The following is a 57,151-nucleotide window of genomic DNA, read 5'->3' as shown; positions in this document are numbered from 1 at the left end:
TCAGTTTGCCGACATTATTGAATTCATGGGGCCGAAGAACTTCCTGGGTCCTCAAGAATGGATAGAGAGGGCAATAAAAGATAGACTGGAGCCAAGCGATCGGTGCATCACGCTTGATGATGCTCTCCTTTGTCAATATGAAGTTGCGGCACCAGTTATGGAAAGCTATGGCCTGACTGCTTTTTGGTTTGTTTATTCATCCGTATTTCTTGGAAATATTGAGCCGCTGGAGATATACCGTTACTTCCGCAGTGTGAGATATCCGGATATCGATGATTTCTATACGGCATTCTTCGATCAGCTCGATGCTTCCGAATATCGTGCCGAGTTTCGAGCAAAGACGGAAGGCTTCAATCCGGCCACCTATCTGTCAGGTTTCTCATTCTATACCGACAATGATAGAAAGTTCCGCTATGTGCGTGACCATGTTCTTGGTCCCACCCGCTATTTCGAGATCATGGACCAAATGATCGCCAATGATGCAGGTTTCTCGGTTCAAGAAGCTGCTAAGTCGCTCTGGATGTCGGATGCGCACCTGATCGATCTCGATCGAAAAGGGCACGTGATCGGCTTGCATTCCTTCAGTCATCCGACAGCAATGGGGGCGCTCTCTCGCGAGAAGCAGCAGGAAGAATACACGCGAAACTATCATCATCTGTCGAATGTCATTGGCCGTCCTCCGATGACGATGAGTCATCCCTGCAACTCTTACAACAGCGACACGCTGGCCGTGCTTGACAACCTCGGGGTAGAGATCGGCTTCCGAGCTAATCTTGAACCCTCAAATGCGAGCCGTTATGAGTATCCGCGGGACGATCACGCTCATGTCATGCAGAAGATGGGCCTAAGATGAAAATTACAGTTTTTACTTCGAATAATCCTCGCCATTTACGTCTAGCCGAGCGTCTGGCTTCAATTGCCGACACCGTGTTTATGGTTCAAGAGTGCATGACCGTCTTTCCGGGGACGGTGGATGATTTCTATAAACGTTCAGAGGTGATGCAGGATTACTTCACCCGTGTCATAGCTGCGGAGAGGGAAGTCTTCGGCATTCCACGATTTCTTCCGCCGAATGTTCGCCAGCTTGCCCTGAGAACGGGAGACTTGTCCTTGGCGCCTCTCGAAATGCTGCGCCCGGCATTGGAATCGGACCTTTATGTTGTTCTTGGAGCCAGCTATATCCGTCCGCCCTTGGTTGATTTCTTGATTGAGAAGCGCACGATCAACATTCATATGGGGATTTCGCCCTATTACCGGGGAAGTTCCTGCAATTTCTGGGCGCTTTATGACGGCAATCCCGACATGGTTGGCGCTACGATCCACATGCTCTCCAAGGGGTTGGACAGCGGGCCTATGCTTTATCACGTTCGGCCACCGATCGAGCCGGTTGATCCCTTCGTTTTCGGCATGAAGGCCGTCGATGCGGCGCAGAAGAGCCTCGTTGCCCGAATTGCCTCGCGAGAAATTTTTGAGTTTCCTCCCGTGGTGCAGGATCGCTCTCAGGAAATTCGCTACACACGGAATAGAGATTTTACTGATGAAGTCGCGGCGGAGTATCTGCGTCGTGCACCCTCTGCGGATCAGCTCTTTGATGCGCTCAAGGCGCAGCCGGACCGTGATTTTCTGAGGCTCTATCAGCCTGAAAGCTAAGGTCGAGGCTCTGGGGCGATGAAGGCCGAAAATCGCCACGTGATATGGGATGGCTCTATCGGGCCGTGCCCCAAGGCCACGATATCGGGTGGATGCTCGCTGACCCGCTAGGAATTTTCGGCGACGTATCCGGTTCGCCTGAAAATGCGGCGAACCAAGCAGCGAGAAGATTCCACGTCGATGGAAACGGCTCCCGGGCTCAGAGAGGCTGATGCCGGTTTGATCCGAGGCCCGGAAAGCCGTGGTTCAACGATGGCCGGCCGCCGAGCCTTTCATGGCGGAACGGCCGATGGGGCTTGATGGCGCGAATGAGCCGGCGTTATCTCCCATCACCCGGATCAGCATGGCTGGTGCCGAGTTCTGTCTTCTTTTCCCTGCCGCTTCGCGCGCGAAACCTTCCCGCGCGTTCAGGTGATTGCCCCAGCGCGCAGCCAAGGTGATTTTGCTGAACTGGTGCAGATGATCGCGCACGACTATGCGTGACGCGCGGCAGTCCTCCGCTCTCTTGGAAAGCCGCACGGCTGCAGATTGCTCCGTTTCAGGCAAGAGTGGCGGACATGCGGAATGGACCGCGTTGCGGAACGTGAAGCCAACCTCCTCTCCGATCTCGGACAGGATGCCAACGTCATGGCCAACATGAGAGCCGCCCCATAGATACGTATCGGCCACTCTTCCCGGGGCCGAGCTGGCAGGATTCCTTGCTGAAGTCGGCTGATTGCAGCTTCGCCCGCTGGCAGATCTCGGGCATTCTCTATGCAGGGTGCGGTACGGAGATGCCTGCGAGCGCCTTCCGATAATCAGGGTCGAATGCATAGACGCCATACCCTGCGCTCTGCGAGATCAACGCGGCCAGAGCGAGGGCGACAGCGCTTGGGAGTGCCGACTGCCTGAACGCAATGATCCCGAATGGGCTGTTGTCCCACCGCCAGTCCCAGGGATGGAGTGAATACGAGACTTCCCGATGGCAACCGGCGGCACCGTTGCCAGGAAGCGTCCCGCCCGGGAGAATTGCGGTGAACCCGCGAACACAAGCAGCGAAGCGCCAATTGTGACCGGCACTGCGTTCAGCTCAGGAAACAGGGACTCGTGATCGAGCATCCGAAGGCTGCTCGCAATCAGCACCATTTCGGCGATGCAAAGAACCTTGGCTGTCCAACGGCTCGGGCTGCCCGCGGGGGGGGGCGTCCAAGAGCAAAGAACGCGAGGGCGCCTGGCAGGTGCTGCCAGGCGCGCGCGGGCAGCATGTAGTATGCCACCATCGGGTGGGGTGACGCCAGGACTTGGCCTGGGAGGAACGACAAAGCCGTCGCTGCAACAACCGCGGAAATCAGCCGGTGAAATTTGAGACGTCTGAGGCCAAGGCCCCAACAAGAGTCGCCTCTATGGCGGAATTCGTAAAGGCCGTGGCTACCCTCGCTCAGATGCACCGTAGGGAAGTCCGATCTTCTTCAGCATGTCTTTAAGGATCTCGGCCCAATCGACGTCCTTTGGGAGAGAGACTTTGGTTGAGCTTCTACGGAGAGCGATCGCTTCATCCAGGCATGTGAGAATATCCTCTTTCCGAGAATAGATGAACAGGCCTCGGCAGTCGAGATTCGGGGCGCGAACCGAGCTGACCACAGGAAGGCCAGCTGCAAGATATTCGTAGAGTTTCAGGGGATTGATGGCGCGAACCGCCTCATCGCGGTCGCTCAAGGCAAAGGGTATGATGCCGACGGTCGCGGCTTGCATGAAGGCTGGCATGTCCGCGTAGACGCGCTGCCCGACGATTTCTACATTCGGCGGTAGGGGGGCGGGCGGTGGCGCGTTGAGGCGGCCCACGATCACGAAACTGTAATTGGGGCGCGCCTCCGCCGCATGCAGAATAAAATTCCAGTCGAACCAGCTCTCAATCGCACCGGCATAGAGAATTCGAGGCTCCTGTAGGTGAGTCATAATGGCTGGCACAGGTGCAGGACGCTCGAAAAAGGCACGGTCCACACCGTTCGATACGAGCAGTACCTGCCGGGCCTTGAGCTTTCGGACGCGCTCCTCAAGGATACTTGACGTAACGATTATGCCGTCGAACCTCGAAATCGCTTCGGCTTCGGCCTGTCTTGCCGCTGGAGTGACGGCGTCGAACAAGCTGCTGTCGTCGGCAAGCCGATAGAGACTAAGTCGCCCATTCAGCGAAAGGGCCACCTCCGTCAGGGTTGGCGCCCCGCAAAGGACAAGATCCGGGTCAGAGAAAGGTGTGCCTGCGAGCGGCTTATTTCCGAAATACGGCCAGGACAGATGCCTCGCAAGGTGAAGCGTCGCCGATGAGCGCACAAGAGGCAGGTTGACGTGGGGAGCGAGGGTAAAGGGCGATAGGACAAATACGCCCGCCTCGTCTGTTGCCCGATGCCGCGCGCCGAACATGCGCCCACGCCGGCGCCCGCTGATCAGGTGCAAGGGCGAAAAGTAAGGTTCGATATAGAGTACCTGCCAGCCGAGCCGCGCCAGTCCCCGTGCCATATGATGCAGGCCATAGGGAATGCCGTCCCATGGATGCGCTGCAAGGACAACTGCCTTGGGAGTACTCATGGAAGCACTAGGCGCAAGGCCCGCTCCGTCGGTAGTGCCGTTGAGTAGCCATACACCCTAGACACTCTCCATCTTCCAACCAGGCAGCTTCTCGTAAACCTCGATGACCCGCTGCGCAAGAAACCGCCAATCTCGTTCTGCGGCCACAAAGAGGCGGGCCTCTTGGCCGACCTTCACGCGCAGATCCCGATCCGACGCCACTCGCAGGAGCGTCCGCGCCAGGTCGTCAACGCTGCCCTTCTGATAAACGAAGCCGATCGGTCTATCTCCAACGATCTCAGCAAGGGCCGCGACGCTTGAAACGACCACGCACTTTCCCATCGCCATCGCCTCGAAAGGCTTGAGCGGAGATACCATCTCACACACAGGAAGGGGCTTCCGAGGAAATGGCGTGATGTCGATCAAGGAGTAGTAGGCCTCCGCCTCGTGATGCGGAACCCGGCCTGTGAAGATGACATGCTCGCCGAGTTCGAGATCCTCCGCAAGAGCGACGCAGCTCTCATATGCGGCCCCATCTCCCACGATCAACAGACGAAGATTTGCCACTCCCTGGTCTATACAGATGCGCACTGCATGTAGGAGATCATCGAGGCCCTCATAGTCCAGAATTGAGCCGACATACCCGATGACGACATGTTCCGGGGTGAGGCCCAGTCGAAGCCCGAGCGCCACATCTCGAGAGCCCGGAGAGAAGCGGCCGGTATCGACACCATTCGGAACAACGTCGATCTTGCCGCTGGGAACACCGCGCCGGACGAGCTCGTCTTTGAGGGCTCCCGTGATGGCGATGACACGATCGGCGGCGAGGCAGGCTTCCGTCTCGAGGCGGACGGCATGAGCGTAGTGCAACGTATTGATGTAGGAAGGTTCGCGCGAGAGGGCGGTGATTTCCCACAGACCGCGTACCTCGTAAACACTTGGAATCCGCAAGGCGCGGGCCGCAGCCACTGCGGTCAGACCGGTGACGAAATTGGAAGCCGCATGTATGACAGAGGGGCGTATTCTGTCTGCGGCCTCGATGACAGCTTGGACGTTTAATTTAATGTATTCCCGGTTCGAGAGAGCTGTAAGCTGTGTCGCATCGGCATCGAGCCGATCGTAGGGCACCTCTTCTATTCGCTCGATTCCTCTCGGGCGGACATGCCGGAAATCTTCAATTATTTGCGGATAGCCAAGACGGGTGATGATCGTGGTATCGATTCCGCACATCCGCATGCCTGACACAAGACCATGTGAGCGCATGGCATATCCGGCAGAATGAAACGGTAGAGAATTGTCTGTGAGGTATATGCCGCGTCGAGGAACTTTCTCGATCGCACGTTGGATAGACGGCAGGTCTTGCAGAAAGCCATTACGAAGAAGGTGTACTTCGTCCCTTGCAATTCTGTAGATCTGTAGAATGCGGCGAAGCCGCGCCGACGTGAGGGAGCGGATTTCAGTGCCGGACAACGGCCTGTCCGGAGAGCGAGACAAGGCTTGTTTCGGAGGAATGGCTTCTGGCGGTGCAGTCTTCCCAGGGGGCGTATCTTGCCTGGGCGAAACGTTCGGCCAGCCCTGGAGGCGCCTGGTGACGGGCCGGGAGGTTAGGTTGCGGGAATTCAGGCGCAACCTAACGGACTCATAGATCCACCGCAGCTCACTCGGCAGAAGGCGCGCAGGCTTTCTGTGCTCCGGTCGCATCATGCGCGTATCCACAAGTGTGATCCTTCGGGCGCCTTCGCTTAACTGTATAACGGCATGCGAGATGTAAAATCCAGCGTCTTTTCCTTTGCTACCTCCTCTTACGCCAGCGGGTGCTGATGAAGACCGCACCTCCGGTCAGCATCCTGCGGGCGTAAGCCACGTCGATTTTGTAGCGATAGTTAGTGTTGCCACAGCCCGACTGTGTCGACCACGATACGGCTTAGCAGGAGATCGTGCGGAGCGTTCTTGAAGGCCGCATGTCCAACAAGGAGAACGACAATGTCGGCATTGCGAAGCGCTTCGTCGAAGTCTTTCTTCTCGACATTGGCGCGGTTCGCAAGGGAGTCCGGCAGATCCTGGATATGAGGCTCGACAACAATGAGATTGACATCTTCTTGAGCTAAAGCATTCGCAATGTGCAACGCTGGGCTTTCGCGAAGGTCGTCGATATCGGGCTTATAGCTCAAGCCGAGGCAGGCTACGACGGGACGCTTGAAGCGGTCCATTTGCTGACGGACCTGCTCAAGGACACGCTTAGGCTTGCCGTCATTCACTTCACGGGCAGCGGCCATCAGTGGAGTCTTGTCCCGTGCTGCCGAAATCAGGAACCAAGGGTCGACTGCGATGCAGTGGCCGCCAACGCCCGGACCGGGGTTGAGGATGTTGACGCGAGGATGCCGGTTCGCGAGCGAAATAGCCTCCCAGACATTCAGGCCCATCTGTTCGCAGACATTGGAAAGTTCATTGGCGAAGGCGATATTGACATCCCGATACGCGTTCTCGATGAGTTTCACGAGTTCTGCAACAGCTGCCTTCGTATGCAGCAGGGCGCCGCGCACGAAGAGCCGATAGAGACTCTCGGCGCGTTGTGCGCAGGCATTGCTCATGCCACCAATGATCCGGTCGTTCTCAACCAGTTCGAAGACCATGCGGCCTGGAAGAATGCGTTCCGGGCAGTACGCGATGTTGATATTGCCAGGACGTCCGTTGAGCGGCAACTCAAGCTCCGGGCGTTCTTCCGCAATCCATTCGCAGATCTTGCGTGTCGTTCCCACGGGACTCGTCGATTCCAGGATGACGAGGTCACCTTCCTTGAGAACCTTTGCGACCGCGCGTGTGGCGCTCTCGACATAGGAAAGGTCAGCGGACTTGTCCGGCAAGAACGGGGTGGGAACCGCGATAATGAAAGCATCTGCTGGCAATGGCTCAGTCACGGCCCTCAGCTTGCCGGTCGTAACCGCGGCCTCGAGCAGGATGTCCAGGTCGGGCTCCGAAAAGTGAGCCTTGCCCTCATTCAGGCGATTGACCACGCTTTCCTTAACGTCAACACCAATCACCTCAACGCCGCGAGTAGCGAGCGTGGCTGCTGTTGGGAGGCCGATATAGCCGAGCCCGACAACGGAGATCGTTTTGAAGGAATAATTGGAAGCGGTCATATTTTGAATCCGGTATGTGTCGGTGCGTGTGCTGTCGGGTTGTATGCGTCTAGCGTAAGAGGAACTCGTTGCAAATCGCGACGATACGGCGCGCCGCTGTCCCGTCGCCGTAGGGGGATCCTGCCCGCGCCATGGCACTGTATGCCGCCTCGTCGGTCAGCAGCCTTGCCGCTTCCGCCACAATCCGCTCGCGCCGTGCTCCTACGAGTTTCGCGACACCGGCCTCTACTGCCTCGGGCCGCTCGGTCTCGTCTCTGAGGACAAGAACGGGCTTGCCCAGGGCGGGGGCTTCTTCCTGGATGCCGCCGCTGTCGGTCAGGATCAGAGTCGAGCGTTTCATCAGCATGATGAGTGCTTCATAGTCCGCCGGTGCGATCAGGTGGACGCGCTCCAAGCCTTCGAGGGCTGCGTATACGGGCTCGCGAATGTTGGGATTGGGGTGAACGGGGTATACGAATTCAAGGTCCGGGAAGCGGTCGTGGATCTCACGGAGTGCGGCGCAGATCTCCAGGATCGGCTGACCGAAGTTCTCGCGGCGATGCGCCGTCATCAGGATGAGACGCCTGTCGGGACTCGTCGGGAAACCGCAGGGCAGATCCCGTCCCGCGACGTCCAGTAGAGCATCCACAACGGTATTGCCTGTAACGTGTACGGAGTGAGCGGGCTTGCCTTCCCTCAGGAGATTTTCCCGCGCACGAACAGTAGGGGCAAAGTGGAGTTGAGTGACGAGCCCTGTAACGACGCGATTCAGCTCTTCAGGAAATGGGCGCTCGATATCATGCGTGCGCAGTCCAGCTTCGACATGCCCTATGGGAATGCGATGATAGAATGCCGCGAGTGCGGCCACCATGACCGATGTCGTGTCGCCCTGGACGAGAACGAGATCGAAGTTCTCGGCCGTCAAAAGAGGATCGAGCTTGGCGAAGATCTTGCTGCTCAAGCCCGAGAGGGTTTGGTTGGGGACCATAACATCCAGGTCATGGTCGACCCGGATATTGAAGAGCGAGAGCACTTGCTGGACCATCTCGCGGTGCTGGCCGGTGCTCACGACCACTGGCTCAGCCCAGCTCTCCTGTTGGAGCGCTTTGATGACGGGAGCCATTTTGATGCACTCGGGCCTTGTGCCGACTAGACAAAGAACGCGCTTTGTATTTCGTTGTGTCATTTTGTTACTCTGGTCCCGGTTGTGCGCTAATGGTCTTTATCCTAAGGGCATGTCAACCCTCAATTTCGACGTCATCAGGTTCAGGCATCAAGAATTGGGCTTCTCCTGCCACCATTCCCGGAGGGGCAGGCGGAAGCGCGGATAGTTCAGAATTGAGCGAATGAGAAGAGCTGCCATGGCAGCATGGCGCCCGTCGTTGCGTGCTGCCGCAGCACGCTCCAGATCAAGGTAGGCAGCCAGACGTCGGCGCAGACCAGGTTCAAGCTCCTCGCCATAGCGGCGCATGATCTGTAGGCTCGCTTCCCTCACAGGAGAGCTTCGTCCGCGCCGTCCGATCGAGATCCGAGCGCCCGGGTATGGGGAGACTTCCAGCCGTCCGCCGCAGAGCGCAAATCGCAGAAACCAGTCCAGATCCTCGAGGCGCCTCAGGGTTGTGTCGAACGGCCCCACGATCCGGAAAGCCGCGCGCGGTATAACGATTGTAGAGCCAGGAGCGAACCAGCATCCGCTGGCAAAATCGGCAGGGTCCGCGCTCGCAATGGGGGTGCGCGTCCTCGAACGCTCACCTTCCTCGATCCACCCGCATGAGACTGCCACAAGATCGCTGTGGCCCTGGGAGAGGAAGGGGAGCTGGTGGGCCAGCTTTTCAGGCAGCCACTGGTCATCGGAGTCGAGAAAGGCGATCAAGTCGCCTGCCGCGGCATCCACGCCCGCCTGGCGAGCGGCTGCCGCTCCTTGGTTCGAGGGAAGGTTGATGACCCGTATGCAAGGGTCTTGCAATGAAGGGTGCGCTAAGGAGAACGGAGGAGCCGAGGCATCGTCTACGACGATGATTTCCTCCGGCTTGCGGAACTGGCGCAGCGCAGAATTGATCGCCCTTAGGGTCGCTTCCTGGCGGTTGAAGGTGGGTATTACCACGCTTATCGTTGGAGACATGGCCCGAACCAATCGTATTCTTGCTAATTTTTCGTAGAATATAAGGGCGCATGAACGACGAGAATGGACCGGCCAGTTAGCATGTGGTGCAAAGGGACGTCAAGGATCCGGCTTTTCCTGCGAGGGTAATGGTCCGAGAAGGAGCTTCTGGATTAACCGGCAGGCCCCGTGGGGCGTCTGTTGAGGTGCGGCTTATCTCGTTGCAGGCGATTTGATGTGGCGTTATTGGTCTTACGGCCCATGCGGGCCTGAGAAATGGGGCAGATTTCGAGCAGATGATATGAAAGTTTAGGTCTTAAAGGTTTAATTTCCTCAGTTGGTGGGCGTAAGCTCCATGGGAATTGGTCTTGAATTAATTAAATGCCATCGAGCGCCAACAAAACGGGATGGCATTCAGCACGGCCCTGATAAGAAGCCACGGATAACGTCCGGCTCTTTTCGTGGAGTCTACGGAAGCAATTGCACATGACGGATGATCTTGAGGCTGACGAACTGGAGGAGACGAAAGCGGGCGCGAAGTCTGGTCAGACATTCGCAAATTGGCGCCCTAAAATCGGCAAACGCCTGGTTGACCGGCTGAGACTTCTGGCAGCCTGGCTTCGCATTACCATTCTGCCGCAATTTGGTAGGCGTATCCTGTTCAGCATCATTCTCACCACAAGTGGTCGGCTAGCCGATGCCGCAAGTTTCGTTGTTGGCATTCACATACTAACTCACTCTCTCTCCGACAGTCAGCTGGACCCGACGGCCATTCAAGAGGGCTTGATCTGGGCCGCCATTGGGCTGGCCGGCGTCTTGGCGGTAGGAAGCGGCTTGGGATATCTCGGCAATAGATTGGCGGCAAAGGTCGTATTGGAGTACGAGATGACCTGCGTCGTCGATAGCCTGTCGATTGTCCGTCATTATCAAGACAACAACGCTGCGCTTCCCCAAGGGGAAATTGCAAACATCACAAAACAGGCGCCCCGCGTCATGTCTCGAAGCCTGTTGAATGTCATGAACGCCAGTACGGCATGTGTTCTGACCGTGGCAGGCTTGGCAACATGCGCAAAGCTGTTTCCAGCTTTGACGATCATTGTCTTGCTGAGTCTTGTTCTGCTGAGCCCGTTCTACATCTATGCTGCCGTCCACAGTACAAATATCGGCCATCGCATTCGTATTTACGCACCTGGATACGGAATTACGATGAAGCGCTTACAGTCGCGCTGGCTTTCAAAGAAGCAGTCGTTCGACGAAGGAAAAATTCTGCAAGAGGTTCGTGGCGACCCTGACTACAGACATTATTTTGAAGCCTACCGTGAGCGCATGACGCTGTCAGCCCGCAATCATTTCCTGAGCAGCATAACCCTTGCGTTCGTCATTGCTGTATCCTTCTTGTGGATCGCCAATGATGTTGAATTAAACCCAAAATCTATCGCCACTGTCGTGTCCTACTTAGTGGCTCTTCGTTTGTTTTCTCATGGTTTGGCGGGTATTTTTCACGGAATTCAGGGCGTCAATTCTACTTTGCCTCTTTACCTCACGTTTTTGCTGAGGGACCCGCGAATAAATAAGGTGGCCTGATCGATGATGCATAGCCATTGATCTTGCCATTACTGACGCATCCCCTCGCGCTTGCGAACTACGGTATAGGGTAGCGGCTATCCCGATGACGATACGGGCAAGCGGCGGGTTGCAGGCGTTGTATGATATATAATTATGTTGTATTCGAGCAGGCAATCCTGATCCTTGGGGAAGCTTCTCCGATGCTCCTTCGCCGAATCCCATACCCCGGGTGGGACGACCTCTATTGATGGCGGTCGGAACGCATGGGCAGGATCTGAAATGAGCGGGAGCCGCGACAGGATCCTGCCCGTTATCCTTTGCGGCGGCTCGGGAACGCGGCTCTGGCCCGCCTCTCGTGCCAGCATGCCCAAGCCGTTTGTCACGATGCTGGGAGAGCTCTCCACCTTCCAAATGGCCGCTCAGCGCGTTGCCGCCCCTGGTATTTTCCAGCGCCCCGTCGTGATTTCCGGCAAGGGGACCCGCTTCGTCGTCGCCGACCAACTCGCGCAGATCGGGGTGGGGGCCGATATCATTCTCGAGCCTGCCCAGAGGGACACCGCCGCCGCCATTGCCGTCGCGGCCTGCCATGCGGCCTGTCATGCTCCCGATACGGTCGTGCTCGTTGCCGCCGCCGACCACGTGATCGACGATCAGGCGGCTTTCGTTGCGTCATGTGAGGCTGCCCTCGAGGCCGCGCGCCGGGGATCCATCATGACCCTGGGCGTCCTGCCGCAATACCCTGCTACCGGCTTTGGCTACATCCGGCCCGGCAGGCCGATCGAAGGGACCGGTGCTTTCCGCGTCGAAGGTTTCGTCGAGAAGCCGGATCCGGCAGCGGCACAGAGCTATATCGACCAGGGTTGCCTCTGGAACAGCGGCAACTTCCTGTTCCGCGCCGACGTGATGATGGAGGAGCTGGAGCGCTTCCAGCCGGAGGTTCTATCTGCCGCAAAGGAGTCTCTCGAAGCCGCCACCGCCGACCCCGATTTCATCCGCCTCGGCGAGGGAGCGTTCGGGCAGGCCCCGAAAATATCCATCGATTACGCCGTCATGGAGCGAACGGAACGTGCCGGCGTCCTGCCCGTCTCTTTCTCCTGGACCGACATCGGCTCCTGGGGAGCTCTGTGGGATGCGTCGCCGCGCGACGCGGCGGGCAATGCGCTTCACGGCAACGTCGAGGTCTTCGAAACCCGCAACAGTCTCGTTCACGGCGAGGGTATTCTCACGGCGGTGGCCGGTCTCGAGGACGTCGTGGTCGTTGCCCGTTCCGACGCGGTGCTAGTGGCCTCGCGCTGTCGCTCCGATCTGGTGAGGGATCTCGTGGCGGCGATGTGCGCCAGGCAGCATCCAGAAGCGAGCGAGCACGTCCGCACGTGCCGGTCCTGGGGGTGGTGTCAGTATATCGGTCAGGGCTCCAGCTTCCGGGTGAAGCGCATCGTCGTGAAGCCGGGCAGGCGTCTCCCGCTCCAGAGGCAGCACCACTGTGGTGAACATTGGATCGTGGTGGCGGGCACCGCTCAGGTGACGGTGAACGGGAACGTAAGCCTCGTTCATGAGAACGAGGCCATCCATATCCCGGCCGGCTCCGTGCGCCGTCTGGTCAATCCGGGCCGGATCCCGCTTGAGGTGGTCGAGGTTGAGGTGGGCAGCTGCGCGGGCGAAGATGACGGTGCTCTATCCACGACATCGACGGCCGCTAGAGCATCGGGCGTGAAAGGTGGAATCCGCTTTTGGGAAAATCCGGAGCCCTCCTCATGGCAAGCGCACCGTTCGATGCGAAACCGGGTCCAATGTTTCGCACGATGCGCTAAGAGGTCGGGGTATCGATCTCAATGTCCATTGTGAAATCGCGGATTTCTCCTGGCGGGATCATCACGATTCCGGGCTTGTCCTTGAATGGACCTTCGAAGCCGACCGGATCCGCGTGGCCCTGCCACGGCTCGATGCAGAGATAGCCCGCACCGGGCTTCGTCCAGAGGCCGAGATGCGGCATGCCGGGGAAGGACAGCGTGAGCGACCGGCGGCCCGGAACGCCGTAGCGGACCCTGCGGCTCGCGAGCGTGCTCCAGACCAGCGCCCCGTCATCGAAAAGATCGTCGCGCAAGGGCAGGCGGTCGCCCTTCACAGGCGTCGGGCGAGAGGCAGGCCCGATCAATCCATCCGACAGCATGTGCAGGGACGCGGGTTCCGCCGTCTCGAAAAGGATCTCGTGCGCGTTCCGCTCGCCGCCATAGGGCAGGGGCCACCGCAGGGCGGGATGGAAGCCGAACGAGACAGGAATAGGGCGGCTCTCGGGATTCGTGACCGATGCCAGGAAGATCAGCCTTCCTCCCTCGAGCCGGTAGGTCATGTCCAGCCGGAAATCGAAAGGAAACTGTTCGCGTGTCTTATCGTCTGCCTTCAAGCGGAGCCGGCAGAATTCAAGCGACGCATCGACGATCTCGAAGGTCGAGAGGCGGGCGAAACCGTGCTGCTTCATGGGATAGACGCGCCCGTCGATGAGCGCTTGATCATCGCGCAGGCGGCCGACGATCGGGAAGAGGAGGGGGGAGCGCCCCGTCCAGAACGCCGGATCGCCGTCCCACAAGAGTTCCCGACCCTCCTCGTCGCACAGGCGGATCAGTTCCGCGCCCCGCGAGGAGATCTGGGCTTTGAGATGGGCGTTCGACAGCGTGACCGTCATGAGATGCTCCTGAAGTGCTGCGGCCTGGTGCCCTATCGTGTCCAATGGGCTCCGGACACTCAACTCCAATTCACCAGTCCGCACAGCCTCGGCGACGATCTTTTGCCCCTCTCGCGAGTTGTGCTTCCTCTGGGTTCAGCAGAAGGGGGCCACGGCCGGATGGGAGCGAACGGAGACATTCTCGATTGCCTGATCGTCGGCGGCGGGCCGGCGGGACTGACGACAGGGCTTTACCTTGCGCGGTTCAAGCGCCGCTTCCTGATCGTCGACAGCGGAACGCCCCGGGCGGCCTGGATCCCGACCAGCCACAACATCCCGATGTTCGCAGACGGCATTTCCGGCCCCGACCTTCTGGCGCGGGCGCGCGCCAATCTGGAGCAGTACGGCGAGTGCATCCGGAGCGGGCGGGTGACGGGACTTCGCAGGCAGCCGGACCGCTTCATCGCCCTCGTCGAGGACGACAGGGGCGGCACCAGTCAGATCTCCGCCAAACGCGTGGTCCTTGCCACGGGTGCGGTCGATATCGAGCCCGACCTGCCGGACGTGCCCAACGCCGTGCAGCGCGGCCTCGTGCGTTATTGCCCCATCTGCGACGGCTATGAATCCCGGGACCAGAAAATCGCCGTCATCGCCTATGGATCCCACGGCTTGGGGGAGGCGGTGTTCATCGCGCGGACCTATTCCCGCGACGTGACCCTGCTGACGCTCGGGCAGAGTCTCGAGTTGACGCCGGAGCAGAGAGGACGGCTCGACGAGCACGGCATCAAGATCGTCGAGGCTCCCGTGGAAACCCTCGACATGGAGAACGACCGCATTTCCGCGCTTCATGTGGGCGGCAAGGAGCACCGCTTCGACGTGCTCTATTCGGCCCTGGGCCTCAAATATCGCTCCGACCTCGCCCTGTCCCTGGGGGCCGAGCAGGATCGATCGGGAAGTCTGCTCGTCGACGAGCATTGCCAGACCACCGTAAAGGGGCTCTATGCGGCGGGCGATGTCGTGCGCGGCCTCGACCAGATCGTCGTCGGCATGGGCCATGCCGCCCATGCCGCCACGCATATTCACAATCATTGCGACCTGCCGACCGAGGATGAGCCGGGAGGCACGTGAGCCCGTCAGGCGAGGGCCCTCGCCAGAAGGGGCAGGCTCACATCCATGCGGTAATCCACGGACGAGTGGTTGTCCGGAAATTCCTCGTAAACATGGGCGATGCCCGCGGCCTCGAGCTTCCGGTGCAATTGGCGCGAGCCATAGACCATGTTGTACTGATCGACATCGCCGCAATCGATGTAGAAGGCCTTCAGCTTGCGGAGGTTTTCCCGGCAGGCTTCGTCATCGGCCATGCGCAGCGGATCCCAGCGCAGCCAGTTGGCCCAGCGCTCCTCGATCATTTCGCAGGTCTGGAGATCGACCGGCAGCCGGATGCCGCAGAACTGGCTCGGGTCGGGATCGAAGCTCGCTGCCTGGGCGAGCAGCATCAGCACGTGCCAGTCCTGGTCCTTGGCTTTGGGGCCCTGCTCGAACTTGCTGAGGAAGGCTTCGATGGACATGCCGTGACCGGCAAGGTGGCGCAGCGCGCCGGCGAATTCGCCGAGATGATAGAGATACTCGAACCCCACATCTCCGGAATGGGAGGCCGCCACCGACCAGACCGAGCCGCCGTGGCGCATCGCGTGGACGAGAGAGCCGTAGCCGCCAGAACTCTTGCCGAAAATCCCCCTGCGTCCCTCGCCGCCGCACCCGAAGCGCTCTTCGAGAAAGGGCACCATCTCGCGGATGAGGAAAGTCTCCCAGGCGCCCATTGCGGCGCTGTCGACATATTGATTGCCGCCGAGACGGGTGAAACAGTCGGGGAACGCCACGACCACCGGGGGCATCGCGTCCGTTCCGATCAGGCGGTCGAGCCGCTCCGGAAGGTTCTCTCCGTAGTTCTTCCAGTTCGTATGCGCGGGGCCGCCTGCCGTATAGCCGACGAGGTCCACGAGGAGAGGCAGTCCGCGGCCGTCGTGCCCGGCCGGCACGTAGACGTCGATCCGCCGCAGGGACGGGTCGCCCAGGAGGTTGCCTTTCAGGCACTGGCTGTCGATCCGGAGGTTGTGCACCATGCCTTCCGGTACGTTATGGTCCTTGCGCATTGCTGCTCCTCATGACTTGTGGGCGGAGATGATGTGTCCGCCGGGCAGGCAATTGTCCAGAAATGGAGCTCCGGCAGCGGTTAATAAGTCATTTCGGCCGCTAGCCATTCCGCCATCCCTGGCACTAGGGTGCCACCTCAAGCGGCGTTGTGTGGGGGAATAACATATGACCGACAGTTTCCTGCCTAAATGGGCCTTGAAGACCGAAGGCGTCATCATGCCGGACGAAAGGCTCCCGACGGGCCAGATGGTCGTCGTGGGCCTGCAGCATGTGGTGGCCATGTTCGGCGCCACGGTGCTGGCTCCGATCCTGATGGGCTTCGATCCGAACGTCTCCATCCTGTTTTCCGGCCTCGCCACGCTGATCTTCTTCTTCGTGGTCGGCGGCCGCGTGCCGAGCTATCTCGGATCGAGCTTCGCCTTCATCGGCCCGGTGCTCGTCGCCACCGGCGCCTCGGTCGGCAGCCCGAACCCGAGCATCCCTCTGGCCCTGGGCGGCATCATCGCCGCGGGTGCGCTCTATTTCGTCATCGGCCTTGTGGTTCAGATGGCGGGGCATCGCTGGATCGAGAGGCTCATGCCGCCGGTGGTCACCGGCGCCATCGTCGCCGCCATCGGCCTCGTGCTGGCGCCCATCGCCATCAACAGCGCGTCGGGCGTGACGCCCGACAATGCGAACGGCTCCGACTTCGCCCGTTGGATCGCACTCGCCACGGTGCTGTCGGTCGGCCTCGTCGCGGTTTATGCGCCGGGTATGTGGCGGCGTCTGCCGGTGCTCCTCGGCGGCGCATTCGGCTATCTGATCTACTTCATCTTCGCGAATCTCATGGGCTATGGAACGCCCATCGACTTCGCGAAAATCGGAGAAGCGGCCTGGTTCGGGCTTCCGACCTTCCAGAGCCCTGTCTTCGACATGAGAGCGGTGAGCCTGATCGCGCCTGTGGCCATCATCCTGGTCGCCGAGAACCTCGGGCACATCAAGGCCATCGGCGCAATGACCGGCCGCAATCTCGATCCGTATCTCGGGCGCGCCTTCATGGGCGACGGTCTGGCCACGATGCTGTCCGGCGCCGCCGGCGGCACGGGCATGACCACCTATGCCGAGAATATGGGCGTGATGGCGGTGACCCGCATCTATTCGACGCTGGTCTTCATCATCGCCGCGGGATTCGCGCTGCTGCTCGGCCTGTCGCCGAAATTTGGCGCCTTCATCGGCACCATTCCGGGTCCGGTGCTCGGCGGTCTGTCCATCGTGGTATTCGGCCTCATCGCCGCGACCGCGGGCCGGATCTGGGTGGAGAACCGGGTCGACTTCTCGAATCCGCGCAACCTCATCACCGTGGCGGTCGCTCTGATCCTGGGGGCGGGCAACTTCAAGCTGAACGTCGCGGGCTTCACGCTCGACGGCATCGGCACGGCGACATTCGGAGCGATCATTCTTTATCACATCCTGAACATGGCGCCGGCCCGCACCGCCGAGCCCCCGCACGTTTAAACGAGCGCACAGGAACACGCTTCAAGGAGCCCGCGTTGAGCCTCGACGCGGGCTCCTCCTTTTCCCGAGGACCGGACGAGAGCCCGCATCGTTCTCTCAGAAAAGGATGATGCCATGAGCTCCGGACAAGAGCAGACGCTTCCGCCGCAGGTGCAGGACCGGCAACCCGGTCATGAGACCGAGATGAACCCGAGGCCCGACTACGAGCCGCGTTATCCCGGGAGCAACCGGCTTCAGGGCAGGACGGCTCTCATCACCGGCGGCGACAGCGGCATCGGACGGGCGGTCGCCGTTCTCTTCGCGCGGGAGGGAGCCGACATCGCCATCGTCTACCTCAACGAGACGGAGGATGCGCAGGCCACGAAGCAGCTCGTGGAGAGGGAGGGGCGCGCATGCCTGACCATCGCCGGCGACGTGGGCGATCCCGGCTTTTGCCGGTCCGCCGTGGATCAGGCGATCCAGCGCTTCGGCAAGCTCGATGTGCTCGTGAACAACGCGGCCGAGCAGCACCCCAAGGGTGAAATTTCTGAGATCAGTCCCGAGCAGATCGACCGGACGTTCAGGACCAACATCTTCGGCTATTTCTATATGGTCCAGGCGGCGATGCCCCATCTGAAGCGAGGGGCGGCCATCATCAACACGACGTCTGTCACAGCCTATCGCGGCAGCTCGGAGCTTCTGGACTACAGCGCCACGAAAGGCGCCATCGTCGCCTTCACGCGCTCGCTGGCGCAAAAGCTCGCGGAACAGGGCATCCGCGTGAACGGCGTCGCGCCCGGACCGATCTGGACGCCGCTGATCCCTGCGACGTTTCCGGCCGAGAAGGTGAAGAGTTTCGGCGCGAACACGCCGCTCAAGCGCCCGGGCCAGCCCAATGAGGTCGCACCCTCCTATCTGTTCCTGGCCTGCGAGGACGCGTCCTACATCACGGGCTCGATCCTGCATCCGAACGGCGGCGATCCGACCGAATCCTGACAGCAGAAAGGCGGCTCCGAGAGCCGCCTTTCTTTCTTGACGATGGATGATGCGATCAGCGGCGACGCCGCACGCGCACCGGAATCGGAGCGGGGGCGGAGGCCTGCGCGGCCACTGCGATGAACAGGAGCAACGCAGACAAGGACGCTCCGATCAAGAAGACGATTTCCGCAATTTCGGTCTGTGACGCCAAGCCCGTGACGCCTGCGAGCAAAGTAAGAAGTATGAAAATGACAAATGTGCGAAGGGCAACTGAACGGGTCATCGACATCTCTCCCAGGTGTTCTGAAAAACGTACCTGAAAGAGCTGGGTTCCATGTTCAGAGAATCTCCAAAAAATACTTATGCCAAGGTTCTAAAAACTGAGTGTTCGTCTTTTGGTCGGAACCTCACTGTCGCGCTTGGCGTTGGTTGAAGGTCATCGGCTGAAAGCTGATCTTGAAACTAAGCGAGGTAACGCCATGCTCGGTTGGGCTGTCACTTTTCTCATCATCGCACTGATCGCGGCTCTGTTCGGTTTCGGCGGCATCGCCGGCACCGCTGTCGAGATCGCGAAGCTGATCTTCTTCGTTGCGATCGTGCTCTTCGCCATTTCGGCCGTGATCGGCCTTCTGCGCGGACGAAGCCCGATGTGAAGCCCCATGGAATGGGTGACTCACCTGTATCGATGAAGGCGCCGCCTCACGGGGCGGCGTTTTCATTGGACCGAAGCCGTTCTCCGATCAGCCCTGGAGAGCCGCGCGGGTCATGCCGTCGGGGCCCAGGTCATCCATGTCGTCCATGTTCAGGAGTGCGGCCAGACGCAGGCGTGCCCGGTTGACGCGGCTCTTGATGGTGCCGACGGCGCATCCGCAGATGCAGGCGGCCTCCTCATAGGAAAACCCCGAGGCTCCGACCAGCAGCAGGGCTTCCCGCTGGTCTGAGGGGAGGCGGGCGAGGGCGGTGCGGAAATCCTCGAAATCGAGGTGAGATCCCTGTTCCGGCTGGACCCTCAAATGACTGGCATAGGAGCCGTCCGGGTCTTCGACCTCCCGCCGGCGCTTGCGGTATTCGGAGTGAAAGAGGTTTCGCAGGATTGTGAAGAGCCAAGCATTAAGGTTGGTGCCCAGCTCAAAGCGGTGAAGATTGGCAAGGGCGCGGAGGAGGGTCTCCTGAACAAGGTCGTCTGCCTTGTCGACCTGACCTGAAAGGGAGATGGCAAAGGCGCGTAGGCTGGGTACCGCAGCAAGCAGAGCCTCCCTCAAGTCAGGCTCGGGGTTCATTGCGCCCCGTCCTTTTTCTTTTCCAGCTGGTCCAGCAACTCCCTGAAGCGCTCCGGGACGGGTTGCTGCATCAATTCGTCGTACATGGCGCGCAGCTGGTCGCCAATGCGCTTCTGGCTGCCGCTGTCGAGTCTTGCATCGGTTCCAAGCTTGTCATTCACAGATGTTCTCGGGAGTGCCCGAGCCAGCTTGTTCCCCTTATCGCTTGTCATCTGATTCCCCTTGACATCCCTTGACCCTATTAAGGGATGGCCAACCTTGGCAGTAGCTCTATACTGATTTTCGAGCAATAACGCTTGTTGCTGAATACAGTTCCAGGAATGGAACTTTTCCAGCTCTGCCACGTTGAAAGGACCATCGGTACAACGAGGCAAAAGCACTTAATAAGGGGAAGCGAATGTCGACAGCTCAGCTTGTCGTCCAGCATTTACCGTATCTTCGCCGTTATGCACGCGCTCTCACGGGCAGCCAGATGGCTGGTGATGCCTATGTGGCTGCGACCCTTGAAACGTTGGTGAGCGAGCCTGAGACCATCGGGCCCTCTGGTAACGTCAAGGTTGAGCTCTTCCAGGTCTTCACCCGCATCTGGAACTCGCTATCCGTCAACGGGCGCAGTGAGCAGATCCAGCGTGATCTTCCGGCGGAGGTTCGCCTCGGACAGATTACTCCGCTTCCGCGCCAGGCGTTCCTCCTGTCGTGCCTTGAGGGCTTCGGCGAAGAGGAGGTCGGCCAAATTCTCGATGTGGATACGAACACAGTGCGCGAGCTCGTCGACGAGGCCGGTCGTGAGTTGGCTGCGGACATGGCGACGGACATCCTCATCATCGAGGACGAGCCGTTGATCGCCATGGACCTCGAGGCTCTCGTGGAAGGGCTTGGCCACAACGTCACCGGGGTCGCCCGGACGCGCACCGAGGCCGTCAAGCTTGCTTCCACCAAGCAGCCCGGGCTGATCCTCGCGGATATCCAGCTCGCCGATGGCAGCTCGGGTCTCGACGCGGTCAATGATCTCCTGAAATCCTTCGAAGTGCCGGTGATCTTCATCACCGCCTATCCGGAGCGGTTCCTGACCGGTGAGCGGCCCGAGCCGGCCTTCCTCATCGCCAAGCCGTTCCAGCCTGCAAACGTGTCGGCCGTGATCAGCCAAGCGCTGTTCTTCCAGCAGAGCGCAAAACGCCGTGAGCCCCGCGCCGCGACCGCCTGAGGCGCCATCCCAGCCGCCCCATTATGGCTAAGTATTCGCCCGGCTTCCGAGCCGGGCTTTTCTTTTGTCACGTTGTAATCGGAACAAAAAAAGACGGGCATCGAAGCCCGTCTATAGGTGCCGGCCAATGCACAAGGGGAATGCGGGGAGGACCAGGAGGCCGGTGCTTAAAGAACGCTCCTCGCAAAATAAAGGTTCCAGCTTTTTTCTTTGATTTTCCTGTCGAAGATGCGCCGGAACATCAAAGATAAGGTCGCGTTGTTTTCTCGAATGGTTGAGCTAAGCAGCAGGGAGACGGGAATGCTCCTCACCTCCACGAGATTTGGCATCGTGACCGGAGCAGCCATGCTGGCCGCCGGCATCGCCTTTGCGGATTCAGGGATCTCCTCTCTCGGATCTTCCCTGCTGAGGGCGGCGCAGATCGAGGATCGGGCGGCGCCCAAAGGCGACCGGCTGATGATTGCCCGTGCGGCGGAGGACAGGATGAGCGTGTCCATCGTGGAGATCGTCGGGCTGACCCATGCGACCGTGATCCTGCGAGGCGATGACGGAGAGGTGCTCTACCGCTCCGATCCAAGGTCCGGCATGACGACGGTTTCGAAGAATACCGAGATTCCAGTCCTGGCAACGAACGAGGAGTTCCGCAATCCGGCCCGCCAGGACACGCCCGCGACCCGGGAAGGGCGAGACGGGCCCCGCAAGCCGAAACGCAAGCTCCCGGTCGGGTGCATGGGCGATGTGAGCCCTCTGGCGAGCGCCAGCGCGAACAGAATGCCGAGTCTCTGCCTCGCCCTGCTGGATCGGCCCTTATCCTGAACTCTCCGAGAGCGGGACGGATCATGGATGTTCCGCTCGCTTTAAATACAATACGGGCCGCCTGTCGAAAATGGTCTGATTGCCCTTTTGTTGTTAGATGAATAAGTATTCATCTTTGCGCACCTAAGTATATTCCAGAGCGTTATGGTAGGAATACATATGCGAATGGAACGTGTGCGTGGGATGGCGCGTTTTCCTCTCGCGCATTTTGGCGCATATCGCGATTCAATGAACATTCAGGAGAATATCACGATGCTGAAGAAGCATATGGCAGCTTGCCTCGTCGTGACGGCTTTCGCGGCTGCGCCCGCCTTCGCCCAGACCTCGCCCTCCGCGCCGACCGACCGCCCGACGGCTTCGGGATCCGGCTCGACGACCTCGGGATCACCCGCGATGCAGCCCGGCGCAGCCGGCTCCTCATCCACGACCTCTCCGTCCGCCGGCTCGTCCGCAATGAACCAGGGCGGCGGATCGCAGGGCCAGTTCATGACCCAGATGCAGGCGAGCCAGGTGATGGCGTCCGATCTGATCGGGACCCGCGTCGTTAGCGCCAACAACGAGTCGATCGGCGACATCAATGACGTGATCGTGGACCGCAACGGCCAGGTCATGGCCGTCGTGGTGGGCGTCGGCGGCTTCCTGGGAATTGGCGAAAAGGATGTGGCCGTTCCGTTCAAGTCCCTGGAATTCGCCAGCAGCCAGCAGGCGAACGCCATGGACAACAGCAGCGGGGGCGGCAATGTAGCGACCACCGGTTCGACGGCGACGGGCGGCACGCCGAACTCGAACATGGCCACCAACAACGCTTCGGCAGAGGGCGGCAATGCGGCCTCGTCCAATGAGCCGGAACGTGTGATCCTCCGGATGACCAAGGCCGAACTTCAGGCGGCTCCGGCCTTCAAGGCCGATGGCGAAGGCAATGGAGGCGGCTCGACCACAGGTACGACCGGTGCGGGCGGCGGCGCCAACCAGCAGTAATCTCCACCGCCGGCTCTGCCGATCCGCGGCGCCCTGATCCACCGGGGCGCCGTTTTCAGGACGGACGGGATCCAGAACAAAAAGGCGCAGTCACGAGGTGACTGCGCCTTTTAGGGTGCCAGTTCGAGGGGGCATTCGAACCGGTTGCTCATACAACGCCGAGGCTGGGCGGATGTTCCGAATTTCTTTGAGAGAGCGGATCGCTCTTCAAACTGAACTCGCCGCGTCGTGAGGAACCGGGTCCCTTCCGGGCACGTTCTCTCGCCGAGATAGATGCGGAGACGACGATGACGGCGACCAACGAGATGGATGCGGCCTTGTGCCAGGAGGAACTGCCCGACGAATTCTCCCGGCTCGCCTCGAGTTCCTCCCCCCGCGAGAAGCCGAACGTTGCCTGGATGTTGAGCGGGATCGTGCACGATCATCAACAGGACGAGGTGATATGCCCCCTCATGTTGCGGCGGCGCCTCGTCGTTCAGGCCTGGTCCCGTGGACTGGCTCCAGGCGTTCAGCGGCATCTTTAGAATTCACCAGCGTTTCAGGCTTGTTCGTTTGATGACCGAAGCATTCGTAAATCCCGTTGGGCACAATCCTATTGCCTTTCTCTTTCATCCCAGCGCCGTGCCTGTGATCGACGTCTTTCGATCCATCGGCAGCCTGGACGATCAGTATGATCTCGCCCTTCTCGATGGCCCCGAGCGGGGGTTGGCGACCTATGTGCAGCCCGGTGCTGCCAAGGGGATCGTGTCCGATGCCCTGCTGCTTGCCTTCGCCCTGACGCGCCAGCGGGGGACGGCCTTCGACCATCGCCCGGTCGGGTCTCGCTACGGCACGCGCGATGAGTATTGCCTCATGACCCTGATCGGGGCATCGCGACAGCCCGGTTCGGAGGTGGCCAGAGAGGCGGCCGCCCTCTTGGGACTCTCGCCGCTGGAACTCATGTCCGCGCTGGCCGGGGAGCTCGCACGACAAATCGACCTCGGGATCATCGTCTTTACGGTGCCGTCCTTGACTGAATTCAGGGCTGTGGCCGGGGTCGGGAACGGGCAACTGGAAGCTGTCGTCGAGGCCACGGGCAAGCCCGGGCGGCATTTCGGCCTCTGACCTCGGAAACCTCAGAAGATATTTTGCCAAGCGGCTCCGGCTTGCCGCCCAAGGACGGGGCGAGCCAGAGGAGAGGGTCGGCTCTGCGTCAACGGAAACGGCTCCGGCGCTTCCCGCGAGACAAAAATAAAGGGGCCGCTGGGCGGCCCCTTTTGGCATGGAATTTACTGTCGCTATTCCTGATTGCCGCGGGTATTGCCCGATGCCTGACCGCCTTTGCGGCCAGCCTCCGAGGCGAGCTCGCGATCCTGCGAGAAGGAGCGCTTCTCGGCGGGGACGCTTTTGCCGCCTTTACTTGCAATTTCACGTTGGCGGTCCGAATCCATGGATGCGAAACCGCGCTTCGAAGTCGAACCACTTGGCGCCATCTTAAGCCTCCTTGACCAATGATGTTCGTGGTTGAACAACCGTTCGCTAATTCGATGGTTCCGAGGAGGAAGGTGGAACCTTTGCAAAAAATTTTTATGAAAAAAAGCAGTTCGATCGAAGAAGGTTTTCCGTTTTGATTGCCACGCTTAAATAATGGAGGCGCTCTGTTGTTTGTACCCTTGCTGGTGTGGGGTGCGACAAGTGGGAAGGCTGGAGTGTCTTGGCAATTATATTTAAGAAGTTAATGCGAGTACCGTATAAATATTTTCCGTCCTTTGAGTCTAGAACACGGCTCTACAAGTTTCCGGATTGTCGAAGCGGCGTTAACATCAGGCGTGATGCACATCCAATATTCTACGGACGTTTCTACGCGACTATGGAGCCGTTCAGGTTTGACTCTGAGATTTCTCTCCCAAGCCCCGATTGACTCAAACCTGTGATTGCGCCTCCGAGGCTTTCTTCCGTGAAGTCCAGGGATCCGGCTGGTTTCAACATGTCCGATGGGAGTGATTGCACGATGGGCCCGGTTTATGAGACACACCGGCCGTGAACGATGGGAGGGCAGGATGACCTACGACGACGACAACGTGTTCGCGAAGATCCTGAGAGGCGAGTTGCCGTGCCACAAGGTCTACGAGACCGAGCGCGTGCTGGCCTTCATGGACATCATGCCTCGGGGCGAGGGGCATGTGCTCGTCATCCCCAAGGCGAAGGCCCGCAATATTCTCGACGCGGAGCCCGAAGATCTTGCGGAACTCGCGAAATCCGTCCAGGTCGTGGCCCGCGCGGCGAAGGAGGCCTTTGCCGCCGACGGGCTGACGATCCAGCAGTTCAACGAGAGCGCGGGCGGGCAGGTGGTGTTTCATCTCCATGTCCACGTCATCCCGCGTTTCGAGGGGGTTCCCTTGAAGCCGCATACGGGTCAGATGGAGGCCAACGACGTGCTGGCCGCGCACGCTGAAAGGATCCGCGCCGCTCTCAGCGCCTGACCTCATGGGGATGGAGGGGCGGCCCCAGGGGCCGCAGCCTTCCCGTGTTCAATCGGCCCAATTGAGGGAGCGTGCGACGGCCTTGTCCCATTCCGCGTTCAGGCGTCTGCGGCGGCCCGGCTCCATTGCAGGCGACCAGCGCTTGTCGATGGCCCAGTTGCGCACGAGGTCTTCCTTGCCGGCCCAGAAGCCGACGGCGAGCCCTGCCGCATAGGCGGCGCCCAGGGCCGTCGTTTCGATCACCTTCGGGCGGACGACGGGCACATCGAGAATGTCGGCCTGAAACTGCATGAGCAGCTCGTTCACCACCATGCCGCCGTCGGTGCGCAGCTCCTTCACAGCGATGCCGGTGTCCTTCGTCATCGCGTCCAGCACCTCGCGGGTCTGGAACGCGGTCGCCTCCAGGGCGGCGCGGGCGATATGGGCCTTGGTGGCATAGCGCGTCAGGCCGCCGAACAGCCCGCGGGCGTGGGAGTTCCAGTGGGGAGCATAGAGGCCCGAGAAAGCCGGCACGATGGTGACTCCGCCATTGTCCTCCACGCTGGCGGCCAGGGCCTCGATCTCGTGGCTGGCCTGGATCAGGCCCAGGTTGTCGCGCAGCCACTGCACCAGGGCGCCCGCGATCGCGATGGAGCCTTCGAGCACATAGACGGGCCTCTCGTCCCCGAACTTATAGCCCATCGTGGTCAGCAGGCCGCATTTCGACGGGTAGGGGGTCTCGCCGGTGTTCATGAGCATGAAGCAGCCGGTACCGTAAGTGTTCTTGGCATCGCCCGGCTGGAAGCAGGCCTGGCCGACGAGGGCCGCCTGCTGGTCTCCCAGGATGCCCGCGATGGGCACGCCGGCCAGATTGTCCCTGGCGATGCCGTAGACCTCGCTGGAGGACTTGATCGTCGGCAGGCAGGCTCGCGGAATGTCGAAAAGGGACAGGATGTCATCGTCCCATTCGAGAGCGCCCAGATTCATGAGCTGCGTGCGGCTGGCATTGGTCACATCGGTGATGTGGCAGCCCCCGTTCGTCCCCCCAGTCAGGTTCCAGACGAGCCAGGTGTCGATGTTCCCGAACAGCACGTCTCCGGTTTCGGCCTTCTCCCGCGCGCCGGGAACATTGTCGAGAAGCCACCGGAGTTTCAGCCCCGAGAAATAGCTCGCGAGGGGCAGCCCTGTCTTCGCCCGCAAGCGATCATGGCCGCCGTCCCTGGCGAATTCCTCGACGATGGGGTCCACTCGCGTGTCCTGCCAGACGAGGGCGTTGTGAAGGGGCTTGCCGGTACGCCTGTCCCAGATCAGCGTCGTCTCGCGCTGGTTGGTGATGCCGATGGCGGCGAGATCCCGGGGCTTCAGGCCTTTGCGTTCCAGCGCCTCCCGGATCACGCTTTCGGTGTTGCGCCAGATCTCGAGCGGATCGTGCTCCACATAGCCGGGCTTGGGATAGATCTGCTCGTGCTCCTTCTGGCCGATGGAGACGATGGTCCCCGCCTTGTCGAAGACGATGAATCGCGAGCTGGTCGTGCCCTGATCGATTGCGCCGATATACTGAGCCATGGGCATGCCTTCCGAGTGCTACTGGGCCGCGATGGACGCCGCATGCTGCTTGGCGATATAGGCGTCGATCTTGGCCGGAGCGCCAGCCGGCACGTGCAGGCCGAGCTTGGAGCGGCGCCACAGGATGTCCTCGGCGGTGCGCGCCCATTCGCGGCGCACGAGATAGTCGACCTCGGCCGCGGTCAGACCCGCGCCGAAATCCTCCCCGAGATCGGCCATGGACTTGGCCTCTCCCAGCAGCTCGGCAATGCGCGTGCCGTAGGCCCGGGCGAGGCGGTGCGCCACCTGCTCGGGCAGGAAAGGCCAGCGCCGGCGCACGTCCGCGAAGAACCTGTCGAAATCGGCGTCGGGGATGTCGCCGCCCGGCATCTTGGCATTCTCCGTCCAGGACGGCTTCATGCCCGGGAAGAAGATCTTGAGCTCATCGAGCGCATGCTCGGAGAGCTTGCGGAAGGTAGTGATCTTGCCGCCGAAGATCGACAGCACCGGCGCCTGACCCTGCGGCGCGTCCATGTCGAACACGTAGTCGCGGGTCACGGCGGAGGCGTTGGACGAGCCGTCGTCGAAGAGCGGCCGCACGCCCGAGTAGCTCCACACGACCTCGGCGGGAGTGACTTGGCTTTTGAAGAAGTGGTTCACCACGTTGCAGAGGTATTGCACCTCCTCCGGGCTGATCTCGATCTTCCTGTCCGGAACGGACTCGACCGGAATGTCGGTGGTGCCGATGAGGGTGAACTTCTCCTGATAAGGGATCGCGAACACGATGCGCTTGTCGGTGTTCTGCAGGATGAAGGCTTCCTTCGTGTCGAAGAGCTTGGGAACCACGATGTGGCTGCCCTTCACGAGGCGCACGTTCTTGGTGGTGTTGAGGCCGAGCTTGCTGTTGAGCACGTCGGCCACGAACGGCCCGCCCGCATTGACGATGACCTTGGTACGCAGGTCCTGAATCGCGCCGGTTTCCACGTCCTGAAGAGTCGCCACCCACAGATTGCCGTCGCGGCGGGCGGAGGTGAGCTTGGTGCGCACGCGGATGTCCGCGCCCTTTTCAAAGGCGTCGAGGGCGTTCAGCGCCACCATGCGGCTGTCCTCGACCCAGCAGTCGGAATAGACGAAGGCCGTATCGAAGCCGGGCTTCAGGCCCTGGCCGGCGGGATGCTTCGTCAGGTTGATGGTTTCCGTGCCCGGCAGCTTCTTGCGCGGGGCGAGATGGTCGTAGAGAAAGAGGCCCAGGCGCACGAACCAGGCCGGCCGGATGCCCTTCTCGTGCGGCAGGATGAAACGCAGGGGCCAGATGATGTGGGGGGCGGAGTTCAAGAGACGCTCGCGTTCGAACAGGGCCTCGCGGACCAGACGGAACTCGTAATATTCCAGATAGCGCAAGCCTCCGTGGATCAGCTTCGTCGAGGCGGACGAGGTGTAGCCTGCCAGGTCGCCTTGTTCGCAGAGCACTACGGAGAGACCCCGGCCCACCGCATCGCGGGCGATGCCCGCACCATTGATGCCGCCGCCGACGATGAGAAGATCAGTTACTGCCGTCACGGAACGCGTCTTCCTCTAAACCAAGCCACTTCAGTCAATAGGCACATGAGTTCTTTAGCCGTCTAACGCAAGCGAATTCTCAGGCTTTTCACGTCCCTTTAGCAACAGCAGGACGGCCAGGTAGAAGCCGAGCGAAGCCACCGAAAAGCTCAACCAGAGGATCATGACCCCCGTGTAGCTGCCCCACCAGGCCCACAGCGCCCCGAACAGGAAGGGGGCGCTGGCCGTGGTCAGGCGGACCGGCATGGCGATCATTCCCTGGATGACACCGTAGTTCTCTCGGCCGAACAGCTCGGGAGGCAGCAGGGCGCGGACGATGGTCATCATGCCGTTGGAGGCGCCGAAGAGCGCCGCGAAGGGAGCGACCAGCCAGGATTCTGGGGAAAGGAAGGGCAGGCACCCGAACGCGAGGACGCCCAGGCTCAAGGTCACGACGCCGATGCCCTTCATCCCGAAAGCGCGCTCTCCCATCGCCATGGCCATCCGCCCTGCTACCTGGGCGGGCCCGATGATGGAAAAGGCAACGACGGCCATCTCGAGGCTGTAGCCCTTCTCGGTGAGCAGCGGAATCAGGTGGATCGGCAGCCCCGCCGCGATGAGGCCCTGGAGAACCGAGGAGGCGATGAAGCACCAGAACGAGGCCCTGAGCAGTATGGAGCGGGCGCTGGACGAAAGCGCGAGCGGCTGCTCGCTCGCCGGGTGAGAAGCCTTTTTCAAGGCCGGAGGAATGGCGATGAAATGAATCGTCGCACAGATGATAAGATTGAGTCCGGCGAGGATTAGAAGGGTGTTGCGCCAGCCCAGGTGCTCGATGAGCAGGTGGGTGAGGGGGATGAAAACGGTGCTCGCGAAGCCGCCGACCAGGGTCATGAAGGTGATGCCCCGGCGGGCGAGAAAGCCGAGCCTGCGGGCCAGGACGGCAAAGCCCGGTTCATAGAACACGCTGCTCATGGAGAGCCCCATGGCCGCCCAGATGAGAACGAAGGCCGGATAGCTCTCGACCTGCGACCAGAGCGCCAGGAGCAGGGCCGCCAAGGCGGAGCCGCCGGTCATCACCGCACGGCCATAGCCCAGATCGATGAGCCGCCCGACCGGCACGGCGCAAAGGGCGGAGGTGCCGAGCGCCAGGGAATAGGCGGCTATCAGTTCGGACTTGCTCCAGCCGAGCTCCTGTCCCATGGGCTCGACGAAAAGCGCGAAGGCATAGAAGATCGTGCCGAAGGAGACGAGCTGCGTCAGAGACATGGCCGAGACGAAGCCCCAGGGCATGCGGGCGGAGGTGGACATGAATGCTTTCTTATGCTGCCGCGGCCTGTTATGTCAGGCTCAGAGGTTGACGGATAGGCCTTTAGCCCTCATATGAGCAACACGGCGTCAGCGCTCGACCACGAGCCGCTTGAGCGGGACTGCGTGACGGAAATTCGCCTGAACGGTGAAAACCCGGTCCCCTTCTTCAATCGCTTGACCCATACGATAGCTCCATCACGCGGGCTGTCGCCTTGAGAGCCCTGAAGCGCCTTTGCTGATCCAAGCCGAACCTGCTTTGCGGCTCACCGCATCCGTTCGAAAGACAATATCACCTTGACACTCTTCACAGATTTCGGATTGGCCCAGCCGATCCTGAAGGCCTTGATCGCCGAGGGTTACGAGAAGCCCACGCCCATCCAGGCCCAGACCATCCCCTATGCGATGGAAGGCCGCGACGTCTGCGGCATCGCCCAGACCGGCACCGGCAAGACGGCGGCTTTCGCGCTGCCGATCCTGCACCGCCTGTCGAACGATCCGAAGCCGCGCAAGCACAAGAGCGCCCGTGTGCTCGTGCTGAGCCCGACCCGCGAGCTTGCCGGCCAGATCGCCGACAGCTTCAAGGCCTATGGCCGCAACCTGCGTCTCGCCACAGAGGTGGTGTTCGGCGGCGTCACCATCTCCCGCCAGGAGAAGGCGCTCGCCCAGGGCGTCGACGTGCTCGTGGCCACTCCCGGCCGCCTCATCGACCTCGTGGACCGCAAGTCGTTGAGCCTCCGCGACATCGAGATTCTCGTCCTCGACGAGGCCGACCAGATGCTCGATCTCGGCTTCATCCATGCCCTGAAGCGCATCGTGACCCTGCTGCCGAAGAATCGTCAGAGCCTGTTCTTCTCGGCCACCATGCCGAAGACGATCTCGACTCTCGCCGATTCCTTCCTGCGCGATCCGGCCCATGTGGCGGTGACCCCCGTGGCCACCACTGCCGAGCGCGTGGACCAGAGCGTCATCTTCGTGCCGACGAACCGCAAGCAGGTCCTGCTCGAGACGCTCCTGCGCGATCCGGCCATCGACCGCGTGCTGGTCTTCACGCGTACCAAGCACGGCGCTGACAAGGTGGTGCGTGGCCTCGACAAGGCCGGCATCGTGGGCGCGGCCATTCACGGCAACAAGTCGCAGCCGCAGCGCGAGCGCGCCCTGGCGGCCTTCCGTGACGGATCGTGCCGGGTGCTGGTTGCGACCGACATCGCCGCGCGCGGCATCGATGTCGAGGGCGTGACGCACGTCATCAACTACGACCTCCCGAACGTGCCGGAATCGTACGTCCACCGCATCGGCCGCACCGCGCGTGCCGGGGCCTCGGGACTCGCGATCTCGTTCTGCAACGACGAGGAGAAGGCTTATCTCAAGGACATCGAGAAGCTGACGCGCCTGAAGGTGCCGGTCATGCCGCTGCCGGAAGGACTGCCCGCCGCTCCGGCTCCCGCGGAGAACGCCGAGCGTCGCAGCGAGCCGCAGCGCGGTCGTCCGGCTCCCCATGCCCGCGGGCATCAGGGCCATGGCCAGCCGCGCAATTCAGATCCGAATGCCGACAAGGGGCCCAAGCGTCGTCGCGGTCGCGGCGGAAAGCCCGCAGGCGGCCAGCCTCAGGGCGGTCATCCGGTCGCGGGCCAGCCGCGCCCCGCGCAGGGACAGAAGCCTGCCCAGGGGCAGCGTTCCCCGCAGCAGGCTCGCCCCGCCGCCCGTTCCACGGACGGACGGCGCGACGGAGCCCAGGTGGCATGGCTCGAAAAGAGCCCCCGCCGCCGGTAAGTGAAAAAGGCGCCTCGCGGCGCCTTTTTTGTTGCGGGCCGCTCCACGACATCTGCGTCCCGTCCATGTCATTCCCGGCCTTGTGCCGGTAATCCCGAAGGCGTGAAGCGCCGCGTCTTTCTTGATCGAGATGGCCGGGACGAACGTGGCCATCGCGAGGAGCAGCGCTAATGATACGGGTCGGCCGCGTCGCGCAGGCCGTCACCCATGAAGTTGAAGGCGAGTACCACCACGATCACCGGAACCATGGGAAAGAGCAGCCACGGATGGAGCTGCACGGCGGCGAGGTTCTGCGCCTCGTTGAGCAGCACGCCCCAACTGGTGACCGGCGGACGCAGGCCCAGCCCCAAGAAGGAGAGGGCGGTCTCGCCGAGGATCATGGACGGGATCGAGAGCGTCGCGGACGCGATCAGGTGGCTCATGAAGTTCGGAATGAGATGGCGCGCAATGATGCGCTTCTTCGAAGCGCCCATCAGTTCGGCGGCCTTCACGAAATCCTCTTCGCGCAGGGCGAGCAGCTTCGAGCGCACGGCCCGCGCCAAGCCCGGCCAGTCGAGGAGCCCCAGGATGATCGTGATGCCGAAGAAGACGAGGATCGGACTCCAGTTCGGCGGCAGCGCCGCCGAGAGCGCGAGCCACAGGGGGAGTTCGGGCAGGGAGCGCAGGATCTCGATCATGCGCTGGATCACGTGATCCACCCAGCCGCCCAGATAGCCTGCGAGCCCGCCGAAGAAGAGACCCAGGGTGAACGACACCGCGATGCCGATGAGGCCGATGGTGAGCGAGATGCGCGCACCGTAGATGATGCGCGAGAAGAGATCGCGCCCCAGCCTGTCGGTTCCGAGGATGAACATCGTGCCATTCTCGGGCGGGCAGACGAGATGCACGTTCGTGAGGAAAACGCCCCACAATTCGTAAGAATCGCCCCGGCAGAAGAACCGGAGCGGCTGCGGCCGGGAGGTGTCGACCGTGTAGACGCGCCGGAAGGTCTCAAGATCGAAGCTGTATTGGTAAGGATACACGAAGGGGCCGACGAAGCGTCCCTCGTGCATAAGGTGAATGCCCTGCGGCGGTGCGTAGAGGAAATCGCCGTGGCGCTTGGTCTGGTTGTAGGGCGCGATCACCTCGACGAAGGGCACCACGAGATAGAAGGCGAACAGCACGAAGGCGGCCGCCACGGCCACTTTGTGGCGGCGGAACTTCCACCACATGAGCTGCCAGGACGAGGCGCGATAAAACCTCTCGTTCTCGGTGCCGATGGGTTCCGTCGTGCCCGGGTCGAAGGGCGTCGGGTCGACGTAATGACGCGTACGGGTCGGCAGCGTATTCATCGCGCGCCTCCCATGCGGATGCGCGGATCGATCCAGGCCAGGAGAAGGTCCGAGATCAGCATGCCGACCACGGTGAGAACCGCCACGAACATCAGGATGAAGCCGGCCAGGAACTGATCCTGGTTCTTCAGCGCGCTCAACAGAATGGGACCCACTGTGGGAAGGCTGAGCACCAGCGATACCAGCACCGAGCCGGACACCAGATGCGGCAGCAGGTTGCCGATATCGGCGATGAAGGGGTTGAGGGACATGCGGAAGGGGTATTTCAGGAGAGCCTTCGTCGGCCCGAGTCCCTTGGCCTTCGCCGTCACGTAATATTGCTTGCCCAATTCGTCGAGCAGGTTCGCGCGCATGCGCCGGATCATCGATGCGGTGCCTGCGAGACCGATCACGATGGTGGGCACGATGAGATGGGTCAGGAGCGACCTGATCTTCTCCCAGGTCCAGGGTTCTCCCGCGAATTTCGCGTCATAGAGGCCACCGATGGAGAGGCCGAACCAGCGGTTCAGGTAGTAGAGCAGGATGAGGGCGAGCAGGAAGCTCGGGGTCGCGAGCCCGATATAGCCGATGAAGGTCGCCAGATAGTCGCCCAGGGAATATTGCCGCGTGGCGGAGTAGATGGCGATGGGAATCGAGACCAGGTGGATGAAGATCACCGCCGCGAGGTTCACGAGAAGCGTCAGCCACAGGGCATCGCCCACCACCTCCACGACGGGTTTGTCGTATTCGAAGGACCAACCCCAATCGCCCTGGAGAAGGCCCGAGAATCCATCGACACCCGGCATCGCGCCGATCCAGATCAGGTATTGCTGCCAGGCCGGGCGGTCGAGACCGTATTGCTTGATCAGGAACTCCGCCTTGGCGATGGCGGCGGTGTCGTTCTGGGCCCGCAATTCGTGGATCAGGTTGGTGAGGAAGTCTCCCGGCGGCAGCTTGATGATGAAGAACACGAGGGCCGAGATGATGATGAGCGTAACGGCCATGGTAGCGAGGCGACGCAACAGAAAGCGGATCATCGGCTGGCCTCTCTTCCGGCGGCCTTGCTCCAGTAGATCTCGTCGATCCGGTAGATGCCGAGCATGGCGGTAGGCTCCCAGGAGTAGAGTGCCTTGGCGGGCAGCCCCTGCAGACCGTTGCGGACCACGATGGGCTGCAGGGCGCCGGCCACCGTGCCGATCACCCATTGATTCTCCGCGTGATTGCGGAGCATCTCGCGCCAGACCTGGGCTTGCACGGCCTCGTCGCCCGTCGACATCCAGGTATCGTAGAGTTCGGACAACCGCTTGGCCTCCGGCAGATCGACGGCCTCTCCGTTCATACCTTTGGTCTCGACATACTGGCCCCATTTCGGCCAGGCGTAATTGTCCTGCCGCATGGGTGCGAATTCCGTCGGCGGCATGATGGCAGTGGGAACGGCGTTGTCGAAACCGGGCGCCGCGACCATCATTGTCAGGCCCGCGAAGGAGCGGTTGCGCAGGACCGTGCGATCCTGCGGCTTCACGAACAGCCGCACCCCGATCTCGCGCCAGAACTCGGAGATGAGGGTCAGCCCGTCCACCACGAGACTGCTCTCGCCGTCCGTCTCTACGATGATTTCCAGTTCGCGCCCGTCCGGCAGCAGACGGAAGCCCGCGCCGTTGCGTTTCGTCAGGCCGATCTCGTCGAGGAGCCGGGAGGCCCGGTCCGGGTCGTACTCTGCATTGAGCGTGCGCAGCTCCGGCGAGAAGAGAGGGCTCTCCGGCACCACCGTGTTGTTGCCTACCGTCCCGAGCCCGAAGAGCAGAGCATTGTTCAGGGTTTTGCGGTCGATGCCGAGAGACAGGGCGCGGCGGAAGCGCACGTCCCGGTTGAGCCGGCGCCAGACTGGATCCACGGTGTTGAGATTGGGATAGAGAGCCAGTTCCGTGCCGCGCGCATAGGGCCAGATCAGCGTCTTGTAGCCCTGCATCTTCTCGCCTTCCTTGAGCACGGGGATATCGCCCATGGAAAGGCCGCGGAACAGGAGATCCGTCTCGCCTGCATTGGCCTTGGCAGCGAAGAGCCCGCTGGCGGAGACGTCCATGACGATCCGGTCGAGATAGGGCAACTGATGACCCTGTTTGTCGATCCGGTGATAGAAGGGATTGCGCTCGAAGACGAAGCGGGTGGCAGGGGCCGAATTCGTGACGCGCCAAGGCATGAGGGTCGGCAGGTCCGGGTTCGTCTGCTCCTTCATGTCGTCCATGCGGTTGTGAAGTGCGGCCCAGGATTTCAGTTTCTGCTCGTTGGCTCGCTCTTCCAGTGAGGCTTTGTCGGCATACCTCGCATGGAACTGCTTGAGGTATTTCGAGGCCCGGTAGATCGCGGGATCGATGGGCCCCGCAAGTTGCGGCAGGAAGCGCGGGTTGGGCTTGTCCCAGCTGTAGCGGATCGTACGCTCGTCCAGCACCTCGAAGCGCGGAGGCCTTCCGTCAACCAGCATGAACTCGGGAGGTCCTGCCGGCGACAGCTCCTTGTTGAGCGCGATGTCCTCCCAATAGTAACGGAAATCCTCCGCCGTGAAGGGGGTCCCATCCGACCAGCGGTGGCCGGCGCGCAGGGTGAAGGTGAAGACCATATCCCCCTGGTTCTCGAATGTCTCGAGCAGGTCGGGCTGAAGCTGCAGGTGCCGGTCGTAGCCGACGAGACGGGTGTAGGAATAGGTCGAGATGTAGCGGATGTCGCGGGCGCGCGGCACGAGCGTCACGACTTCCCCGCCGGGCTGACCCGCGGCCTCGACCACGAGCGGCGCCGAAGGAACCCGCTCGGCGACCGGAGGCAGGTTCTTCTCGCCGTCCTTGAAAAATGGCGTTTCCTGCATCGGCTGCGCGAGGAGCGGCAGGGGAAGCAGGCTCGCAAGACATGCGGCGACAAGGAGTTTCAGTCCAAGGAGCCGGTTCATACGGCGCAGGAGACTTTTCTTCCCGTTGCTGGAAGGAGATGGAGGCGCGAGCGACGGCCTATGTCGGTGCGACGTCGGTACCCTTGCCCCGGCCCCGTCCATCCCGATCGGACGAGCGCGGCGTTTCACATGATCGGGGTTCACGGAACAAGCCCGGTGGGGAAGTGGGGTGAAACCAAGGTGCTCGTCCCTGTCCTCGATCGACTCGTCCCTCGGGAGGTTCGTCATCACGCAGCCTCCTGCGCCGCGGCGGGTCCGATGCGGATCTTGTGGCCCGGCTCGATCTCCTTCATCGTGCCGAATTCGCCGTCCGGAATGCGGAATGGCTCGGGCCACTCGGCGGGGTCGGAGAAACGGCCGGCGCGCAGTTTCGCGAAATCGAGGGGACGGTCGAGATCCGGATCCGGGACTGCCGCGAGAAGCGCCTGCGTGTAGGGATGAACCGGGTTTCGGAAGAGGGAGGATTTCGGTGCCTCCTCCACGATATAGCCTCGGCACATCACGGCGATGGTGTCGGCGATGTAATCCACCACCGCGAGATTATGGGACACGAAGATATAGGAAAGCCCAAGGGCTGATTGCAGATCCTTCAGCAGGTTCAACACCTGCGCCTGCACCGACACGTCGAGTGCGGAAACCGGCTCGTCGCATAACAGCACGCGCGGCTCGAGCGCCAAGGCTCTCGCGATGCCCAGGCGCTGACGCTGCCCGCCGGAGAAGGAGTGCGGATAACGGCGCAGGGAGCGCTGATCGAGGCCTACCATGTCGAGCAGCTGCTTCACGCGATGATAGCGCTCGTCGGGCGTGCCGATATCGTGGATGCGAAGCGGCTCGGTCAGGATCTCGTAGACGGTCATGCGGGGATTGAGCGACGAGAACGGGTCCTGGAAGATGAACTGCACGGAACGCCGATAGGCGGTCAGCTCCTTTCCTTCGATGCGGTGAACGTCCTTCGGGCCCGTGCCGTCGTCGAACAGGACGCGCCCGGCGTCGGGCTCGAGGGCACGCATGATCATCTTGGAAACGGTGGTCTTGCCGCAGCCCGACTCTCCGACGAGACCGAGCGTGCTGCCGAGTGGCAGCGAGAGGTCGACGCCGTTCACGGCCCGGACGATGCGCGGCTTGCCGAAGAAGCGGCCGGAGCGGAGCGTGAAGCATTTCGTCAGTCCTTCCGCTCTCAGGATCGGGCCCTGCGGCTGCGGCCTTTCGGGCGCATGGATGTGCGCGAGCGTCGCGCTCTTCACCTCGCGGATCGGGGTCAGGCGCTCGTCTTCGGCCATGGCAAAGCGCGGTACCGCGCGGATGAGCGCCTGGAGATAGGGGTGCTGGGCGTTGCGGAAGATCTCCTCGCGGGATCCCGCCTCCGTGATCCTGCCGCGATACATGACGACCACCTCGTCGGCGATGTTCGCGACGACGCCGAGATCATGCGTGATCAGCAGCACCGACATGCCCGTCTCGGCCTGAAGCTCCTTGATGAGGTCGAGGATCTGGGCCTGCGTGGTCACGTCGAGCGCCGTCGTCGGCTCGTCCGCGATCAGAAGAGCGGGCCGCGTGATCAGCGCCATGGCGATCATGGCGCGCTGGCGGAGGCCTCCGGATAATTCGAAGGGGTAATTGCGCAAGGCCCGCTTCGGATCGGGAAAGCCGACCCGGGCCAGCACCTCCGTGGTGCGCTGCAGGGCCTTCGCCTTGCTCACATCCGCATGGATCAGAAGCGCCTCGGAGATCTGATCGCCGATGGTGTGCAGCGGCGAGAGAGAGGTCATCGGCTCCTGGAAGATCATGGCGATGCGCCCGCCGCGCAGCTGGTGCATGGCCTCTCCCTCAGGCTTGAGGGACGCGATATCGACCGGGGCCTGGAGGTTGGGATCGTCGAAGAGGATCGAGCCGCCGGAGATCCGCGCTTTCCTGGGCAGGATCTGGAGAATGGATTGGGCCGTCACCGATTTGCCCGAGCCGGACTCGCCCACGAGCGCTACCGTCCTGCCCTTCGGAATGTCGAAGGTCAGACCGTCCACCGCCCGGAAATCACCGGCATCGGTATGGAAGTCGACCGTCAGCTGACGGATCGACAGGAGCGGCGCTTCCATGGGCTCCTCCAGCAGGCACTCATCATAACGCATCACGCCGAAGCTGTGATCCTGTTTCTCCTCGAAAACACATCATCCGGACGGAGGAAGGGGATCTCCCGGGCGGCAAGATGCATCATGAGTTTCTCGCAAAACGTCCAGATGACATCGTCGTGGATCAGATGATGGGTCAGGAGCCCGATGGGTTCCTCCCTGTCAGCCTCCCCGATGACCCTGCGGTCGATGGCGGCGGCGAGCCTTGCGACGATCCGTTTCGGATCGTCCAGACTTCGCGTGCCGTGCCAGTCGATCGGATCGATATGGGTATTGACCTGCAGCAGGCCTTCGGCGGACCTAGCCTCCTTCCGATCGTTGAAGGCGGAAAGGCCCGTGAAACCTGCCCGCGGCAGGTGCTGCGCCAGATCGGGCGAAATCCGGTTCCATGGCGGCACGAAGACCGGGAGGAGCTTATGGCCAAACTGGTCGCGTGCGACGTGAAGGGCCCGCTCCGCTTCGGCGGCCATGGCGTCGACGGAACGGTGAGGTCCGAATTCCGCCTTCTTCTCCCCGGCAGGAGCATGGTTCGCGTGCGACCAGCCATGGACCAGGGCGAAGGCCGCATCGTCCCTGCGCAGGCGTTCGCCGAGCGAGGGCTTGAGGCTCCTCGGGATCACGGCCAGGGCGACGCTGGCCCGGGCGCTGCGGCTCAGGGCCATGAGACGGTCGAGCTGGGGCGTGTCCGCAACCGCGTCGTCGTCTCGCCACCAGAACCGGACGGTGCCGCCGCGATCGCCGGCACGGTCGAGCGCCCGATCCAGGGGCGACCAGTCGACGGGGCGGTGGAGGGCAGGGTGGGCCGGCACCAGGCTCTCCGCGACGGCGACGCTTTCGCGCGCGCCGTCCAGATCGATGCTGGGGGGTAGCGATTGCTGGCGCGACAGGCCATGCCGAACGGCCTCGGCAAGGCGCTGGGGCGAGAGGTCCGCCTCCGGCACGATCTCGGCAAGGCCAAGCGCCTTGAGGCGTTCCGCGCGCAGGCGCTGCTCTGTTTCTTGTCCCGCTTCGAAGGGGACGAGCACTGCCTTGGCATGGCTGCGCAGAAGATCGACGACGGTGTTGTAGCCGGCCTGGCTGACGGACAATTCGGCGTGCGCTAGAAGGTTGCGGAAATCAGGCCTTGCGCGCTCGATCGTCACATGAGAGGGCGCGCCGTGGCGAAGTGCGGTGAAGTCGGCGTCCGTCACGCCGCGTCCGATCAGGATGCGCCACGGCCTGTCGGCGATCTCCTGCGCGGCCGCGATGGCGGCGCGGTAGAGTGGCAGACTTGCGGCGCTCGATCCGCCTGACACGAGGATGCCCTTGCGGTCTCCCTGTTCCAGGGGCTCCGGGTTTTCGTCCACATAGCCGGTATAGCGGATCAGCGGGCGGATGCGCTCGTCCACCGGCCATGTAGCCTCCAGGGGCACGATACGCGGATCGCCGTGAACGAGAACGGCCTCGTAATTCTCCAGGATTCGCGCATGGGTCTCCTCGATGCGCTCGGGCTTCGAGGGAGGGGCGAGAATATCGCGGATCGAACAGAGAATGCGGGGACCCGGGTCCAGGCTCCGCGCGTCCTTCAGAAAGGTCATGAACTCGCCCGCGAGAACGCGGCGCCCGAAGGGGAAGAGCTCGGTGATGACGATATCGGGCCTGAACGTCCTCAACGTGTCGAGAAGAAGAATGCGCCGTTCTGCCAGCCGGAAATTGTCGACGGGTGCGCCATCCTCATCGAGCAAGGTCGTGAAATCCGTGCCGAGGATACGCACGGGCGGCAGTTGCACGAAGGCGACGCCGTCGAGGCCCGCGGGTCGCGCAGGGCTTCCTCCTGAAACCAGTGTCGTCGCGTGACCCGCCTGCGAGAAGGCGCGCGCGAGGGCTGCTGCCCGCGTGAGGTGGCCCGCTCCCAAGAGATGCGTGACGACGATCAGAACACGCATGCCTGTGCTCCTCCCGGTAGCGCAAGCGAGCGCAGCACCTCGCGCACGCGCATGGCGGCCCGATCGAGGTTGCGCTCCTCGCTGACGAAGTGCTGGGCGCGGGTGCCGAGCGCCCGAAGCCGCGCAGGATGGTCAAGCAGATCTTTCACGGCATCGGAGAATGCCGCGCTATCCCCCGCCGGAGTCAACAATCCCGTCTCCCCGTCCTTCACCACGCTTGCGACGCCGCCGAAATCGCCTGCGACGACGGGGCAGCCGAAGAACTGCGCCTCGAGAAGCACCATCCCGTAGGCCTCGTTCACCGCAGGCCACACGAACAGGTCCGCCTGTCGGTAGAGAGCGGCGAGTCCGCTCGTGCTCTCGATCCGTCCATGAAAGCGCACGCGCCCCGCGAGTGGCTCGAAGAGCAGCTCGATGTCAGGACGTGCCTCGCCGTCTCCGACGATGTCGAGCGACCAGGGGCGACGTGCGATAGCCTTAAGGGCATCCGCTAGGATGCGGTAGGAGGCGAGCTTGTCGCCGTCGCGCATCATGGCGACCGTCAGGAGGCGAGGCTCGCCGGAAACCCGCGGGGATGCCGGCCCGGGCCATTCCTCGGCATCCATGAAGGGAGGCAGATCGATCAATGCCTGGTGCGGCGGACGCGAGCGCTCCAGCGCGATGCGGTCCTTGGCCGTCATCACGAAAACGGCGTCGGCCCGATCGAGCGCCGCCTCCGCACCTTCATGGCCCAGAGCCCACGGGCCCCCTGCGCGCTTGCCGGCCCGCGAGCCTTCGGCGATCACGTAGGGGATGCCCAGGGCTTTGCTGACGCGCGGCCCGATCCAGTCCGGCGCCTTGTAGTAGACGTGATAGGTGAACCACAGGCTTGGCCGGCATTCCTGCGGCAGGGCCCGGTAATGCGCAATCAGGCGGGCGGCTTCCGCCAGGGATCGCTCTTTCAGATCATCCTGCACGCGCCGGTCGCCAGCCTTGTCGAATGTGCGCAGCTCGCTCGCGAGATGAGGCGCGAAGCCCGCCCTGTCGAGCGTCTTGACCAGAAGACGCGCCATGGTGCGGTCGCCCGAGGGGAGGGGATGGTTCGGGCTCTTCAGCGGGGCATAGAACGCGGCAGACTTACGGGCGCTCACACGGACTCCGCTGTTTCAACGGGTTGTCGACGAGCGCGCGGAAACGGGATTCGAGAACGTCGATGCCGCCTTCCATCGAGAAGTCCTGACGAAGACGACGGTAGGCCGCCTCGCCGAGGATCTTGCGCCGCTCAGGCTCCCGGGCCAGAAGGTTGAGCGCGTTCGACAGCGCTTCCCAGTCGCCGGGGGGAACGAGCTCGCCCTCCACGCCGCTGCGGATGAATTCAGGAATCCCTGCGAAGTCCGTCGCCACGATGGCAAGCCTCTGGCTCGCCGCCTCCATGATCACGTTCGGCAATCCGTCGCGGTCGCCAGAGGCCGCCTTTCTGGAGGGCAGCACGAAAAGGTCCGCCTCGCGCAGCAGGGCGATGATGTCGGGCTGCGCCTTCGCGCCCAGGAAGGCCACCCTGTCGGCGATGCCGGCCTGCTGGGCCTGTTTCTTGAAGCCGGCCAGAAGCTCGCCGCCGCCCACATGCGCGAAGCGCCAGTGCAGATCGCCCGGCAGGGCGGCGAGCGCCTGGATGAGATCGCCATAGCCTTTCTTGGCCACTGCCCGGCCGATGGAGACGATCCTCACCGGGTCCATGGGATTGGAGCCGTCCCGCGCGGGACGGTTTTCCGGAGGCGCGGGGAAGCGCGAGAGATCGAGGCCGTGATAGACGAGCGAAACACGATCGGGGCCCGACAGCGCCTGCAGGGTCTGCACGCCCTGGGCGGTGCAGGTCACGCCCCACAGGGCCTCCTGCATCTTTTCGCGCTTCTCCCAGTCGGGCGTGGTCCAGATGTCCTTCGCATGGGCCGAAAAGGTCCAGGTGCGACCGGTGAGGAGAGCCGCATAGCGCACGACGGAGGCGGGGGTGTGAAGATAATGAACATGAAGGTGGCGCACGTCGGCGGGCAGTTCCCGCGCCATGACGAAGGCCTGCCCCAGACGCCGGACCCGGTTGGCCGTGAAGTCCCGTTTCAGATCACGCCAGAAGGCTTTCAACGCCGCGCCGAATCCCTTCTGCCGGAGGCTCCAGGCGGCGCTCTTGAGAACGCGCAGGGGCTCCTCGTAGAGATATTCCGGCAGATACGCCACCCGCGCCTTGATCTTCTTGTTCATGGGATGGACGGCCCGCTCTGTCGGATGACGGAGAGACCAGATTTCGAGATCGAGCCCGCGCTCTTCGAGAGCCAGGATCTCCTGGGCGATGAAGGTCTCGGACAGCCGCGGATAGCCTTTCACGGTAATGGCGATCCGCCGGGCTTCGGGTGAGGGAGGCATCGGAACGTTTTACTCGGCCGCCTGATGATAGGCGGGCTTGAACAGAGGGATCGGCTCGAGGAGAGCCTTAAGCCGCTCCTGCACCCGGTCAAGTCCGTCGAGGAGGTCCGGTATGGTGACCTCGGAGGGGCGCGGCTGGAACGAGAGATTGCGCAGGGCCTGTGCCATCCGCTCCGGCGTGCGCGGCTCCTTGTAATCGCTCAGCATGCGCACGAGGCCGAGTCGTTCGGTTTCGACCGCGCGAATGTATTGTTCGAGGCGCGGCCTCGTGCGCGGGACGATGAGCGTGCGTTTGTCGAAGGACAGCGCCTCGCAGAACGTGTTGTAGCCGCCCATGGCCACCATGGCGTCCGCCTTCTTCATGAGCCGTTCGATCTTGTTGTCGAAGGACACGAAGTCGAGCTTCGGCTGCTTGGCGATGCGCTCGACGAAGGCGCGGCGCTTGTCGCGGTCGATGAACGGGCCGAACAGAATGAGGGCGGGCTGCTCGAGATCGGGATCGGATTCGTAGGCCGAGATCACCCAGTCGATGAGATCGTCGCCGTCCCCACCGCCGCCGGTCGTCACGAGGATGAACGGCTGCTTGGTGATCTTCGGGTACTTTGTCAGCGACGGGGTGGGGGGCACCTCGCGGCGCAGATAGCCGGTGTAGGTGATGCGCCCGTTCACCTCTTCCGGGAGATCGAGGGCCATGAGCGGCTGATAGACGTCCTTCAGGCCGTAGACCCAGATCTCGTCGTAGTAGCGGACGAGCGCCTCTTTGGCCCCCTTCCGTTCCCATTCGGGAACGAGAAGCGTCGGCTCGTCCATCACGTCGCGAATGCCGAGCACGAGGCGGCAGCCGGCCGCCTGCAGATAATCGAGCGCGGGCACCACTTCGCCCCGGAAGCCCGTGGGCTCCTTGTCCACGATGAACACGTCCGGCTGGAAGGCTTTGGCGGTCTGGAGGATGAGCGCCTGCCGCAGACCCACGGCCTCGTCCAGGCTCACGTTGAGGTTGAGGCTGCGATAGTCGCCGTCCGGCAGTTTGGTGACGCCGGGAATGCGGATGTAGTCGACCCCGCTGCCGAATTCGAAATTCCCGATGACCGGCGAGCCTGAGATGATCACGACCGAGGCGCCGGGCCAGTCGCCGACGATGGCGTTGGCGATCGCCCGCGATCGCCGCAGATGGCCGAGACCGAAGGTATCGTGGCTGTAGATCAGAACCCGGACGCCTCTGGCCGGCTGGCTCCGGAGGAGGGGCGATTCGGGCTCCTTGCTCAAACTGGTCACCAAATCCGCCATCCGGACGCCCCTCGGTAGGAAGGCACGTCGGTTGACGACGCATCCTCCGTCTCTACCTCTTCTCAAGCCACCCCTGATCACCTATGGCATGGCCAAAGATCGGGAAGAGGTTCTCTTCAGCTTTGAAGGTTATAACTCTACGGCAATGGAAAAGAGCCTCTTTCGGTATATCTGGACTCACTCCAAACGCGACCAGCTATTCATATGCTTCGTCGTGCTTTTGTCTCAACCTTTTTATTTCATTTCCCTGGACCTGCCACGCCGGATCGTAAATGAGGCCATCCAGGGCGAGGCCTTCAGAGAAGGGAACGTTACGGCACCCTTCCTGCAGCTGCATTTCGACTGGCCGCAATGGCTCGGCGGCGGATCCATTCGGCTCTTCGACGGCTTCCAGGTGGGCCGCGTCGGCCTCCTGCTCGGGCTTTCGTGCCTGTTTCTGCTCTTCGTCGTCGTGAACAACGGCTTCAAATACTGGATCAACCTCGCCAAGGGTATCCTTGGGGAGCGGATGCTCCGGCGCATGCGGTTCGACCTCTTCGCAATGGTGCTGCGCTTCACGCCGGAAGCCCTGCGCACCGTCAAATCCTCCGAGACTGCTACGATCATCAAGGACGAGGTCGAGCCCATCGGCGGGTTCATCGGCGATGCCTTCATCACGCCGGTCCTGCTCGGCATGCAGGCTCTCACGGCACTGGTCTTCATCATGGTGCAGAACGTGTGGCTCGGCCTCATGGCTCTTGCGGTGATCGCGGTGCAGTTCACGGTCATTCCCCGTCTGCGGCGAGAGCTCCTGCGCCTTGGCAAGGAGCGCCAGCTGGCCTCGCGCGAACTCGCTGGGCGCATCGGCGAAGTGCTCGACGGCATCGAGGTCGTGCACGTTCACAATGCCTATGCCTGGGAGAGGGCGGAGATCGGCAACCGCCTCTTCGGCCTCTTCTCGATCCGCCTGAAGATCTACAACAGAAAATTCGCGGTCAAATTCCTCAACAATTTCCTGTCGCAGGTCACGCCGTTCCTGTTCTACGCCGTCGGCGGCTATTTCGCGCTTCGCGGCACGCTCGACATAGGCCAGCTCGTCGCCGTCATCGGCGCCTACCGGGAATTGCCTCCTCCTTTGAAGGAGCTGATCGATTGGGACCAGCAGCGCCTCGACGTGCAGGTGAAGTACGATCAGGTGACCCAGCATTTCGCGGAGGAGCGGCTGGGGCCGCTGATCGAATCCGAAGCGGAAGCCGAGGACGAGCCGCTCGTGGGAAGCCTCGTCGTGGAAGGGCTCGGCCTTCCCGGGCCTCACGGCGACATGGTCGTCGAGAATGCGTCCTTCTCGCTGGAGCTTCCGGCCAAGGTGGCGCTGTCATCCAACGGCAGTCCCGCGGCAAGCATGCTCGCACGCGTCCTCGCCCGGCGTATCACGGGATTTGCCGGACGCGTCTCCATCGGTGGCCGCGATCTGACGCAGCTCCCCGTATCCGTCGCGGGACGCAAGATCGCCTATGCGGGCGTCGATCCCATCATCTTTCCCGGCAGCATTCGCGACAATCTCGTCTATGGCCTGCGCTTCAAGCCCTTGGCCAGGGCCGAGGCAGACCGGCGCGAGGCGGCGCGGCGCATCGCGGAGGCCGCGAGAACCGGCAATCCCTTCGAGAGCATCGCCGATAGCTGGATCGACCTCGCACGGCTGGGCCTGGAGGGCGAGCAGGATCTCGATCGCGTGCTGGTCGGGCTGCTGGAGCAGATCGGGATGGGAGATTCCATCTATCTGTTCGGTCTCGCCGGGCGGATCGATCCGGAGCGGCATGCCGCCCTCGCGGAGCGTCTGGTCGAGGCCCGGAACCGACTGCGGGAAACCTTCCAGTCGAGCGGCATGGCGGATCTCGTCGAGCCCTTCGATATCGACCGCTACAACGACCAGGCCTCGATCGCCGAGAATCTTCTGTTCGGCGTTCCGATCTCCGATGAGTTCTCGGGGCGCAATCTGGCGGACAATCCGCTGTTCCGCAGCGCCATCGACAGGGCGGGGCTCACGGACCGGCTTGTCAGGATGGGCCTGCAGATCGCCGAGACCATGACCGAAATCTTCCAGGGTCTGCCACCCGGTCACTCGCTCTTTGCCCAGTTCTCCTTCATCGGCGCAGAGGAGCTGCCCGAGTTTCAGGCTATTCTGCGCCGCCGGGCGAGGGGTGGCCACGATCCCAAACGGGAGGAGCGGACCCGGCTTCTGGCCTTGCCGCTTGCTTATGTGGAGGCAAGGCATCGTCTCGGCCTGCTCGACGACAGCCTGAAGAAGCAGATCGTCGAGGCCCGCAGCTTCGTACGCGACACTCTCGAAAAGGCCGAGGCGACCGGAGTGGAATTCTACGATCCCGAGGGGATCTGCATGGCCGCACCCTTGCGGGACAATCTTTTGTTCGGCCGGGTCAACTATCAGGTGGCCGACGCCCGCCACCGGGTCGCCGAGGCCATCGCGGCGGTTGTTCGGGAACTCGATCTTCTGGAGGACGTCGAACGGATCGGTCTCGATCACGAGGTGGGCGCGGCGGGCCGGCTTCTGTCGCCGCAGGAGCGCGCAAGCATCAATCTGGTGCGCTGTCTGGTGAAGCGTCCCGACATCCTCATCGTCGATGGGGCCTTGGCTCCCTTCGATGAGGAGCGTGCCGGGAAAATTCTTCGGGCGCTTGTCGAGCATCTCAAGCAACAAAGCCTGTTCATGGTGCTGTCGAATGATCGACAGATCACGGCTTTCGATGTTCTGATACGCTTCAGAGACGGACGTATCGTCACAGAAAAAATGGCGGATCCGCAGCGGCAGGCCCAGGGGCCTGGGGGCGAGACTGCCCAGAGCATTGCAGGAGAGGTGGCATGACCCTTGAGACGGAGGTGCAGTCCCTGAGGCAGGTTCCCATGTTCCGGGATATCGACCCGGCCCGCCTGAAGCTTCTGGCCTTCACCAGCGAGCGGGTGCAGTTTGGCGCCGGCCAGCGCTTTTTCTCGCAGGGCGACCCCTCCGATGCCGCCTATGTGCTCCTCGACGGGCGGGCCAGCGTGCTCCTCAACACACCGACAGGGGAGATCCAGGTAGCCGAACTCTCCGGCAATGCCCTCGTCGGCGAGATGGGCATCCTCTCCGATACACCCCGCTCCGCGACGATCATGGCTGCCGAACCGACCACTGCTCTTCGGATCGACAAGCGCGTTTTCCTCGAATTGCTGGCCCAGTTTCCGCAGATGTCCCTGGCCGTGATGCGCGAACTGGCCCAACGTCTCGAGCGGACGAACGCACAGCTCGTCGCCCAGTCCTCTTCCTGAAAATCCGTGTTTTAGGGATCATTTCCCGGGGAAAAGACGCATCTGTAACCCATAAGATTGGCTTCTTACGGCCAAGCTGTCCGATTCTCGACACATCTACCCGTCAACTCTTGTCCCAGAATGACACAAGGGGTGGTTCGGCACTCAAGCCGAACCCAGCGGGAACAAGTGTGATGCCGAGCAATGCAAGAACGCTGCTATGCGCCGTGCCGCAACCTGTTGCGGAGCCACGCCGGGGCGGTCGCCGCCGAACGATTCGTGTCGCTCTTGCTCTGGGGCTGATGGCCGGGTTCCAGGGGGTGACGGCGGGTCCTGCCGCCGTCGCCACCCTGCCCACCGCTATGGCGGACTACAATCACTCCTCCCCCGCAAAGCCGCTGGCCGTGGCCAGTCCCGTGAAGGCCTCGGTCGCCTATACGCCCGAACTCGGAAAGCAGCCGGGTCTCTTCAAGGCGATCCTCGACGGCGCGTTCTCGCTGTCCAAGAAGCGCCAGCCGAAGCCCGATCATGAGGAGATTTCTCCGGAAGCCGCCGGCAATCCGGACGAGATCATTCCCTTCAATGGGCGCAATATCCCGCGTTGGCTGGTCCACTCCATCCTCAAGGCCGCGCATGTCACGGGGGTCGATCCAGTCTACATGATGACGCTCGCCGACGTGGAATCGAGCCTTTCGCCCGAAGCCAAGGCTCCCACCTCCTCCGCCGAGGGACTGTTCCAGTTCATCGACAGCACCTGGCTCGAGATCGTCTCCTTGCACGCGGCCGATTACGGCTTCACCGCCGCAGCCGAAGCCATCCGTATCGTCAACGGCGAGCCCGTGGTGAGCGACAAGGATCGTGGGTGGATCATGAATCTGCGCACCGATCCCTATTTCTCGGCCCTCATGGCGGGTGAGCTGATCAAGGATGTCGAGCGTGCCCTCATCGCCCAGGGCGAGCGCGAACTCGCCGAGGCGGAGCTCTATCTTGCGCATTTCCTTGGGGCGAGGAGCGCCGTGCGTTTCCTCGAGGTGCTGGACCAGGATCCGAACATGAAGGCCTCCAAGCTGTTCCCGAAGGCGGCGAGGGCGAATGCGGGTCTGTTCATGGAAGGGAAGGGCCGCAAGCGCCGCCCTGTCACGGTCGCCGAGCTCTACAACAAGATCGATTCGAAGATCGTGCGCCGCCTGGACCGCTATGACGACATCGGCCCCTACCTCGCCGAGATCACCCGCCCGGCGGCCGGGGCCACGGAAACCAGCGCGGTCACCTGGTGATCAGAACGCCTTGAACGTGATGATCGTGTGCGTATCGGCAATGTCGGGGATCACCTGCACGTTCTCGGCGATGAAGTGGCCGATATCGACGTCGTCGTCCACGTGGAACTTGGCGAGTATGTCGTAATTGCCGGCGGTCGAGTAGATCTCGGACGCGATCTCCCGGTCGGCGAGGGCGTTGGCGACCGCGTAGGTCTTGCCGAGCTTGCATTTGATCTCGACGAAGAAGGTCTGCATGGGGCGCTCCAAAAGGCGTCGGCTTCAGATCATGGAATGGAACGGGAGGTATGGCACGGGGCAGTGTCCGCGTGAATATCCCGCCCGCTCGAAATGTCACGGCCGTCCGATGCTCACATAGGTGAAGCCGTTCCGGCGCATCTCCTCAGGGCGGTAGACATTGCGCAGGTCCACCACCACGGGCCCGGCAAGGGCCGCCTTCAGGCGCTTGAGATCGAGCGCCCGGAACATGTCCCACTCGGTGACGATCACGAGGGCGTCCGCGCCGCGGGCGCAATCGTAGGCATCGCGGGCGTATTCCACGTTCGTCAGCATGGCGCTCGCCGCCTGCATGCCTTCCGGATCGTAAGCCCGCACCTGGGCGCCCCCATCCTGAAGCGCGGTGATGATGTCGATGGAGGGGGCCTCGCGCATGTCGTCGGTGTTGGGCTTGAAGGTCAGGCCAAGAAGCGCGATCGTCTTGCCCCGCACCGAGCCGCCGCAGGCCGCGATCACCTTGCGGCCCATGGCGCGCTTGCGCTGGCCGTTGACGGCGGCCACCGTTTCCACCAGGCGCATGGGCGCCTCGAAATCCTGCGCCGTCTTGATCAGGGCCAGGGTATCCTTCGGGAAGCATGAGCCGCCATAGCCGGGGCCCGCATGCAGGAACTTGGAGCCGATGCGGTTGTCGAGCCCGATGCCCCGGGCGACGTCCTGCACGTTTGCGCCCACATGCTCGCACAGATCCGCGATCTCGTTGATGAACGTGATCTTGGTCGCCAGGAACGCATTGGCCGCGTACTTGGTCAGCTCGGCGGTGCGCCGGGACATGGCCAGGATCGGCGACTGATTGAGATAGAGCGGGCGGTAGATCTCGTTCAACACCCCTTGCGCCCGCGGATCGTCCGTGCCGATGACGATGCGGTCAGGGCGCTTGAAGTCGGCAATCGCCGCGCCCTCGCGCAGGAATTCCGGGTTGGAGACGACGGCGAATTCCCCATCCGGGCGGGTTTCCCGGATGATGCGCTCCACCTCGTCGCCGGTGCCCACGGGCACGGTCGATTTCGTGACCACCACCGTATAGCCGTCCATGGCCCCCGCGATGTCGCGGGCGGCCTGGTACACGTAGGACAGGTCCGCATGGCCGTCGCCCCGGCGGGAGGGGGTGCCGACCGCGATGAACACGGCCTCGGCGCCGCCGACCGCCTCGGGCAGGTTGGTGGTGAAGGTCAGGCGTCCTTCGCGCACGTTCTTGGCGACGAGATCGGCGAGGCCCGGCTCGAAGATGGGGATCTCGCCGCGGTTGAGAGCCTCGATTTTGCCCGGGTCCTTGTCCACACAGCACACTTCGTGGCCGAAATCCGCGAAGCAGGCTCCGGACACCAAGCCGACGTAACCCGATCCGATCATCGCAATGCGCATCAGGATCTCTCCTTTGTCATGAGAGCCAGGGTTTAGGGCGCTCCAGACTTGGCCGCAAGCCGGAAGGCAAAGGCGTCTGGGCCTTTTTGCAACAAAACTCCCTTTGACATCCGGGCAAAGCGCGCCCAAAAGACCGCCGTTTTGAAAACGGGGCATTTATGGATAACCCTTTCTTAGTCGAGGTCACGCGCGGGCCGCTCGTCGAGTCTCGGCACCGGGGCAGCGTTTCCGTCGTCGATGCGGACGGTTCGACCGTTCTGTCGATCGGAGACGTGGACCGGCGCGTCTTTCCGCGCTCCGCAGTCAAGGCCCTGCAGGCCCTGCCGCTGCTCGAGAGCGGGGTCGCGGACAAGTACGGCCTGACCGACGAAGAGATCGCGCTCGCCTGCGCCTCCCATTCGGGTGAGCCGGAGCATGTGCGGGTGGCCCAATCCATGCTGGCGAAGGCCGGGCAGGACGTGAGCTGCCTGGAATGCGGCGCCCATTGGCCCATGGGCGAGGCTGCCAACCGAGCCCTGGCGGCGGAGGGGGGCGCTCCGAGCGCTCTGCACAACAACTGCTCGGGCAAGCACGCGGGCTTCATCTGCCTGGCCTGCGACGGCGGGCACGACCCGAAGGGCTATGTGAGCCCGAACCACCCGGTGCAGCGCATGGTGCGCGAGGCCCTGGAGGATGCGACGGGGGCCTGCCACACCATGGAGAACAGCGGAATCGACGGCTGCTCGATCCCCACCTACGCCATTCCGCTGCCGTCGCTGGCTTTCGGCTTCGCGAAATTCGGCACGGGCGTGGGCCTCTCGAGCGAGGGGAAGGCTGCCGCCGAGCGGATTCGCAAGGCCGTGGCCGCTCACCCCTTCATGGTGGCCGGCACAGGCCGCTTCGACACCAGGCTCATGGAGACCCTGAGGGAACGCGCCTTCGTCAAGGTCGGGGCGGAAGGCGTCTATTGCGCTGCGCTCCCGGGGCTTGGGTACGGGATCGCGCTCAAGGCCGACGACGGGAATGCCCGGGCGGCGGAGGCCATCATGGCGGGGCTGATCCTGCGCCTCCTCCCCCTCAACGACGAGGAGCGCGCCGCAATCGGTAAAATGGCGCAGCCGGTGTTCAGGAACTGGAACGGCATCGAGGTCGGAAGCCTCCGCCTGAATCCCGCTCTGCTGGGGTGAGTCCTTTCCCTCCCGGCCCGTCCCATTTCCTCCACGGTCATAGCTGTCCCCGGACTTGATCCGGGGATCAGTCCCGGCATCCCGATCGGACAAGCGGGGCGCGCCTCAAGCAAGCGGGATCACCGGCACGGGGCCGGCGATGACGTAAGGAGGAGCCGCGGACCCACAAGGGAAGAGGTCGGCGAGAGCGGCAGGAGGTGTGCGGACGCGCCGGCACCCGCATCCGGGACAGGCGCTAAAGCCCCAGCAGCGTCACGATCTCGCTCGCACCGGCATTGGGGGACAAGGTGCCTTCGGCGATGGCCCTTTCGATTTCCGGCACGCGCTTTTTCAGCGCCGGGTCCAGAGTGAGGCGCTCATGCAGGCGCTCGTGGACCAGGGCCCACATCCATTTCGTGTCCTGAGCGCGCCTTTTGGCGGCGAGTTCTCCGGTCGCCTCCAGGCGATTGCGGTGATCCAGAACCTTCGACCAGAGCTCGTCGAGGCCGAGGCCCGTCAGTCCCGAGATCGTCAGCACCGGTGGCGTCCAGCTGGAGGAGGCGGGGGCGAGGATGTGAAGGGCGGCCTTGTACTCGGCAGCGGCGGCCTTGGCCTTCGCGCCCGCATCGTCCGCCTTGTTGACCGCGATCAGGTCGGCAAGCTCCACGATACCCTTCTTGATGCCCTGCAGTTCGTCTCCCGCGCCGGGAAGCATGAGAACGAGGAAGAAATCCGTCAGGTCGGCTACGGCCGTTTCCGACTGCCCCACGCCCACCGTTTCCACCAGGATCACGTCGAAGCCTGCGGCCTCGCACAGGAGCATGGTCTCCCGGGTCTTCGCGGCCACGCCGCCGAGCGTTCCGGAAGACGGGGAGGGGCGGATGAACGCGTTCGGGTCCGTGGCAAGGCGCGCCATGCGGGTCTTGTCGCCGAGGATCGCGCCGCCGGTCCGGGTCGAGCTGGGATCGACGGCCAGCACGGCGACCTTGTGGCCCTTCTCCGTCAGCATGCTGCCGAGGGAATCGATGGCGGTGGATTTCCCAACTCCCGGAACGCCCGTGATGCCGATGCGCACGGCTCTTCCGGTGCGGGGCATGAGCTCCTGCAACAGGACGCGCGCGGCCTCCCGGTGATCGGACCGGCGTGATTCCATGAGCGTGATGGCGCGCGCCAGCGCCGCGCGATCGCCGCCCGCGACGGCTTCGGCCGTCACACCCGTCGTCCTGTGAGATCCCCCGGTCATGCGGCTAGCCTTAGCGGATTCTTCAGACGCTTTCACCAGGTGATCGAGTCGATGCCGATCCGTCCCCAGGCAGGGATCTTGACGGCAGGGCGGCGGATGTCGATTCCCGCGACGAGCCCCATGAAATCGATCTCGACGCCCTCGACCCAGCCCAGCGCCAGCCCCGCATAGCCGCCGAGCGATACCTGAATGCCGGTGCGGCTTGGCGTGAGGCCGACGAGGTCCTGCAACGGTCGCCAATCCTTGCCGAGCGCGGTCGGCGGCAGGGCTGCATCGAGTTCGGGCACCGCGCGCAGCACATGGGCCACGAAGGTGTTGGAGTTGGGGCCCGGCCAGGCATTATAGGCCCCATAGGAGTTGTAGGGGTAGCTCGCGACAGCCTTGCGGATCTGCGGGATCAGGCGCTGTGCGGCCTCGCCTTCGATGACCGTCACCGGATGCGGCGCATTGCCGAACCAGCGCCCGTCGGGCGCCCAGCCATTGGTGCGCACCGGGCTGCCCCAGCCGACCTTGTCGTAGCGCGTGTACCGGTCCGCGCCGGCCTCCTTCACCACGATCCAGGTGTGATGGGCGAAGATGCCGCGCCAGCGGCCCACCCGCGCCGCATAGACCGCGACGATGGCCTGAGGCGCTTCGGAAGGCTCCGGCAGCAGCTTTGCGCTCGACCAGTCGGCCGAGCGCCAGTTCGGCGCGACATCTTCGCGCATGACCCACCAGAGGGCATGGGCGCCGAGGGGAAAGATGAAAATGCTGATGAGGAGGAGGAAGATTCGGAGGAGGAGAGCCATGGCACCAACGTAACAATGCGAGCCGAGAGCCATCAAGGCGCCCCATCGTCCCTCCCGTTCACCAATGGTTTACCGTGATCGGGAAGGAATGGGTGGAACGCCCGGCACTGCCTTGTGCATGCCATGATCGGGGGCAACACAGCACCATCACTCTCTCAGGATTGTTCGTCCGGCCTCATGCAGTTCTCCATCTCTCGCCTCGCCGTCGTCTGCCTTGCCGCATTCACCCTGTCCGGGTGCGTCGGCGACGACAATGTCCTGACGAGTCCGCGTTCCGCGCCCCTTCCGGGGTTGACGAAGGATCCGAAACTGCTGATCGCCACCACCCGGCTTCCGGTCGGCGATCCGCCGAAGGAGCCCTGGTTCAGCAGCGAGCGCGCGCCCGATGTCATCTATGCGGAAGCGCGCCTGAGCCCGCCTTCGGAGTCCCTGATCGGCAGTTCGGAATGGACTATCGCGAAGGTCGATTCCGTCAACCGAACCAATGGCGCGCAGGCTTTCGCGCAGGCTGCCTTCGGGCGCGACCTGCTGCTCTATATTCACGGCTACCGGGAAAGCTTCGAGACGGCGGCCGCGTCCACCATCGACCTGTCGGAGGGCATCAAGTTCCCGGGCGCCACGGGTCTCTTCACGTGGCCTTCGGCCGCCTCGACCTTCAGTTATGTGGCCGACCGCGAGAGTGCGATGTGGTCGCGCGATGCGCTGGAGGACGTTCTTGCGGCCATCGCGAAAACACCGAGCGGCGGTCGCATCCACATCGTCGCGCACAGCATGGGCACCCTGCTGACCCTGGAGGCCCTGCGCATGCTGCGTGCGGATGGCGGCGAGAGCGTCATGGAGCGCATCGGCGCCATCGTGCTGGCGGCTCCCGATATCGACATCGACCTCTTCGCCCGTGGCCTGGAGCGGCTGGGACCGGATGCGAAGAAGATCACCGTTATCAGCTCCACCAACGATCGCGCGCTCGCCGTGTCGAGCCGACTTGCGGGCGGAATCGTCCGCGCTGGCGCCGCCGAGCGCGGGCGCCTGGAAGCCCTGGGCGTGCGCGTGGCCGATGCGTCCGAGTTCGGCAGCGGCATCATCAATCACGACCTCTTCCTGTCGAACGGGGAAGTGCAGCAGGTGATCAAGCGCGCCATCGAACGGTCGCAATAGGCCGGATATCGTACCGAGCGGCCGGAAGCGTCGCGGCCCCGCAAATTTAGGAGTTGCGCGCCCAGCGACAAAGGCAAATGATCGGCATCACTGAGAAGAAGTTCGACAGTGAGGCTGGCGATGGCTGGACTGGGTGAACGGGCATCCTATCAGCAGCGCGCCATAGGGACGCTGCTGATCGTCACTGTGGTCCTGGGCGTCCTCGGTCTGCCCGTTGCCGTCTGGCTCGACCTGCGCATTCTTTCGGAGAATGTCCTGCGAATGCAGGCGAGGGAGACCAGCCGCGTCATTGACGACATGCGCAGTTTCTACGGCAGCGACGTCGTCCGGCGCGTGCTCCAGTCTCCGGGCCCGGTGACAGTCACTCACAATTACCGAGAGGTGCCGGGTGCCATCCCGATCCCGGCCACTCTCTCCATCGAACTCGGAAAACTCATCAGCGCCGCTGACGGCTCTGTGAAATATCATTTCGTCTCCGACATGCCCTTCAAGGGTCGCGAGGCGCATTCGCTGGACGATTTCGAACGGAACGCCATTGCGCAGTTGAGGGCCAACCCCAAGCAGCCCGTCGTCGAGGTCTCCGGTTCGCTGTTCAACAAGAACGTGAGGACGGCGGCTCCCGTCATCATGGAAGCGGTCTGCGTGAGCTGCCACAATACCCATCCCGACAGCCCGAAGACCGATTGGAAGGTCGGCGATGTGCGCGGCATCCAGGAGATTTCGGTCAGTCAGCCGATCTTCGCGAACATCTTCTCATTCAAGTATTCCCTGATCTATCTTTCGCTCGCCTCCATGGCGGGACTTCTTTGCATTCTTCTGCAGCGCCGACAGGAGAGGCTGATCCGCGGCATGAATCAGGAACTGACGGAGGCGAACGATTTTCTCGCAGGAATCTCGATGAAGCTCGCAAAGTATCTGTCGCCTCAGGTCTACAAGAGCATCTTCAGCGGGCAGAAGGACGTGGCCATCGCCACAGAGCGCAAGAAGCTCACGATCTTCTTTTCTGACATCAAGGATTTCACCTCGATCTCGGAACGGTTGCAACCGGAGGACCTGACACAACTCTTGAACGATTACTTCACCGAGATGTCGACCATCGCCCTCAGGCACGGGGCGACCATCGACAAATTCTTCGGGGACGCCATCCTCATCTTTTTCGGCGACCCGGACACGAAGGGCGTCGAGGAAGATGCGAGGGCGTGCCTGCGCATGGCCGTGGACATGCAGCAGCGCATGGAGCAGCTCAACGCCATCTGGCGCAAACGGGGTATCGACCTGCCCATGTGGGTGCGCATGGGCATCAACACTGGCTTCTGTAACGTCGGCAATTTCGGCAGCGACGATCGCATGGCCTATACGATCATTGGCGCAGAGGCGAACCTCGCCGCGCGCCTGCAGACCATCGCCGAACCTGGAGGAATTTGCCTTAGTTACGAAACCTACGCGCTCGTGCGTGACATGGTGCGGGCGAGGCCCCTCGAGCCTATCGTCATGAAGGGCATCAAGCGCGAGGTCGTGCCTTACGCGGTGGAAGGCCTCCTGGGCGAACTCGCACAGAGACCGCAGGTCATCATCGAACATGTGACGGGGCTCGACCTCTTTCTCGATCTCGATGCGCTCAATCAGAGCGAAATCGAGCGTGCCAGGAGGCGCCTGGCCGAGGCTCTCGCGGCTCTCGAAGGGGCGGCTCCGGCCGCAAAGGCGAGCTGAGGTGGACAATTCCGTCGCCTGCCTCTGTCGTCGTGCCGGGATACGGCGGAAGATGCCGATCAGACGATGGCGAACTCCGCCGCACTCATCTTCAGGTTCTTGCCGATCGTCGCGAACGTGATGGCGGAAGCGGATCCGGTTCCGTCGGGATCATGATAGAGGGCTCCTGTACCGGGATCGTAGATGATGTGATCGTTGCTGTCGTGAGCCTTCTTTCCCTTCCAGAACTCCGCGCTTTTCAGGGTTCCGCGCTTGGTCGCGATCTTGCTGAAATATGTCCTCGCCAGTTGGATCGTGTCGCTCGCCACGTTGTAGTCGAGGATCCTGTCCCGTTGGTATTGCTGTTCGGTGAGGACTTGAAGAGAAACACGTCCCTTCCGCCGAGCCCCTTCAGCGTATCGTTGCCAAGTCCTCCGTTGAGCACGTTGGCGCCGGCGTTGCCGACGATGAGATCGTTGCTTCCTCCGCCGATGGCGTTCTCGATGACGGTTCCCTTCGCGATGGTGAAGCCGCCATAGACATTGATCTGCCGCGAGAAATAGCCGGCCGCGTTGGGGTCTCCCACCTTCAGGGATGCCTGGTTCAGATTGATGCTGACCGGCAGCGTCGATCGCGCCCCCGAGATCGTGTCGATCCCGCCCGCGTCCCAGATCGTGGTCCAGCCGGTGCCTTTGACGTTGGCGGTCGGAAGTGAGTAGACGTTGTTTCCGGTCGCGATCTGCATGTTGGGCCCATAGATCTCCTGGAGGGCAGCCGTATCGATCGCACTCGGCGTCTTGAGGAAGCCGTACCCGCCATAGAAGGAGTGGTTGGCGGGCAGCTTGTTGAAGCTCATGAGAGTGTAGGGCGATGCGTTGAACCCGTAACTGCCCTTGTCGTAGGGGCTGTCGACTCCCGGCATCCGCTCCCTGTGGGTCCAGTTCAGGCCGACGGCTCTCGAGGCGAGCCCCAGAAGGGTCTGGAAGCCCAGGCCGCCCGGCGTGTAATCCTGAAAGCCGTCGTGGAGGTTCACGAGGTATCCCCAGCATTGCTGAATCCCCATGATGGGCTCCACCGGAGTCTCGTGATGGAACGAGGCGTCGGGGTCGCGTTCAGCGAACTGGCCGCCGTAGGCTCTCCACCAGACGACGGCCGCGCCCTCAAACGTATTCGTAAACGTGAATTTTGCCCCGCAGACCGCCGCAAGCGGGCGGACGGCCTGAATCAGGGCCTGCCCGTCGCTCAGCGTCCAGGGTTGCGTATCCGATCCGTTTCTCGCGAGCGCATTTCAGTCCATGACCTCGCGGCCTTTGACCGCTGACCGCGACCGCCCTGAACCATCCTCCGTCTCCGTTGTGGCCGCTGGCCGTTTCGATCTTGATCTTGATCGGGCCGGAGGTCATGTCCCAGACATTGCCGGCGGCGAGGACGCCGTCGATGAGGAGATTGCCGGTCTTCGTGACTTGCCTGATTCTGCTCATGGGATCCGCTCTGCGATGTTACGTGATAGCGCATGCATCGTTCCGAGCGAGCGATAGTGCGCAAGCGCACACGACGGAGCAGGCCGCGGTCCGTCGAAGGGGCCGAGATTAGGGCGATGGGGGGCGTCGCCTGAAAGCGCCGGGCCCCGCTCGGCTACTCAGCCGCCTGCTTCGGTCCGTATCCCAATCTGCGGTTGAGTTCCTCGATCAGGCTCACGGCCGCATCCGCGATCACGGTGCCGGGCGGAAAGATTGCCGAGGCGCCGGCTTTGGAAAGAGCCTCGAAATCCTGCGGCGGGATCACGCCGCCGACCACGATTACGATGTCGTCGCGTC

Annotated in this window: 52 protein-coding genes (1 of these 52 cut by a window edge); 21 read left to right on the top strand and 31 right to left on the bottom strand. The window is 62.5% G+C overall.

Features of this window, described 5'->3' with window-relative positions:
- Positions 1-853: the 3' portion of a polysaccharide deacetylase family protein gene (locus GR328_RS15740; protein WP_160885480.1), read on the top strand. Its footprint begins 80 nt before the window's first position; the window shows 853 of its 933 coding nt (coding positions 81-933); its start codon lies beyond the left edge, outside the window; it ends in the stop codon at positions 851-853.
- A complete protein-coding gene (locus tag GR328_RS15735) occupies positions 850-1,650 on the top strand; it encodes a formyltransferase family protein (RefSeq protein ID WP_160885479.1) in 801 nt (266 codons plus the stop codon). The genes GR328_RS15740 and GR328_RS15735 overlap by 4 nt, the downstream gene beginning before the upstream one ends.
- A gap of 246 nt (positions 1,651-1,896) precedes the next feature.
- Here GR328_RS15735 and GR328_RS15730 read toward each other — a convergent pair whose 3' ends face one another.
- The 6 genes from GR328_RS15730 to GR328_RS15705 all read right to left on the bottom strand — a co-directional run bounded on the left by GR328_RS15730 (position 1,897) and on the right by GR328_RS15705 (position 9,435).
- Positions 1,897-2,319: an SGNH hydrolase domain-containing protein gene (locus tag GR328_RS15730; RefSeq protein ID WP_160885478.1), complete on the bottom strand. Its 423-nt coding sequence runs from the start codon at positions 2,317-2,319 to the stop codon at positions 1,897-1,899.
- A 738-nt stretch (positions 2,320-3,057) separates the two neighbouring features.
- Positions 3,058-4,050, bottom strand: a complete 993-nt coding sequence (locus GR328_RS15725) for a glycosyltransferase (RefSeq protein ID WP_160885477.1) — start codon at positions 4,048-4,050, stop codon at positions 3,058-3,060.
- A gap of 222 nt (positions 4,051-4,272) precedes the next feature.
- Positions 4,273-5,664, bottom strand: a complete 1,392-nt coding sequence (locus GR328_RS15720) for a glycosyltransferase family 4 protein (RefSeq protein WP_160885476.1) — start codon at positions 5,662-5,664, stop codon at positions 4,273-4,275.
- Between the two features lie 413 nt (positions 5,665-6,077).
- Positions 6,078-7,334, bottom strand: a complete 1,257-nt coding sequence (gene wecC / locus GR328_RS15715; protein WP_160885475.1) for a UDP-N-acetyl-D-mannosamine dehydrogenase — start codon at positions 7,332-7,334, stop codon at positions 6,078-6,080.
- A 49-nt stretch (positions 7,335-7,383) separates the two neighbouring features.
- Positions 7,384-8,499 (bottom strand): non-hydrolyzing UDP-N-acetylglucosamine 2-epimerase, encoded by a 1,116-nt coding sequence (gene wecB, locus GR328_RS15710; RefSeq protein WP_160885474.1) that lies wholly within the window; start codon positions 8,497-8,499, stop codon positions 7,384-7,386.
- Positions 8,500-8,586: 87 nt separating this feature from the next.
- Complete coding sequence (locus GR328_RS15705; RefSeq protein ID WP_160885473.1) at positions 8,587-9,435, bottom strand: glycosyltransferase family 2 protein; 849 nt, start codon at positions 9,433-9,435, stop codon at positions 8,587-8,589.
- A gap of 465 nt (positions 9,436-9,900) precedes the next feature.
- On the opposite strand from GR328_RS15705, the gene GR328_RS15700 reads away from it, so the two are divergent.
- Both GR328_RS15700 and GR328_RS15695 read left to right on the top strand, forming a co-directional pair.
- Positions 9,901-10,998 (top strand): ABC transporter ATP-binding protein, encoded by a 1,098-nt coding sequence (locus tag GR328_RS15700; RefSeq protein ID WP_160885472.1) that lies wholly within the window; start codon positions 9,901-9,903, stop codon positions 10,996-10,998.
- Positions 10,999-11,259: 261 nt separating this feature from the next.
- Complete coding sequence (locus tag GR328_RS15695) at positions 11,260-12,825, top strand: mannose-1-phosphate guanylyltransferase/mannose-6-phosphate isomerase (protein WP_160885471.1); 1,566 nt, start codon at positions 11,260-11,262, stop codon at positions 12,823-12,825.
- Here GR328_RS15695 and GR328_RS15690 read toward each other — a convergent pair.
- Positions 12,788-13,663 carry an aldose 1-epimerase family protein gene (locus GR328_RS15690; RefSeq protein WP_160885470.1) on the bottom strand — a complete coding sequence of 292 codons (876 nt, stop codon included), beginning with the start codon at positions 13,661-13,663 and terminating at the stop codon, positions 12,788-12,790. The genes GR328_RS15695 and GR328_RS15690 overlap by 38 nt on opposite strands.
- 159 nt (positions 13,664-13,822) lie before the next feature.
- Between GR328_RS15690 and GR328_RS15685 the strand changes: the two genes are divergently transcribed.
- On the top strand, positions 13,823-14,770 hold the full coding sequence (locus tag GR328_RS15685; protein ID WP_160885469.1) for an NAD(P)/FAD-dependent oxidoreductase: 948 nt from the start codon (positions 13,823-13,825) through the stop codon (positions 14,768-14,770).
- A gap of 5 nt (positions 14,771-14,775) precedes the next feature.
- Here the strand turns inward: GR328_RS15685 and GR328_RS15680 are convergent, their stop codons facing one another.
- Positions 14,776-15,795 carry an alpha/beta hydrolase gene (locus GR328_RS15680; protein WP_160885468.1) on the bottom strand — a complete coding sequence of 340 codons (1,020 nt, stop codon included), beginning with the start codon at positions 15,793-15,795 and terminating at the stop codon, positions 14,776-14,778.
- A 166-nt stretch (positions 15,796-15,961) separates the two neighbouring features.
- On the opposite strand from GR328_RS15680, the gene GR328_RS15675 reads away from it, so the two are divergent.
- Positions 15,962-17,290 (top strand): solute carrier family 23 protein, encoded by a 1,329-nt coding sequence (locus GR328_RS15675; protein WP_160885467.1) that lies wholly within the window; start codon positions 15,962-15,964, stop codon positions 17,288-17,290.
- 114 nt (positions 17,291-17,404) lie between these two features.
- Entirely contained in the window at positions 17,405-18,265 is an 861-nt protein-coding gene (locus tag GR328_RS15670) for an SDR family oxidoreductase (protein ID WP_160885466.1), read from the top strand.
- A gap of 55 nt (positions 18,266-18,320) precedes the next feature.
- On the opposite strand, the gene GR328_RS15665 is transcribed toward GR328_RS15670, so the two are convergent.
- On the bottom strand, positions 18,321-18,530 hold the full coding sequence (locus GR328_RS15665; protein WP_160885465.1) for a hypothetical protein: 210 nt from the start codon (positions 18,528-18,530) through the stop codon (positions 18,321-18,323).
- Between the two features lie 196 nt (positions 18,531-18,726).
- On the opposite strand from GR328_RS15665, the gene GR328_RS15660 reads away from it, so the two are divergent.
- Positions 18,727-18,900, top strand: coding sequence for a DUF1328 domain-containing protein (locus GR328_RS15660; RefSeq protein WP_160885464.1), 174 nt, complete (start codon positions 18,727-18,729; stop codon positions 18,898-18,900).
- 87 nt (positions 18,901-18,987) lie between these two features.
- On the opposite strand, the gene GR328_RS15655 is transcribed toward GR328_RS15660, so the two are convergent.
- On the bottom strand, positions 18,988-19,527 hold the full coding sequence (locus GR328_RS15655) for a sigma-70 family RNA polymerase sigma factor (protein WP_160885463.1): 540 nt from the start codon (positions 19,525-19,527) through the stop codon (positions 18,988-18,990).
- Positions 19,524-19,739: a NepR family anti-sigma factor gene (locus GR328_RS15650; RefSeq protein ID WP_160885462.1), complete on the bottom strand. Its 216-nt coding sequence runs from the start codon at positions 19,737-19,739 to the stop codon at positions 19,524-19,526. Before GR328_RS15650 ends, GR328_RS15655 begins: the two co-directional genes overlap by 4 nt.
- Positions 19,740-19,924: 185 nt before the next feature.
- On the opposite strand from GR328_RS15650, the gene GR328_RS15645 reads away from it, so the two are divergent.
- The 5 genes from GR328_RS15645 to GR328_RS15625 all read left to right on the top strand — a co-directional run bounded on the left by GR328_RS15645 (position 19,925) and on the right by GR328_RS15625 (position 23,629).
- Entirely contained in the window at positions 19,925-20,731 is an 807-nt protein-coding gene (locus GR328_RS15645; protein ID WP_160885461.1) for a response regulator, read from the top strand.
- A gap of 300 nt (positions 20,732-21,031) precedes the next feature.
- Positions 21,032-21,547 (top strand): hypothetical protein, encoded by a 516-nt coding sequence (locus GR328_RS15640; protein ID WP_160885460.1) that lies wholly within the window; start codon positions 21,032-21,034, stop codon positions 21,545-21,547.
- Between the two features lie 252 nt (positions 21,548-21,799).
- Entirely contained in the window at positions 21,800-22,525 is a 726-nt protein-coding gene (locus GR328_RS15635; protein WP_160885459.1) for a PRC-barrel domain-containing protein, read from the top strand.
- A gap of 287 nt (positions 22,526-22,812) precedes the next feature.
- Complete coding sequence (locus GR328_RS15630) at positions 22,813-23,049, top strand: hypothetical protein (RefSeq protein ID WP_160885458.1); 237 nt, start codon at positions 22,813-22,815, stop codon at positions 23,047-23,049.
- A gap of 31 nt (positions 23,050-23,080) precedes the next feature.
- Positions 23,081-23,629, top strand: coding sequence for a hypothetical protein (locus tag GR328_RS15625; RefSeq protein ID WP_160885457.1), 549 nt, complete (start codon positions 23,081-23,083; stop codon positions 23,627-23,629).
- A 173-nt stretch (positions 23,630-23,802) separates the two neighbouring features.
- Here GR328_RS15625 and GR328_RS15620 read toward each other — a convergent pair whose 3' ends face one another.
- Positions 23,803-23,997, bottom strand: a complete 195-nt coding sequence (locus GR328_RS15620) for a con-10 family general stress protein (RefSeq protein WP_091129372.1) — start codon at positions 23,995-23,997, stop codon at positions 23,803-23,805.
- Between the two features lie 567 nt (positions 23,998-24,564).
- Here GR328_RS15620 and GR328_RS15615 point away from each other — a divergent pair.
- Positions 24,565-24,987, top strand: a complete 423-nt coding sequence (locus tag GR328_RS15615; RefSeq protein ID WP_160885456.1) for an HIT family protein — start codon at positions 24,565-24,567, stop codon at positions 24,985-24,987.
- Positions 24,988-25,035: 48 nt separating this feature from the next.
- Here the strand turns inward: GR328_RS15615 and glpK are convergent, their stop codons facing one another.
- Genes glpK through GR328_RS15600 form a run of 3 tightly spaced genes read right to left on the bottom strand, consistent with a single transcriptional unit; the run spans position 25,036 to position 29,358 of the window.
- Positions 25,036-26,532, bottom strand: coding sequence for a glycerol kinase GlpK (glpK, locus tag GR328_RS15610; RefSeq protein WP_160885455.1), 1,497 nt, complete (start codon positions 26,530-26,532; stop codon positions 25,036-25,038).
- 18 nt (positions 26,533-26,550) lie between these two features.
- Positions 26,551-28,071 (bottom strand): glycerol-3-phosphate dehydrogenase, encoded by a 1,521-nt coding sequence (locus GR328_RS15605; RefSeq protein ID WP_160885454.1) that lies wholly within the window; start codon positions 28,069-28,071, stop codon positions 26,551-26,553.
- A 54-nt stretch (positions 28,072-28,125) separates the two neighbouring features.
- Positions 28,126-29,358 (bottom strand): MFS transporter, encoded by a 1,233-nt coding sequence (locus tag GR328_RS15600; RefSeq protein WP_160885453.1) that lies wholly within the window; start codon positions 29,356-29,358, stop codon positions 28,126-28,128.
- Between the two features lie 294 nt (positions 29,359-29,652).
- On the opposite strand from GR328_RS15600, the gene GR328_RS15595 reads away from it, so the two are divergent.
- Positions 29,653-31,128 (top strand): DEAD/DEAH box helicase, encoded by a 1,476-nt coding sequence (locus GR328_RS15595; RefSeq protein WP_160885452.1) that lies wholly within the window; start codon positions 29,653-29,655, stop codon positions 31,126-31,128.
- Between the two features lie 167 nt (positions 31,129-31,295).
- Here GR328_RS15595 and GR328_RS15590 read toward each other — a convergent pair whose 3' ends face one another.
- From GR328_RS15590 to GR328_RS15555, 8 genes are all read right to left on the bottom strand, one after another.
- A complete protein-coding gene (locus tag GR328_RS15590; RefSeq protein WP_160885451.1) occupies positions 31,296-32,459 on the bottom strand; it encodes an ABC transporter permease in 1,164 nt (387 codons plus the stop codon).
- Complete coding sequence (locus GR328_RS15585) at positions 32,456-33,475, bottom strand: ABC transporter permease (RefSeq protein WP_160885450.1); 1,020 nt, start codon at positions 33,473-33,475, stop codon at positions 32,456-32,458. The genes GR328_RS15590 and GR328_RS15585 overlap by 4 nt, the downstream gene beginning before the upstream one ends.
- A complete protein-coding gene (locus GR328_RS15580) occupies positions 33,472-35,379 on the bottom strand; it encodes an ABC transporter substrate-binding protein (RefSeq protein WP_160885449.1) in 1,908 nt (635 codons plus the stop codon). The genes GR328_RS15585 and GR328_RS15580 overlap by 4 nt, the downstream gene beginning before the upstream one ends.
- Positions 35,380-35,606: 227 nt before the next feature.
- Positions 35,607-37,472 (bottom strand): ABC transporter ATP-binding protein, encoded by a 1,866-nt coding sequence (locus GR328_RS15575; protein ID WP_160885555.1) that lies wholly within the window; start codon positions 37,470-37,472, stop codon positions 35,607-35,609.
- Between the two features lie 32 nt (positions 37,473-37,504).
- Complete coding sequence (locus GR328_RS15570) at positions 37,505-39,430, bottom strand: glycosyltransferase (RefSeq protein WP_160885448.1); 1,926 nt, start codon at positions 39,428-39,430, stop codon at positions 37,505-37,507.
- Positions 39,418-40,482: a glycosyltransferase family 4 protein gene (locus GR328_RS15565; RefSeq protein ID WP_160885554.1), complete on the bottom strand. Its 1,065-nt coding sequence runs from the start codon at positions 40,480-40,482 to the stop codon at positions 39,418-39,420. The genes GR328_RS15570 and GR328_RS15565 overlap by 13 nt, the downstream gene beginning before the upstream one ends.
- A 64-nt stretch (positions 40,483-40,546) precedes the next feature.
- Positions 40,547-41,827, bottom strand: a complete 1,281-nt coding sequence (locus GR328_RS15560) for a glycosyltransferase (protein WP_160885447.1) — start codon at positions 41,825-41,827, stop codon at positions 40,547-40,549.
- Positions 41,828-41,836: 9 nt separating this feature from the next.
- Positions 41,837-43,093 carry a glycosyltransferase family protein gene (locus GR328_RS15555; RefSeq protein ID WP_246215916.1) on the bottom strand — a complete coding sequence of 419 codons (1,257 nt, stop codon included), beginning with the start codon at positions 43,091-43,093 and terminating at the stop codon, positions 41,837-41,839.
- 235 nt (positions 43,094-43,328) lie between these two features.
- Here GR328_RS15555 and GR328_RS15550 point away from each other — a divergent pair, with 235 nt between their 5' ends.
- From GR328_RS15550 to GR328_RS15540, 3 genes are all read left to right on the top strand, one after another.
- Positions 43,329-45,977, top strand: coding sequence for an ABC transporter transmembrane domain-containing protein (locus GR328_RS15550; RefSeq protein WP_343039397.1), 2,649 nt, complete (start codon positions 43,329-43,331; stop codon positions 45,975-45,977).
- Positions 45,974-46,420: a Crp/Fnr family transcriptional regulator gene (locus GR328_RS15545; RefSeq protein WP_160885445.1), complete on the top strand. Its 447-nt coding sequence runs from the start codon at positions 45,974-45,976 to the stop codon at positions 46,418-46,420. Before GR328_RS15550 ends, GR328_RS15545 begins: the two co-directional genes overlap by 4 nt.
- Before the next feature lie 173 nt (positions 46,421-46,593).
- Entirely contained in the window at positions 46,594-47,676 is a 1,083-nt protein-coding gene (locus GR328_RS15540; protein WP_160885444.1) for a transglycosylase SLT domain-containing protein, read from the top strand.
- On the opposite strand, the gene GR328_RS15535 is transcribed toward GR328_RS15540, so the two are convergent.
- Positions 47,677-47,913: an Lrp/AsnC ligand binding domain-containing protein gene (locus GR328_RS15535; protein WP_160885443.1), complete on the bottom strand. Its 237-nt coding sequence runs from the start codon at positions 47,911-47,913 to the stop codon at positions 47,677-47,679.
- A 96-nt stretch (positions 47,914-48,009) separates the two neighbouring features.
- Complete coding sequence (locus GR328_RS15530) at positions 48,010-49,314, bottom strand: UDP-glucose dehydrogenase family protein (protein WP_160885442.1); 1,305 nt, start codon at positions 49,312-49,314, stop codon at positions 48,010-48,012.
- Between the two features lie 158 nt (positions 49,315-49,472).
- Between GR328_RS15530 and GR328_RS15525 the strand changes: the two genes are divergently transcribed.
- On the top strand, positions 49,473-50,480 hold the full coding sequence (locus GR328_RS15525; protein WP_160885441.1) for an asparaginase: 1,008 nt from the start codon (positions 49,473-49,475) through the stop codon (positions 50,478-50,480).
- 235 nt (positions 50,481-50,715) lie between these two features.
- On the opposite strand, the gene meaB is transcribed toward GR328_RS15525, so the two are convergent.
- Together meaB and GR328_RS15515 are read right to left on the bottom strand one after the other, a co-directional pair.
- Positions 50,716-51,702: a methylmalonyl Co-A mutase-associated GTPase MeaB gene (gene meaB, locus GR328_RS15520; RefSeq protein WP_160885440.1), complete on the bottom strand. Its 987-nt coding sequence runs from the start codon at positions 51,700-51,702 to the stop codon at positions 50,716-50,718.
- A 32-nt stretch (positions 51,703-51,734) separates the two neighbouring features.
- A complete protein-coding gene (locus GR328_RS15515; protein ID WP_205790050.1) occupies positions 51,735-52,523 on the bottom strand; it encodes a DUF3750 domain-containing protein in 789 nt (262 codons plus the stop codon).
- Between the two features lie 144 nt (positions 52,524-52,667).
- Between GR328_RS15515 and GR328_RS15510 the strand changes: the two genes are divergently transcribed.
- Entirely contained in the window at positions 52,668-53,645 is a 978-nt protein-coding gene (locus GR328_RS15510; RefSeq protein ID WP_160885438.1) for an alpha/beta hydrolase, read from the top strand.
- Between the two features lie 120 nt (positions 53,646-53,765).
- Positions 53,766-55,355 carry an adenylate/guanylate cyclase domain-containing protein gene (locus GR328_RS15505; protein WP_160885437.1) on the top strand — a complete coding sequence of 530 codons (1,590 nt, stop codon included), beginning with the start codon at positions 53,766-53,768 and terminating at the stop codon, positions 55,353-55,355.
- A 59-nt stretch (positions 55,356-55,414) separates the two neighbouring features.
- Here GR328_RS15505 and GR328_RS15500 read toward each other — a convergent pair whose 3' ends face one another.
- From GR328_RS15500 to GR328_RS15485, 4 genes are all read right to left on the bottom strand, one after another.
- Complete coding sequence (locus tag GR328_RS15500) at positions 55,415-55,663, bottom strand: hypothetical protein (protein WP_160885436.1); 249 nt, start codon at positions 55,661-55,663, stop codon at positions 55,415-55,417.
- Positions 55,594-56,397 carry a M10 family metallopeptidase C-terminal domain-containing protein gene (locus tag GR328_RS15495; RefSeq protein ID WP_160885435.1) on the bottom strand — a complete coding sequence of 268 codons (804 nt, stop codon included), beginning with the start codon at positions 56,395-56,397 and terminating at the stop codon, positions 55,594-55,596. Before GR328_RS15495 ends, GR328_RS15500 begins: the two co-directional genes overlap by 70 nt.
- A 97-nt stretch (positions 56,398-56,494) precedes the next feature.
- The gene (locus GR328_RS15490) at positions 56,495-56,815 is read right to left on the bottom strand and encodes a hypothetical protein (protein ID WP_160885434.1); all 321 of its coding nucleotides are present in this window, start codon (positions 56,813-56,815) and stop codon (positions 56,495-56,497) included.
- Positions 56,816-56,969: 154 nt separating this feature from the next.
- A partial coding sequence (locus tag GR328_RS15485) for a hypothetical protein (RefSeq protein ID WP_160885433.1) occupies positions 56,970-57,151 on the bottom strand: 182 nt, incomplete at its 5' end.

It is taken from the genome of Microvirga makkahensis (assembly GCF_009830105.1).
GTDB lineage: Bacteria > Pseudomonadota > Alphaproteobacteria > Rhizobiales > Beijerinckiaceae > Microvirga > Microvirga makkahensis.
This window is presented reverse-complemented; position numbering and strand designations above follow the sequence as displayed.

Coding starts and splice junctions, on each gene's coding strand:
- GR328_RS15725 (WP_160885477.1), bottom strand. CDS start 4,050: ATGTTCGGCGCGCGGCATCGGGCAACAGACGAGGCGGGCGTATTTGTC.
- GR328_RS15635 (WP_160885459.1), top strand. CDS start 21,800: ATGCTGAAGAAGCATATGGCAGCTTGCCTCGTCGTGACGGCTTTCGCG.
- glpK (WP_160885455.1), bottom strand. CDS start 26,532: ATGGCTCAGTATATCGGCGCAATCGATCAGGGCACGACCAGCTCGCGA.
- GR328_RS15690 (WP_160885470.1), bottom strand. CDS start 13,663: ATGACGGTCACGCTGTCGAACGCCCATCTCAAAGCCCAGATCTCCTCG.
- GR328_RS15510 (WP_160885438.1), top strand. CDS start 52,668: ATGCAGTTCTCCATCTCTCGCCTCGCCGTCGTCTGCCTTGCCGCATTC.
- GR328_RS15525 (WP_160885441.1), top strand. CDS start 49,473: ATGGATAACCCTTTCTTAGTCGAGGTCACGCGCGGGCCGCTCGTCGAG.
- GR328_RS15585 (WP_160885450.1), bottom strand. CDS start 33,475: ATGATCCGCTTTCTGTTGCGTCGCCTCGCTACCATGGCCGTTACGCTC.
- GR328_RS15535 (WP_160885443.1), bottom strand. CDS start 47,913: ATGCAGACCTTCTTCGTCGAGATCAAATGCAAGCTCGGCAAGACCTAC.
- wecB (WP_160885474.1), bottom strand. CDS start 8,499: ATGACACAACGAAATACAAAGCGCGTTCTTTGTCTAGTCGGCACAAGG.
- GR328_RS15560 (WP_160885447.1), bottom strand. CDS start 41,827: ATGCCTCCCTCACCCGAAGCCCGGCGGATCGCCATTACCGTGAAAGGC.
- GR328_RS15640 (WP_160885460.1), top strand. CDS start 21,032: ATGCTCCTCACCTCCACGAGATTTGGCATCGTGACCGGAGCAGCCATG.
- GR328_RS15615 (WP_160885456.1), top strand. CDS start 24,565: ATGACCTACGACGACGACAACGTGTTCGCGAAGATCCTGAGAGGCGAG.
- wecC (WP_160885475.1), bottom strand. CDS start 7,334: ATGACCGCTTCCAATTATTCCTTCAAAACGATCTCCGTTGTCGGGCTC.
- GR328_RS15655 (WP_160885463.1), bottom strand. CDS start 19,527: ATGAACCCCGAGCCTGACTTGAGGGAGGCTCTGCTTGCTGCGGTACCC.
- GR328_RS15530 (WP_160885442.1), bottom strand. CDS start 49,314: ATGCGCATTGCGATGATCGGATCGGGTTACGTCGGCTTGGTGTCCGGA.
- GR328_RS15600 (WP_160885453.1), bottom strand. CDS start 29,358: ATGTCCACCTCCGCCCGCATGCCCTGGGGCTTCGTCTCGGCCATGTCT.
- GR328_RS15695 (WP_160885471.1), top strand. CDS start 11,260: ATGAGCGGGAGCCGCGACAGGATCCTGCCCGTTATCCTTTGCGGCGGC.
- GR328_RS15565 (WP_160885554.1), bottom strand. CDS start 40,482: ATGGCGCGTCTTCTGGTCAAGACGCTCGACAGGGCGGGCTTCGCGCCT.
- GR328_RS15515 (WP_205790050.1), bottom strand. CDS start 52,523: ATGGCTCTCGGCTCGCATTGTTACGTTGGTGCCATGGCTCTCCTCCTC.
- GR328_RS15670 (WP_160885466.1), top strand. CDS start 17,405: ATGAGCTCCGGACAAGAGCAGACGCTTCCGCCGCAGGTGCAGGACCGG.
- GR328_RS15545 (WP_160885445.1), top strand. CDS start 45,974: ATGACCCTTGAGACGGAGGTGCAGTCCCTGAGGCAGGTTCCCATGTTC.
- GR328_RS15645 (WP_160885461.1), top strand. CDS start 19,925: ATGTCGACAGCTCAGCTTGTCGTCCAGCATTTACCGTATCTTCGCCGT.
- GR328_RS15735 (WP_160885479.1), top strand. CDS start 850: ATGAAAATTACAGTTTTTACTTCGAATAATCCTCGCCATTTACGTCTA.
- GR328_RS15665 (WP_160885465.1), bottom strand. CDS start 18,530: ATGACCCGTTCAGTTGCCCTTCGCACATTTGTCATTTTCATACTTCTT.
- GR328_RS15490 (WP_160885434.1), bottom strand. CDS start 56,815: ATGAGCAGAATCAGGCAAGTCACGAAGACCGGCAATCTCCTCATCGAC.
- GR328_RS15660 (WP_160885464.1), top strand. CDS start 18,727: ATGCTCGGTTGGGCTGTCACTTTTCTCATCATCGCACTGATCGCGGCT.
- GR328_RS15630 (WP_160885458.1), top strand. CDS start 22,813: ATGACGGCGACCAACGAGATGGATGCGGCCTTGTGCCAGGAGGAACTG.
- GR328_RS15495 (WP_160885435.1), bottom strand. CDS start 56,397: ATGGGGATTCAGCAATGCTGGGGATACCTCGTGAACCTCCACGACGGC.
- GR328_RS15675 (WP_160885467.1), top strand. CDS start 15,962: ATGACCGACAGTTTCCTGCCTAAATGGGCCTTGAAGACCGAAGGCGTC.
- GR328_RS15540 (WP_160885444.1), top strand. CDS start 46,594: ATGCCGAGCAATGCAAGAACGCTGCTATGCGCCGTGCCGCAACCTGTT.
- GR328_RS15575 (WP_160885555.1), bottom strand. CDS start 37,472: ATGGAAGCGCCGCTCCTGTCGATCCGTCAGCTGACGGTCGACTTCCAT.
- GR328_RS15680 (WP_160885468.1), bottom strand. CDS start 15,795: ATGCGCAAGGACCATAACGTACCGGAAGGCATGGTGCACAACCTCCGG.
- GR328_RS15570 (WP_160885448.1), bottom strand. CDS start 39,430: ATGCGTGTTCTGATCGTCGTCACGCATCTCTTGGGAGCGGGCCACCTC.
- GR328_RS15650 (WP_160885462.1), bottom strand. CDS start 19,739: ATGACAAGCGATAAGGGGAACAAGCTGGCTCGGGCACTCCCGAGAACA.
- GR328_RS15590 (WP_160885451.1), bottom strand. CDS start 32,459: ATGAATACGCTGCCGACCCGTACGCGTCATTACGTCGACCCGACGCCC.
- GR328_RS15625 (WP_160885457.1), top strand. CDS start 23,081: ATGACCGAAGCATTCGTAAATCCCGTTGGGCACAATCCTATTGCCTTT.
- GR328_RS15705 (WP_160885473.1), bottom strand. CDS start 9,435: ATGTCTCCAACGATAAGCGTGGTAATACCCACCTTCAACCGCCAGGAA.
- GR328_RS15505 (WP_160885437.1), top strand. CDS start 53,766: ATGGCTGGACTGGGTGAACGGGCATCCTATCAGCAGCGCGCCATAGGG.
- meaB (WP_160885440.1), bottom strand. CDS start 51,702: ATGACCGGGGGATCTCACAGGACGACGGGTGTGACGGCCGAAGCCGTC.
- GR328_RS15580 (WP_160885449.1), bottom strand. CDS start 35,379: ATGAACCGGCTCCTTGGACTGAAACTCCTTGTCGCCGCATGTCTTGCG.
- GR328_RS15685 (WP_160885469.1), top strand. CDS start 13,823: ATGGGAGCGAACGGAGACATTCTCGATTGCCTGATCGTCGGCGGCGGG.
- GR328_RS15700 (WP_160885472.1), top strand. CDS start 9,901: ATGACGGATGATCTTGAGGCTGACGAACTGGAGGAGACGAAAGCGGGC.
- GR328_RS15620 (WP_091129372.1), bottom strand. CDS start 23,997: ATGGCGCCAAGTGGTTCGACTTCGAAGCGCGGTTTCGCATCCATGGAT.